The sequence below is a fragment of the Terrilactibacillus laevilacticus genome (genome assembly GCF_006517395.1).
In the GTDB taxonomy this organism is placed as follows: domain Bacteria; phylum Bacillota; class Bacilli; order Bacillales; family Sporolactobacillaceae; genus Terrilactibacillus; species Terrilactibacillus laevilacticus.
Window position 1 is genome coordinate 1 of sequence record NZ_VDCY01000008.1, and the last position, 57,671, is coordinate 57,671.

Annotated in this window: 52 protein-coding genes, 2 pseudogenes and 2 riboswitches (1 of these 56 running past the window's edge); of the genes and pseudogenes, 22 read left to right on the forward strand and 32 right to left on the reverse strand. The window is 36.4% G+C overall.

What is annotated here, in order from left to right:
• Positions 1–146: 146 nt before the first annotated feature.
• From FG390_RS10115 to mutY, 5 genes and pseudogenes are all read right to left on the reverse strand, one after another.
• On the reverse strand, positions 147–1,898 hold the full coding sequence (locus FG390_RS10115) for an ABC transporter ATP-binding protein (protein ID WP_141191030.1): 1,752 nt from the start codon (positions 1,896–1,898) through the stop codon (positions 147–149).
• Positions 1,899–1,913: 15 nt separating this feature from the next.
• Positions 1,914–2,438, reverse strand: coding sequence for a nucleoside tri-diphosphate phosphatase (gene ntdP / locus FG390_RS10120; protein WP_141190921.1), 525 nt, complete (start codon positions 2,436–2,438; stop codon positions 1,914–1,916).
• A gap of 163 nt (positions 2,439–2,601) precedes the next feature.
• Positions 2,602–2,769: pseudogene (locus FG390_RS10125) on the reverse strand (gamma-type small acid-soluble spore protein); the annotation flags it as partial.
• 292 nt (positions 2,770–3,061) lie between these two features.
• A complete protein-coding gene (locus FG390_RS10130) occupies positions 3,062–4,246 on the reverse strand; it encodes an IS256 family transposase (RefSeq protein WP_141190923.1) in 1,185 nt (394 codons plus the stop codon).
• Positions 4,247–5,318: 1,072 nt separating this feature from the next.
• The gene (mutY, locus tag FG390_RS10135) at positions 5,319–6,392 is read right to left on the reverse strand and encodes an A/G-specific adenine glycosylase (RefSeq protein WP_258311642.1); all 1,074 of its coding nucleotides are present in this window, start codon (positions 6,390–6,392) and stop codon (positions 5,319–5,321) included.
• Positions 6,393–6,581: 189 nt separating this feature from the next.
• Between mutY and FG390_RS10140 the strand changes: the two genes are divergently transcribed.
• On the forward strand, positions 6,582–7,568 hold the full coding sequence (locus FG390_RS10140) for a metal-dependent hydrolase (protein WP_141190925.1): 987 nt from the start codon (positions 6,582–6,584) through the stop codon (positions 7,566–7,568).
• A 103-nt stretch (positions 7,569–7,671) separates the two neighbouring features.
• On the opposite strand, the gene FG390_RS10145 is transcribed toward FG390_RS10140, so the two are convergent.
• Positions 7,672–8,703 (reverse strand): YitT family protein, encoded by a 1,032-nt coding sequence (locus tag FG390_RS10145; RefSeq protein ID WP_141190926.1) that lies wholly within the window; start codon positions 8,701–8,703, stop codon positions 7,672–7,674.
• Between the two features lie 489 nt (positions 8,704–9,192).
• Positions 9,193–9,999: a RecX family transcriptional regulator gene (locus FG390_RS10150; protein WP_181406458.1), complete on the reverse strand. Its 807-nt coding sequence runs from the start codon at positions 9,997–9,999 to the stop codon at positions 9,193–9,195.
• Positions 10,000–10,154: 155 nt separating this feature from the next.
• On the opposite strand from FG390_RS10150, the gene FG390_RS10155 reads away from it, so the two are divergent.
• Both FG390_RS10155 and FG390_RS15780 read left to right on the forward strand, forming a co-directional pair.
• Positions 10,155–10,310 carry a YfhD family protein gene (locus FG390_RS10155; RefSeq protein ID WP_141190928.1) on the forward strand — a complete coding sequence of 52 codons (156 nt, stop codon included), beginning with the start codon at positions 10,155–10,157 and terminating at the stop codon, positions 10,308–10,310.
• A gap of 117 nt (positions 10,311–10,427) precedes the next feature.
• On the forward strand, positions 10,428–10,595 hold the full coding sequence (locus FG390_RS15780; protein WP_181406459.1) for a hypothetical protein: 168 nt from the start codon (positions 10,428–10,430) through the stop codon (positions 10,593–10,595).
• Between the two features lie 279 nt (positions 10,596–10,874).
• Here FG390_RS15780 and pdaA read toward each other — a convergent pair whose 3' ends face one another.
• The 4 genes from pdaA to FG390_RS10175 all read right to left on the reverse strand — a co-directional run bounded on the left by pdaA (position 10,875) and on the right by FG390_RS10175 (position 14,268).
• On the reverse strand, positions 10,875–11,648 hold the full coding sequence (pdaA, locus tag FG390_RS10160; protein ID WP_141190929.1) for a delta-lactam-biosynthetic de-N-acetylase: 774 nt from the start codon (positions 11,646–11,648) through the stop codon (positions 10,875–10,877).
• A gap of 68 nt (positions 11,649–11,716) precedes the next feature.
• Positions 11,717–11,905: an SE1561 family protein gene (locus tag FG390_RS10165; protein ID WP_141190930.1), complete on the reverse strand. Its 189-nt coding sequence runs from the start codon at positions 11,903–11,905 to the stop codon at positions 11,717–11,719.
• 190 nt (positions 11,906–12,095) lie between these two features.
• A complete protein-coding gene (locus FG390_RS10170; RefSeq protein ID WP_141190931.1) occupies positions 12,096–12,881 on the reverse strand; it encodes a YfkD family protein in 786 nt (261 codons plus the stop codon).
• 202 nt (positions 12,882–13,083) lie between these two features.
• On the reverse strand, positions 13,084–14,268 hold the full coding sequence (locus FG390_RS10175; protein WP_258311643.1) for a pyridoxal phosphate-dependent aminotransferase: 1,185 nt from the start codon (positions 14,266–14,268) through the stop codon (positions 13,084–13,086).
• Positions 14,269–14,481: 213 nt separating this feature from the next.
• On the opposite strand from FG390_RS10175, the gene FG390_RS10180 reads away from it, so the two are divergent.
• The gene (locus FG390_RS10180; RefSeq protein WP_141190933.1) at positions 14,482–15,258 is read left to right on the forward strand and encodes a carbon-nitrogen family hydrolase; all 777 of its coding nucleotides are present in this window, start codon (positions 14,482–14,484) and stop codon (positions 15,256–15,258) included.
• 257 nt (positions 15,259–15,515) lie between these two features.
• On the opposite strand, the gene FG390_RS10185 is transcribed toward FG390_RS10180, so the two are convergent.
• Entirely contained in the window at positions 15,516–15,893 is a 378-nt protein-coding gene (locus tag FG390_RS10185) for an OsmC family protein (protein ID WP_141190934.1), read from the reverse strand.
• Positions 15,894–16,078: 185 nt separating this feature from the next.
• Here FG390_RS10185 and FG390_RS10190 point away from each other — a divergent pair, with 185 nt between their 5' ends.
• Together FG390_RS10190 and FG390_RS10195 are read left to right on the forward strand one after the other, a co-directional pair.
• Positions 16,079–17,290, forward strand: a complete 1,212-nt coding sequence (locus tag FG390_RS10190) for an MFS transporter (RefSeq protein ID WP_141190935.1) — start codon at positions 16,079–16,081, stop codon at positions 17,288–17,290.
• A 44-nt stretch (positions 17,291–17,334) separates the two neighbouring features.
• Positions 17,335–17,781, forward strand: coding sequence for a TlpA family protein disulfide reductase (locus FG390_RS10195; protein ID WP_141191031.1), 447 nt, complete (start codon positions 17,335–17,337; stop codon positions 17,779–17,781).
• 29 nt (positions 17,782–17,810) lie between these two features.
• Here FG390_RS10195 and FG390_RS10200 read toward each other — a convergent pair whose 3' ends face one another.
• On the reverse strand, positions 17,811–18,266 hold the full coding sequence (locus FG390_RS10200) for a VanZ family protein (RefSeq protein WP_141190936.1): 456 nt from the start codon (positions 18,264–18,266) through the stop codon (positions 17,811–17,813).
• A gap of 242 nt (positions 18,267–18,508) precedes the next feature.
• Between FG390_RS10200 and FG390_RS10205 the strand changes: the two genes are divergently transcribed.
• Positions 18,509–20,422: a heavy metal translocating P-type ATPase gene (locus FG390_RS10205; RefSeq protein ID WP_141190937.1), complete on the forward strand. Its 1,914-nt coding sequence runs from the start codon at positions 18,509–18,511 to the stop codon at positions 20,420–20,422.
• Between the two features lie 165 nt (positions 20,423–20,587).
• Here the strand turns inward: FG390_RS10205 and FG390_RS10210 are convergent, their stop codons facing one another.
• Positions 20,588–21,430: a YihY/virulence factor BrkB family protein gene (locus FG390_RS10210; RefSeq protein ID WP_246092820.1), complete on the reverse strand. Its 843-nt coding sequence runs from the start codon at positions 21,428–21,430 to the stop codon at positions 20,588–20,590.
• Between the two features lie 61 nt (positions 21,431–21,491).
• The gene (locus FG390_RS10215; RefSeq protein ID WP_141190938.1) at positions 21,492–22,169 is read right to left on the reverse strand and encodes a hypothetical protein; all 678 of its coding nucleotides are present in this window, start codon (positions 22,167–22,169) and stop codon (positions 21,492–21,494) included.
• A 143-nt stretch (positions 22,170–22,312) separates the two neighbouring features.
• Between FG390_RS10215 and FG390_RS10220 the strand changes: the two genes are divergently transcribed.
• From FG390_RS10220 to FG390_RS10245, 6 genes are all read left to right on the forward strand, one after another.
• Entirely contained in the window at positions 22,313–23,023 is a 711-nt protein-coding gene (locus FG390_RS10220; RefSeq protein WP_181406460.1) for an ATP-binding cassette domain-containing protein, read from the forward strand.
• 315 nt (positions 23,024–23,338) lie between these two features.
• A complete protein-coding gene (locus FG390_RS10225; protein ID WP_141190940.1) occupies positions 23,339–24,328 on the forward strand; it encodes a dimethylarginine dimethylaminohydrolase family protein in 990 nt (329 codons plus the stop codon).
• A 57-nt stretch (positions 24,329–24,385) separates the two neighbouring features.
• On the forward strand, positions 24,386–26,071 hold the full coding sequence (locus FG390_RS10230; RefSeq protein WP_141190941.1) for a M20/M25/M40 family metallo-hydrolase: 1,686 nt from the start codon (positions 24,386–24,388) through the stop codon (positions 26,069–26,071).
• A 13-nt stretch (positions 26,072–26,084) separates the two neighbouring features.
• Positions 26,085–26,852: a transporter substrate-binding domain-containing protein gene (locus tag FG390_RS10235; protein ID WP_141190942.1), complete on the forward strand. Its 768-nt coding sequence runs from the start codon at positions 26,085–26,087 to the stop codon at positions 26,850–26,852.
• A gap of 158 nt (positions 26,853–27,010) precedes the next feature.
• Complete coding sequence (locus tag FG390_RS10240; RefSeq protein ID WP_281279708.1) at positions 27,011–27,676, forward strand: amino acid ABC transporter permease; 666 nt, start codon at positions 27,011–27,013, stop codon at positions 27,674–27,676.
• Positions 27,669–28,394, forward strand: coding sequence for an amino acid ABC transporter ATP-binding protein (locus FG390_RS10245; protein ID WP_141190943.1), 726 nt, complete (start codon positions 27,669–27,671; stop codon positions 28,392–28,394). The genes FG390_RS10240 and FG390_RS10245 overlap by 8 nt, the downstream gene beginning before the upstream one ends.
• Positions 28,395–28,535: 141 nt before the next feature.
• Here the strand turns inward: FG390_RS10245 and FG390_RS10250 are convergent, their stop codons facing one another.
• A complete protein-coding gene (locus FG390_RS10250; protein ID WP_141190944.1) occupies positions 28,536–29,810 on the reverse strand; it encodes an aspartate aminotransferase family protein in 1,275 nt (424 codons plus the stop codon).
• Positions 29,811–30,233: 423 nt separating this feature from the next.
• Between FG390_RS10250 and FG390_RS10255 the strand changes: the two genes are divergently transcribed.
• Positions 30,234–31,127, forward strand: a complete 894-nt coding sequence (locus FG390_RS10255; RefSeq protein ID WP_141190945.1) for a LysR family transcriptional regulator — start codon at positions 30,234–30,236, stop codon at positions 31,125–31,127.
• A gap of 102 nt (positions 31,128–31,229) precedes the next feature.
• On the opposite strand, the gene FG390_RS10260 is transcribed toward FG390_RS10255, so the two are convergent.
• A complete protein-coding gene (locus FG390_RS10260) occupies positions 31,230–31,700 on the reverse strand; it encodes a low molecular weight protein-tyrosine-phosphatase (protein ID WP_141190946.1) in 471 nt (156 codons plus the stop codon).
• A gap of 478 nt (positions 31,701–32,178) precedes the next feature.
• Here FG390_RS10260 and FG390_RS10265 point away from each other — a divergent pair, with 478 nt between their 5' ends.
• The 3 genes from FG390_RS10265 (at position 32,179) to FG390_RS10275 (ending at position 37,696) form a co-directional block, all read left to right on the forward strand.
• Positions 32,179–33,978 carry a M3 family oligoendopeptidase gene (locus tag FG390_RS10265; RefSeq protein WP_141190947.1) on the forward strand — a complete coding sequence of 600 codons (1,800 nt, stop codon included), beginning with the start codon at positions 32,179–32,181 and terminating at the stop codon, positions 33,976–33,978.
• A gap of 344 nt (positions 33,979–34,322) precedes the next feature.
• Positions 34,323–36,059: an adenine deaminase gene (gene ade / locus FG390_RS10270; protein WP_246092821.1), complete on the forward strand. Its 1,737-nt coding sequence runs from the start codon at positions 34,323–34,325 to the stop codon at positions 36,057–36,059.
• Positions 36,060–36,319: 260 nt separating this feature from the next.
• Entirely contained in the window at positions 36,320–37,696 is a 1,377-nt protein-coding gene (locus FG390_RS10275) for an RsmF rRNA methyltransferase first C-terminal domain-containing protein (RefSeq protein WP_141190949.1), read from the forward strand.
• Positions 37,697–37,731: 35 nt separating this feature from the next.
• On the opposite strand, the gene thiE is transcribed toward FG390_RS10275, so the two are convergent.
• Genes thiE through thiW form a run of 4 tightly spaced genes read right to left on the reverse strand, consistent with a single transcriptional unit; the run spans position 37,732 to position 40,490 of the window.
• Positions 37,732–38,376 (reverse strand): thiamine phosphate synthase, encoded by a 645-nt coding sequence (gene thiE / locus FG390_RS10280; RefSeq protein WP_141190950.1) that lies wholly within the window; start codon positions 38,374–38,376, stop codon positions 37,732–37,734.
• Positions 38,369–39,175: a hydroxyethylthiazole kinase gene (gene thiM / locus FG390_RS10285; RefSeq protein ID WP_219995057.1), complete on the reverse strand. Its 807-nt coding sequence runs from the start codon at positions 39,173–39,175 to the stop codon at positions 38,369–38,371. Before thiM ends, thiE begins: the two co-directional genes overlap by 8 nt.
• 21 nt (positions 39,176–39,196) lie before the next feature.
• Entirely contained in the window at positions 39,197–39,988 is a 792-nt protein-coding gene (thiD, locus tag FG390_RS10290; RefSeq protein WP_141190952.1) for a bifunctional hydroxymethylpyrimidine kinase/phosphomethylpyrimidine kinase, read from the reverse strand.
• Positions 39,957–40,490, reverse strand: coding sequence for an energy coupling factor transporter S component ThiW (thiW, locus tag FG390_RS10295; RefSeq protein ID WP_141190953.1), 534 nt, complete (start codon positions 40,488–40,490; stop codon positions 39,957–39,959). Before thiW ends, thiD begins: the two co-directional genes overlap by 32 nt.
• 326 nt (positions 40,491–40,816) lie before the next feature.
• A riboswitch (TPP riboswitch) is annotated at positions 40,817–40,925 on the reverse strand.
• A 141-nt stretch (positions 40,926–41,066) separates the two neighbouring features.
• Between thiW and FG390_RS10300 the strand changes: the two genes are divergently transcribed.
• Positions 41,067–41,828, forward strand: a complete 762-nt coding sequence (locus FG390_RS10300) for an arginase family protein (protein WP_141190954.1) — start codon at positions 41,067–41,069, stop codon at positions 41,826–41,828.
• Positions 41,829–41,882: 54 nt separating this feature from the next.
• Here FG390_RS10300 and FG390_RS10305 read toward each other — a convergent pair whose 3' ends face one another.
• Complete coding sequence (locus tag FG390_RS10305) at positions 41,883–42,398, reverse strand: type 1 glutamine amidotransferase domain-containing protein (protein ID WP_141190955.1); 516 nt, start codon at positions 42,396–42,398, stop codon at positions 41,883–41,885.
• 678 nt (positions 42,399–43,076) lie between these two features.
• On the opposite strand from FG390_RS10305, the gene FG390_RS10310 reads away from it, so the two are divergent.
• Positions 43,077–44,123 carry a 2,3-butanediol dehydrogenase gene (locus FG390_RS10310; protein ID WP_141190956.1) on the forward strand — a complete coding sequence of 349 codons (1,047 nt, stop codon included), beginning with the start codon at positions 43,077–43,079 and terminating at the stop codon, positions 44,121–44,123.
• Between the two features lie 484 nt (positions 44,124–44,607).
• Here the strand turns inward: FG390_RS10310 and FG390_RS10315 are convergent.
• Positions 44,608–45,373 (reverse strand): annotated as a pseudogene (locus FG390_RS10315) (acetoin reductase).
• A gap of 444 nt (positions 45,374–45,817) precedes the next feature.
• Here FG390_RS10315 and FG390_RS10320 point away from each other — a divergent pair.
• A complete protein-coding gene (locus FG390_RS10320; RefSeq protein WP_141190957.1) occupies positions 45,818–46,222 on the forward strand; it encodes a YndA family protein in 405 nt (134 codons plus the stop codon).
• Between the two features lie 89 nt (positions 46,223–46,311).
• Here the strand turns inward: FG390_RS10320 and FG390_RS10325 are convergent, their stop codons facing one another.
• The 7 genes from FG390_RS10325 to FG390_RS10355 all read right to left on the reverse strand — a co-directional run bounded on the left by FG390_RS10325 (position 46,312) and on the right by FG390_RS10355 (position 52,981).
• Positions 46,312–46,725 carry a hypothetical protein gene (locus FG390_RS10325; RefSeq protein ID WP_141190958.1) on the reverse strand — a complete coding sequence of 138 codons (414 nt, stop codon included), beginning with the start codon at positions 46,723–46,725 and terminating at the stop codon, positions 46,312–46,314.
• A gap of 500 nt (positions 46,726–47,225) precedes the next feature.
• The gene (locus tag FG390_RS10330) at positions 47,226–48,074 is read right to left on the reverse strand and encodes a TIGR03943 family putative permease subunit (RefSeq protein WP_141190959.1); all 849 of its coding nucleotides are present in this window, start codon (positions 48,072–48,074) and stop codon (positions 47,226–47,228) included.
• A 42-nt stretch (positions 48,075–48,116) separates the two neighbouring features.
• Complete coding sequence (locus tag FG390_RS10335) at positions 48,117–49,052, reverse strand: permease (protein WP_141190960.1); 936 nt, start codon at positions 49,050–49,052, stop codon at positions 48,117–48,119.
• Positions 49,053–49,536: 484 nt separating this feature from the next.
• Entirely contained in the window at positions 49,537–51,057 is a 1,521-nt protein-coding gene (locus tag FG390_RS10340) for an FAD-dependent oxidoreductase (protein ID WP_141190961.1), read from the reverse strand.
• 169 nt (positions 51,058–51,226) lie between these two features.
• Positions 51,227–52,111, reverse strand: coding sequence for a DUF4097 family beta strand repeat-containing protein (locus FG390_RS10345; RefSeq protein ID WP_141190962.1), 885 nt, complete (start codon positions 52,109–52,111; stop codon positions 51,227–51,229).
• Positions 52,111–52,662 (reverse strand): HAAS signaling domain-containing protein, encoded by a 552-nt coding sequence (locus FG390_RS10350; protein ID WP_181406461.1) that lies wholly within the window; start codon positions 52,660–52,662, stop codon positions 52,111–52,113. The genes FG390_RS10345 and FG390_RS10350 overlap by 1 nt, the downstream gene beginning before the upstream one ends.
• Entirely contained in the window at positions 52,649–52,981 is a 333-nt protein-coding gene (locus FG390_RS10355; RefSeq protein WP_141190964.1) for a PadR family transcriptional regulator, read from the reverse strand. Before FG390_RS10355 ends, FG390_RS10350 begins: the two co-directional genes overlap by 14 nt.
• 349 nt (positions 52,982–53,330) lie before the next feature.
• Here FG390_RS10355 and FG390_RS10360 point away from each other — a divergent pair, with 349 nt between their 5' ends.
• Positions 53,331–53,897 (forward strand): LysM peptidoglycan-binding domain-containing protein, encoded by a 567-nt coding sequence (locus FG390_RS10360; protein ID WP_141190965.1) that lies wholly within the window; start codon positions 53,331–53,333, stop codon positions 53,895–53,897.
• A gap of 60 nt (positions 53,898–53,957) precedes the next feature.
• Here the strand turns inward: FG390_RS10360 and FG390_RS10365 are convergent, their stop codons facing one another.
• Positions 53,958–54,950, reverse strand: coding sequence for a Gfo/Idh/MocA family protein (locus tag FG390_RS10365; protein ID WP_141190966.1), 993 nt, complete (start codon positions 54,948–54,950; stop codon positions 53,958–53,960).
• Between the two features lie 567 nt (positions 54,951–55,517).
• Positions 55,518–55,618: riboswitch (purine riboswitch) on the forward strand.
• A gap of 113 nt (positions 55,619–55,731) precedes the next feature.
• Between FG390_RS10365 and FG390_RS10370 the strand changes: the two genes are divergently transcribed.
• Positions 55,732–57,066 (forward strand): 5'-deoxyadenosine deaminase, encoded by a 1,335-nt coding sequence (locus FG390_RS10370; RefSeq protein WP_141190967.1) that lies wholly within the window; start codon positions 55,732–55,734, stop codon positions 57,064–57,066.
• Between the two features lie 164 nt (positions 57,067–57,230).
• Here the strand turns inward: FG390_RS10370 and FG390_RS10375 are convergent, their stop codons facing one another.
• Positions 57,231–57,671, reverse strand: partial view of a LysR family transcriptional regulator gene (locus tag FG390_RS10375; RefSeq protein ID WP_141190968.1) — the 3' end only. It continues 477 nt past the right edge of the window; only the last 441 of its 918 coding nucleotides appear in the window; its start codon lies off the right edge, out of view; it ends in the stop codon at positions 57,231–57,233.

The following is a 57,671-nucleotide window of genomic DNA, read 5'->3' on the forward strand; positions in this document are numbered from 1 at the left end:
CTAAAAACGTTAATTTTAAACAGCTAATTTTGAAACAACCCGTTTAGGACGCAAAATGATCTTAGATCTTTCGAGAAAATAGATAAATAAATCATGTTTGACTAGAATCATGTTTTTTGAAGAAGGTATGAATAATTCAGGGTCAATTATATAGATTCAAGCTGTTGAACTTGAAATAAATCATAATAACTTCCTCTTTTATTCATCAATTCGTGATGATTACCTATTTCCGTAATTTGTCCTGATTCTATCACAACAATACGGTCGGCATGCGTAATGGTAGATAATCGGTGAGCGACGATAAAAGTTGTTCGATTTTTTGCCAATGTATTAAGTGTTTCTTGAATATAGTGTTCACTTTCTAGATCCAATGCGCTTGTTGCTTCATCTAAGATTAAAAGTGGTGGGTTCTTTAAGAACACGCGTGAGATCGATATTCTCTGTTTCTGCCCTCCAGATAATTTAACCCCGCGTTCTCCAACTTGTGTATCATAACCTTGGGGAAGTTGCTTGATAAAATCATGCGCATTAGCAAGCTTAGCTGCATGAATAATTTCTTCATCCGATGCATCAGGATTGGCCATTTTTATGTTATTTTTAACAGTATCACTGAACAAAATCGTGTCTTGTAAAACCATGCCAATTTTGTCACGTAATGATCTAGCTTTAAAGGAACGAATATCCTTTCCGTCTAGCAGAATGGCTCCTTCTGATACATCATAAAAACGTGGAATAAGACTAACAATCGTCGACTTACCTCCACCACTCATCCCAACTAAAGCAATTGTTTCCCCCTTTTTAATATCTAAATTAATATTCGATAAAACAGGTGATTCTTTCTCGTCATATCTAAATGTGACGTTTTGAAATGAGATATTTCCATAAACATAATCGAGCATTTCCGCATTCTCTTTATCATCAATGTCATAGGGTTTATCCATAAGTTCAAAAACCCGATCCATTGAAGCAATAGATTGTGTCAACGTTGTTGATGAATTAACTAATCGTCTCAATGGCTCATACAATCGATCCATATAACCGAAGAAAGCGACAATGGTACCAATTTCAGTAATATCCCCCTGAATGACCATCAAGCCACCTATTCCAATAATCAATAATGGAGAAATATCCGTAATGGTGTTCACTACAGAGAATGTTTTTGCGTTCCATGCGGTATGCTTTAATGCTCGTTGCAAAAAGTTCATATTTCGTTCATCAAAACGTTCCTGTTCAACCGGTTCAATAGCAAAGCTTTTAATAACACTCATTCCTTGAACTCTTTCATGAAGATGACCTTGCATCTCGGCTAACGCTTGCGATCGTTTTTTTGTTAGTTTTCGTAAACGGGAAAAAAAGAATTTAATGGCTATTCCATAAAAGGGAAACATGATAATTGAAATAAGGGCGAGGACCCAATTTAATGAAAACATGATGATTAACGCTATCACAATTGTCGTCATATCTAACCAAATATTCATTAAACCAGTGATGACAAAGTCCTTTGTACTCTCTACATCATTGATGACTCGGGAAATGATTTCTCCACCTTTAGTGTTGGAATAAAACTTTAAACTTAATTTCTGTAAGTGAGAAAAAATTCGATCACGAATGTCATATAACACTTTATTTGCTGTTGATTGAGCCCAGTATTGTCTAAAATATTCAACTGGAGGGCGGATCACAACAAAAATAAAAAAGGCTCCTCCTATAACTAAAATGAGCTTATGTAACTTTTCTGTATCAGATATTGAAGCATTGATGACGTTATCAATCACATATTTAAGTATCAATGGTAACAAAAGAGGAATGCCGAATTTGACGATGCCAATTGAGATGGTTGCTATAATAGCTTTCTTATACGGTTTTACAAATTGCAAATATCTTTTAATACTACCCAGATTTAACACTCCGTTTCACATACTTTTATAAAAACGATACCAATTTTCAACAAAGGCAAGATTGAATGGACCACGTTCTTCTTTAATCCAAAGTATCAACTCTTTAACGTGATTTTTTAATATGTTGTCCAACTTTTCGGGATAATTCATCCTTTTTTTATGAAGAGAATACTCATCTTCATCCAGTAACTTGTAAGAGCGATTTGGAAAAACTTTAATATCCAAATCATAATCGATATATTTCAACGCCTCTTCGTCGAAGGTTGCTGGAGATCCCAGATTACAGTAATAGTACACACCATCTTGCCTGATCATACAAATGATATTAAACCATTCCGTCGTACTAAAATACGTAATGGCAGGCTCTTTAGTCCTCCATCTTCTTCCATCTGATTCAGTTACTATCGTTTGATCATTTGCGCCGATAATAACATTTGAGTCTGCTTTTAATACACGTGTCTGTTCCCAAACACGATGAAGTGTCCCATCATGTTTATAGCTTTGTATTTGTATGTTTTCTCCAACACGAGGAAAACGCATTGCCGTTCTCCTTTCCCATTCATATGTTTAATACATCTATTATAGCTTTTAGCTTAGGAATTATAAAACATATTGCTATATTTTTTATAATAAAAAGCATCTCCTTCTCTCGAATCGAGAGGGGAGATGCTTTTCATGTAAGGCGATGAACTTATTTTTGGTTTTGGCCTTTTTTCTGCAATGATTGTTGGTTTTGTTTACGTACTTGTTGTACGTCAGTTTCAGAACCAAATTCAGCTTCAAATTGACCAGCTGAGGCACCAGCAGCAGATTGTTGGTTTTGTTTTTTTACTTGTTGAGCATTAGTACCTGCTTGTGTTTTCTTACCCATTGTTTATCACCTCCACGACTGTTAATTTAACCAACCTACATTTTTTTATACAAAAAATTATGTAAGTGCACATGAAACGATAAGTCATTGAGTCAAGTCCATTTTTTTGTGTAAAAACTGTTACAATGATTTTCGCTCTTCTAAGGAGGCCGGAACGAGTGCCGGCCCGAGATTTCCCACCATTTTACATGGAGGGGCGAGCATGATAGCCTGGTTGGCGAGCCTGGTTGCCTGCCACCTGGCTCTCTGGCTTGGACTCATGATCGCCGGAGGCTCCATGTCAAATGACACGTTACGAGTCAGATTTCCCTTCCTTCAGGAACGTTCGGCCTCCTCTGTCCAGCGTCTCCCCATAGTCTTTAAGGACGGCGCCGATTAACCTGAAAGCGGACTGAGTGTTCGGGAAAATACGGATGACTCGCTCTCTCCGTCGAATTTCGGAATTCAATCGTTCAAGGTTATTCGTGGTGCGCAACTGAGCATGATAAGATGGGGGCTCATTCATAAACTGAATCGCATCTTCGAACCCTTCATCCAACTGTTTGAGAACTTTTTCGTAGCCTTTTTTCTCTTCGTACGCCTGAAAGATGTCGTCACGAACCGCTCTGGCTTTTTTGGGGCACTGGCAGTTAAACAGTTCCTTGATTAAGGATCGAAATTCTTCGGTTCCTTTTTTGGGCAGGCTGTCAAACAGATTCCGTTTAAAGTGCACCGTGCATCTTTGCCATCCTGAGCCGACAAAAGACTCTTGGATAGCGTTCTTCAAGCCTTCATGCGCATCTGAAATCACTAGTTTCGGAGACTGTAGGCCGCGTGATTGAAGGTCTTGAAAAAAGTTTTTCCACCCTTCTTTGGATTCGGCATGACTGATACTGAAGCCAATGATCTCCCGTTTGTTTTGTTCGTTAATGCCAATCGCCACGTAGACAGCTTTGGAGACGACTTTCTGGTACTCCCGCACTTTAATGTACATTGCATCCACATACACATACTTGTACTCATGACCAATTAACGATCGCTGCGCCCATTCGGTTACAACCGGGTCCAACTGTTTCGTTAGGGACGAGACAAAGGATTTGGACACCTTTTCGCCGCAGAGCTGTTCCACCGCTTTGGTGACTTTTCGAGTAGAGACCCCATTGACGACCATTTCCAGCATAGACAGGACCAAGGCTTGTTCGGCACGCTTATATTTTTCGAAGACCGAGGTAGAAAATTCGCCATTTCGGGTGCGTGGAACCTTGAGCTTGATACGGCCAAATGTCATCGTATAATCACGCTCATAGTAACCGTTTCTGTAGTCCACCCGCTCGGAATTCCGTTCATAGGCCGCTGCCTGTAAATAGTCATCCCGTTCTTGTTCCATGACTTGGTTTAGGATCAGGACAATCGATGATTTAACTACAGTGTTTAAGTTAGAATCCATTAATTCGTCTTTTAACTGGTCAAGATTTAAGGTAAGATTAAATTGGGTCATGTATCCCATTCCTCCTGTACAAATTTTTCTTGGTCGAAAACATTGTAACATGAGAATGGGTCTTGACCCTTTTCTTTTTACACAATTATACGGACTCTATCAGTCATTGGATGGATAACATGAATAGCAGCTTAGCTCTGGCGTCGAATTGAGCTACTTTTGGATTAATTGAGGAGCTCTGGCGTCGAATTGAGCTACTTTTGGATTAATTGAGGAGCTCTAGCGTCGAATTGAGCTACTTTTGAATAATTGAGGCGCTTTGGCGTCGAATTGAGCTACTTCTGGATTAATTGAGGAGCTCTGGCGTCGAATTGAGCTACTTTTGAATTAATTGAGGAGCTCTGGCGTCGAATTGAGCTACTTTTGAATTAATTGAGGAGCTCTAGCGTCGAATTGAGCTCCTTTTGGATTAATTGAGGCGCTTTGGCGTCGAATTGAGCTACTTCTGGATTAATTGAGGCGCTCTGGCGTCGAATTGAGCTACTTTTGGATTAATTGAGGAGCTCTAGCGTCGAATTGAGCTACTTTTGGATCAATTGAGGAGCTCTAGCGTCGAATTGAGCTACTTTTGGATTAATTGAGGCGCTTTGGCGTCGAATTGAGCTACTTCTGGATTAATTGAGGCGCTCTAGCGTCGAATTGAGCTACTTTTGGATTAATTGAGGAGCTCTAGCGTCGAATTGAGCTACTTTTGGATTAATTGAGGCGCTCTAGCGTCGAATTGAGCTACTTTTGGATTAATTGAGGCGCTTTGGCGTCGAATTGAGCTACTTCTGGATTAATTGAGGCGCTCTGGCGTCGAATTGAGCTACTTTTGAATTAATTGAGGAGCTCTGGCGTCGAATTGAGCTACTTTTGGATTAATTGAGGAGCTCTAGCGTCGAATTGAGCTACTTTTGGATTAATTGAGGCGCTCTAGCGTCGAATTGAGCTACTTTTGGATTAATTGAGGCGCTCTAGCGTCGAATTGAGCTCCTTTTGGATTAATTGAGGCGCTCTGGCGTCGAATTGAGCTACTTTTGAATTAATTGAGGAGCTCTAGCGTCGAATTGAGCTCCTTTTGGATTAATTGTTATATAAGCGTCTGAATGATTTTTTGGTGTGACACAGGAAAAGGATAAAGTTCAAGGTCACCACGGTCTACCCATTTTCCTCTTTCCCATGTTTCTTTTACTAACAAATTCGCACGAAATAGGTTTAAGCTCCATTTGAGGTGGGAAAATTGATGAAAGAATTGTTTCTTTGTATTTTCGATATCTGTCACGCCCTTGATGTTTTTCGTGATGATCTGCTCTCCATGAGTAATTTGATCATCATCTTCAATTTGAATCATTGGAAATTGCCATAAGTTGGCAAGCAAACCGTTTTCAGGGCGTTTTTCTATTAAAATTTGTTTTTTTGAATTATAAATGATTAATACTATATATGACATAGGTTTCGGCTTTGTTTTTTTCTTTTTTACAGGAAACTCATGTTGCACTCCTTCATCATAGGCTAAGCAATGTTTTTGGAGTGGACAAGTCAAACATTCGGGTTGCCTCGGTTTGCATACAAGTGCACCAAGCTCCATCAAACTTTGGTTAAAACCAGAAGGATCTGTATGAGGGATGAGTCGATAGACAATATCTTCAAAATGTTTCTTTGTTTTGACCTTTGTAATATCGTCATCAATCATAAAGACACGAGATAAAACACGCATCACGTTACCGTCAACGGCAGGCTCAGGTACATTATAAGCGATACTTAAAATAGCCCCTGATGTATAAGGTCCAACACCTTTTAAAGATAAAATTTCTTTTCGTGTTTCCGGAATTTTGGCGTCATATTCTTCAACAACCTCTCGAACACCTTGTTGAAGATTGCGTGCTCGTGAATAATAGCCTAATCCTTCCCAATTTTTTAAAACCGTTTCTTCATCAGCATAAGCTAAATCTTCCATTGTAGGGAAGGTTTTAATAAACCGTTCATAATAAGGAATCACGGTATCAACCTGTGTTTGTTGAAGCATAATCTCGGATATCCAGATATAATATGGATTTTGCGTTTTTCTCCACGGTAAGTCACGCTTGTTTTCATAAAACCAATGGAGTAAATCATGATTAAATTGATTGACGTCTACATGTTTAAATAAATTTGTTTTATTCAAGAAAATCCACTCCAACGTATATAACATAATGAGTTTAATACAATTTAATATAATAAACAGAGTTAAGAATACAGATATATTTTTTTACTAAAAAAGATGTTTCACACCTAAATTAAAGGTATAGTTAGAGTACATCGTTTTTTTCTAATATTAGAAGCGGTTTGTAAGGAATAGAGGAGGAAATTTGTTATGGATTCCGGTACGCATGTCGTCATGGGATTAGGAATAGCTGGACTTTCCACATTGGATCCTGTGATGAGTCAATCAACAGCGACATTTCATGCTGTCATGATTGGTACTCTGGTAGGATCTGTTATACCTGATATCGACACAGTTCTAAAATTAAAGAATAATGCTATTTATATCCGAAACCATCGAGGTATCACTCACTCTCTACCAGCTACACTTCTATGGCCATGCGTGATCACTATTATCTTAAATTACCTATTTCCATCCAGTTTTCTTCTACATGTCTTTCTATGGACATTGTTTTCCGTCTTTTTACATGTTTTTGTAGACATTTTTAACGCCTATGGAACACAAGCTATACGACCTATATCAAAAAAATGGGTGGCTCTCTGCATCATACCCATATTTGATCCTGTTATTTTTGGATTGCATTTTATTGGGCTCGCCTTTTGGTATTTTACTGATCACGCAGGCGTGATATTTCTCACGATTTACATGCTTTTAATTGTATACTATATTTTACGAACGTATCAATATCATCAAACAAAAAAAGCCCTAATGAAAGAACTACCTAATCTAATTGAAATTTATTTATCGCCAAACATCCGAATGTATTCTTATCACTTTGCAGCAAAATCAAAAGACCAATTTTATGTAGGGAAATTAGACGGTAAAGCTGTTTTCATCATCGACCAGTTTGACCGCCCTCCCGTGCCAAGTAGTGATTTAGTTCTTTCAGCAAAACAAGATAAAAATATACGTGCCTTTTTATCATTTTCTCCTATTTATAGATGGGAACTCAAATCATTTGACTATGGATACGAACTTAGATTTATTGATTTACGATATTATGTACCTGGCCATTATCCGTTCGTTGCAGTTGCCTTATTATCGAAAGATCTAACAATCGAAAGTTCATATACTGGTTGGGTTTTTAGTGAAAAGAAATTACGAAAAAAATTGATTGCGCAAACGCACATGAAATAACTCGATAAGTTTTCACAATCACTTAAAAAAGCCGCCTAACTAAGTCCTTAGTCAAGCGGCTTTTCAATACAAGACAAGAGTCAACTGCAACCCAAAATAAATCTTAATCCTTTATTTCATTAGAAAATGAATAGTGACCATAACCAGGTCCATATCCAATTTGATAATTGTGATTGTCGATCAGGCTCTTAAATTTTTCATACTCTTGATCACTTAACGGAAGCTTCTTTTTCTCTTGAACCTTCCTTTCCTTCATGGCTTGAACCGCACGTTGTTCCTCTTCAGAATGAAATACACCTACAATTTTAGTCGTCTCTAAAATATTAATAAAAGCCTGGGGATCTATGTGTTTGATTAACTTTTCCATTTCATACAATTCATAATGACTAACCACAATCATAATGGAAAATAATTTTTTCTTTGAATAACCTCCATATGACGGTGTTACAGTCGCTCCTCTATCAAAGCGAGTTTGGATGGCATCAACCATCGTATCTGCATATTCTGTAACAGCTATAATGGTTAATTTTTGATATTTTGTATGAATATTATCGATAACATAACTGTTAACATAGCGAGATATTAACGTATAGAGAGCGTATTGCCATTGATAAACAAATCCTGCAATTAAGATAATGATGCCATTTAAAGTCATAAAGTAACGACCAGTTGAGGATTTACGCCACTTTCTAGTCAGATAAATCGCAATAATATCCAAACCGCCAGTTGAAATACCAAATTTCAAGGCAACTCCTACCCCAACAGCCGAAATAATTCCTCCGAAGATAGCATTTAACAAGAGGTCATTTGAAAGCTCTGAAACAGGAATAACACCTAGGAAAAGCGATGTTAAGATAACCGTCACAAAACTATAAAACGTAAAAGTCTTTCCTACCTTGTACCAACCTAAAAAGGCAATTGGTAAGTTCAATAATAAAATCAGTAGGCTAATAGATACACGAAAGTGAAGACCACTATAAATTAAGTCAGCGGCCAACTGAGCTGCTCCATTAATACCAGATGCGTATACTTGGGCAGGTATTAAGAAAAGATTCATACTGAGAGCACATAGAAAAGCTGAGAAACAAGAAATCGCAACTTTTTTCCCATGTTCCAAGTAAATATCTTTTGTCATGACGTTTATCGTCCCCTTGAATATGTTTAAAATGATTAGCGTCGCGATTAATGACTGGTTAAATACTCTTCTTTAGTCAATGCGCGTTCACATTATATCATGGTAAAAAAATGATTCAAGGGAATGGTAGATATTTTAAAAAATCTTATTATTTCCATATTTTTGTTTTGTAAATTCTCTTTAAATGCGTGTTCAAAAAGGCGACAAACGAAAAGGGTTACTGGCTAAGTACGCTAGAATCCTGCAAGAAACGCCAGTACTAGCCCGTCCTGGGCGTCGGAAGATCAAGGCGGCGCTGTTTTGAAGACCGGCATTCCACACGATGTGGTAGCTTCAGGCGCCAGCGTGAGCGATTTTAGCCAGCGATCCCCTTTTATCCGCTACATGAGGACCGGAAAAACAAGAGGGCGCCGAGATTCGCAAGTTATCATTTGGTGACTTTTTAAACAACCTCTTAAAAAGATTGTAAAAACTAGCCTAAAAACAAACTTACTCTCCTATATAACTCTGAAGAAAAGCATTAATATCTTCTAAGGAAAAACCTTTTCTATACAGATAACTTTTTACTTTATATTCCCATTCTTTTCCTTCATAATTTCTATACTTTTTCATTGCTTTTTGTCCTTGGAAATAAATGGCTTCTTGTTCTAATTTATAATTTGAATAAATGACATCTTGTAGGACTTCTTTGATGATTGAATGTGAATAGCCTCTCTGCATTAACTTTTGAGTTAACTTATTTTTATATTCTTTAGCCGAATGTCGCTTAGACCCTTGATTCGCTTTTTTTTCAATATAGGATCTTGCATTTTTTATCTGATCAGATCTGGAATAGGCCTGAATACTTTGTTCGACAATCTCTTGAGAAATGCCCAGTTTATCGAGTTCTCTTTTAATCAACTCAGGACCTTTATTCGATAATTGGATTCGATTTTTGATGAACATATCGGCAAAGGCTTGATCATTAAGTACGTTTTCTTTTGTTAAACGTTTAATAGCGGACTCTATTTGGTGTGTTTCGAACATTTTCTTGTAAAGATAATCTCGAGTTTCTTGCGTTGATCTCATTCTAAACGACAAATAATAAATTGCTGCGTGATAGCATTTTATATCTTGCTGGGCGTGTTTTAATTGTTCTAACATTTGTAATGAAAGCTGCATCCCTTTTCTCAATGCAAAACGTACAAGAACATCTTCATGAACAAGAATAGTGTCTGATTCAGAATCGTTTTTTATGTCAACTTTATAAACGCCTTTTTCATTTTCTTCGTATTCGATTTTATTAACACTATACATAAGCATCACCTATTCTTTATGATACCATGTATTCAATTTTTATTTTATTAACAGGAAGTATTTTTTTCCTATTATAAATGACTTTAGGTTACGCACATACTAATCCTGTCTCCAAAATCTTGAGACCATATTAATCGAGAAAGCAGGGATCAGGAATGCCAAAAAGAGATCCAAAATCATTACCTACTTCAAGAGCCGAAGATGTGGAATTTTCTCAAGAGTTAGCAGATCGAGATGACATGGAAGCACAACGTCGTGCGAAAGAAGCGGATAGCCGTTCTGAAGGAAAATATCACGATTTCAACCGTTAATTTCAATTAGAAAAAATTGAAAACAAAACACAAAAGCAAACCTGAATATTTAAGGTCGTTAAGCTAAAAATAATACAGCGAGACTCCTCGCTCAATCTAAATAGAAAGAAGTGTTTCGTGATGGGTAATAAATATAAAACAAATAATAAAGCTTATAATCCAGGAGATCCAGCCAAGGGAAAACCTTTAGATACAGAATTTGCTAAGGGATTAGATGAACACACGGTTGAAGAACAAGAACGTTCTAAAGAAACTGGTAGCAGTGCTAAGGGTTCGTTTAAGTAAACATTAATCTTATTAAAGCAACACCAATACGGTGTTGCTTTACTTTTTCTCTCTAAAATTTCGACAGTATTTCCCGGAAAATAGGAAAATGTTAACTTAATGTGGATAATGTGAATAAATCGTGATCTTTCTTTGATTCAGGTGATTTTTATGTGAATAAAATAGTGGATAAGTTGCCCACAACCTGTGGATTATGTGCATAACTTAACAATAAAGGGTAAAACGTCACGTCAAAAGAATCTATACCAAAAAAGGTATAGATTCTAGTTGTAAGTTTTTTTATCTAAAATATTTTGGCAATGTTTTTTGAGCCATTAGGTCATCTAGACTCTTAAATTGATAACCCTGTTTTTTTAGAGAATCAATCACACGTCCAAGTGCCTCTGCATTGTCTTTGGAAACGGTATGCAGAAGTAAAATGGCTCCCGGGTGCATGCGTTTCATAATATGATCATAAGCATAATCTGCTCCTTTTTGATCATCTCTAACCCAGTCTTTATAGGCGGCAGACCAAAATACGGTTGTATAGCCTTCTTCTTTATCTAATTTAAGTGCACGTTCACTAAACGTTCCTCTTGGCGGTCTTACATAATTCATCATGGTGTCACCCGTAAGTTCCGTATAGGCCATTTTTAGTTTTTCTAATTCAATTTTGGCCTTCTCATCATTAATTTTTGACAAGTCGGGGTGACTCCATGAATGATTTCCAACAATATGTCCTTCTTTATACATTCTCTTAACAAGTTTCGGTTGGTCCATGATGTAATGGCCTGTAATAAAAAATGCAGCTGGGACGTGTTTTTGTTTTAATACATCAAGTATTTTCCCTGTATAACCCGCTTCATAACCGTTATCAAAGGTTAAGTAGATCACCTTTTTGTTTGTTTCACCAATAAAGATACCATCGTATTTATTCAATAAAGCAGCATATTCAGGTTCCGTTGTGGCAGGTTTGTGATTGGCACTTGGTTTGAAATACCAATCCTGTCCATGACTTATTGTTGGTGAAAACAATAAAAAGACCAGAACCATGAGTATAGTATATTTCTTCATCAATTCCTTTGGCCTCCCTTTTTACATAGGGTGACCCTTAAATCAGAGATTTATGTAAAGGTGAATTTTTATTTCCATTCATCTTGAAATGTGCTGACTTTTAGACTTAAATCATCTAACATTTGTTTAATATTTTTCAAATCCTGTTCACCCGCGTTCTCCATATCTAATGATTCAACTACAGACAATAACAGCTTAACTCTTGATACAATATAGGTATGTTGTTTAGTTTTATTGTGAGACGCTCTTCCCAACATAATCCCCTCCGTTTCTATTCAACCTTACCATGTTAAAAGAATGAAAATCTATATTTTTGTCCAGGATTAAGACGCCATGGAAAAATAAAGAAAGGACCAGCGCAGACAGAGGCCAAGCCCGCAAATTTTTATTCTTTCTTAAAGTAGCGTTTTAAAAAACGAGTACTCATTTGAGCACTCGTACCTACAATTAATTTGAAACGTACCTTAAAGATACATGATCTTGAATTGGAATCCAAGCACCTATGCCTTGTTGTTCAACATTTTTTACTTCGATCCATTTCTTGCCACCTTTTAGTACTAGAAAGACTTCTCCATAGAATATGGTCCCTTTTTCATTAACAGCTGGGACATATCCGTAAAGATGAGCCATTTTCTTAGGTTGGACATGATATAAACGATCAATCTTTGTTCCCTTTCCAACCACCGTTGAAAAGGCTAATGGAAGATCGGTTTTTTTAGCAGCATTTGTCATCATTAAGCCCTTTACCCCTTCTTGATTCGGAACTTTTGCAGTCAATCCTCCCGTTACTTTCACATTCGATTCCTGAGTATATTTAAATTCTTGCTGTCCTTCACTTCCTCTGGCGTCAAGCGACGAATCGTTTATTTTTTTATATTCCCAGTTAATCGACACCTTACTCGATTTATAGGACAAGGCCCATTTGCCTAAATAAATGTGAGCATGATAACCGATAGAGAATTTCGACGGATGAATTGTAGACTCATTTAAATACTTTATTAACATAGGGTTTTCAATTTTAACTTTGGAAGTTTTTAATAATCCTTTAGTTAATGGACTTGGCTGAAGTTCAGGTGCCGATTGGTCCGGATTTGGATACGTATTTTCTTTTGATATATCAACCGCGAAATTTGGTGTTTGAAAGTTTTGCTGCTTTGGATGATGTCCTTCTTTCGCAAGTGTAGCCGGTGTAAAAAGTAAACATAGCCCGAGCGCTAATATCAACTGTTTCAAGTTGTTGACCTCCTTTTTTCTTTATTTTTTTCTGATTAAAGTTAAATTATCCAAAAAACGATGAAGAGCTTACCGTCAGTCAATTGATTTCATAAATACAGAGCCTGAACAAAAATTGAAGACGATATTTAAAATAGTCAAAAAAAAACAGCAAAACGCATATAAATACGTGTTTGCTGCTTTATTGATATTGACGCCTACGTTATTTAACTGGTTTTTTAAAAAGATGAAGGGCACCGATCCGCTTAGCTGCTTCGACAAGACGGTCAGGTTCATTTAATAACCCGACACGAACATAACCTTCACCCATCTTTCCAAATCCAATACCTGGCGCTACCATGACGTGGGCTTTTTCAAGAAGTAAATCTGCAAAGGATTCTGAAGTAAACCCTTCTGGAACAGGAAGCCAAACAAAGAATGAACCTTTAGGTGCCTCTGCTTTCCAACCAATTTCATGTATGGCATCCATAAATGCATTCCGTCTTGTTTCATAACGTGCCACTAATTCATCGACACAGTCTTGTGGTCCAAGAAGAGCTTCAGCGCTGGCCTTTTGAATGGCGCCGAACAGACTTACGTAATAATGATCTTGTACTAAGTTAAGTGCTTTTATCACACTTTTATTTCCTAAAGCAAATCCAACACGCCATCCAGCCATATTGTATGTTTTGGATAAGGTATACATTTCAACCCCGACTTCTTTCGCACCTTTAGTTTGTAAAAAACTACGTGGTTTTTCTCCATCAAAACCAATTGCACCGTACGCAAAATCATGCACTACACAAATTTTTCTAGCTTTGGCTACTTCAATGGTTTGTTCAAAAAATTCATTAGATGCAGTAGCCGATGTCGGGTTATTTGGATAATTCAAAAACATTAATTTCGCTTTGTTAAGAATGTCATCTGATAGTTGACCGTAATCCGGAAGAAAAGCATTTTTTTCTAGAAGAGGCATGAACTCAATATTTACATTTGCCATCGCCATACCAGATAAATAATCTGGATAGCCTGGATCAGGCATCAATACTGTTTCTCCTGGGTTAAGTAAACATTGCGTAATTTCTACGAGCCCAGTTTTCGATCCAAATAATATTGCCACTTCAGATTTTGGATCAATATCAACATCATACTCTCTTTTGTAGAATGTGCTTATGGCTTGTTTAAGAAATGAAAAACCTTGAAAAGGAGAATATTTGTGGTATTCAGGGTTTCCAGCTGATCCTTTTAACGCTTCGACGATATGATCTGGTGTAGGTTGATCAGGGTTCCCTTGACCTAAATTTATGACATCGTGACCTTCAGCTATTACACGATTGACTTTTTGGACAAGCCCTGCAAAAAATTGCTTAGGTAACCGATTAAGAGCATCTGACTGAGGAAAATCCAAATTACATTCACCGCTTTCATAGAATAATGAAGAAGACAATAATTCCGATTGATTAAGTCCTATTTTATCGTATAAACTGTCAAAAATCATCCTATCTTTGTACAATTGAAAATATTATTAAGTAAGAATCATATATCTCGTTTCAAAAAAACATTATAATACCTTTATAAGTACAGTAAAAACTCAGTTTCTTAAAGGAGAGAGATATTTTTTATGAAATGTTCACTTATCCAGTATGATATTGTCTTTGGAGACCCGAAAGCAAATTTTAATAAAGTTCATTCTTTAATCGACAAGGCTATGGCTGATAAACCGGATGTGATCATTCTTCCTGAACTTTGGACAACAGCTTATGATCTAGAACGTTTAGATGAAATTGCAGATCCTGATGCTAAAGAGACAAGTGATTTCATAAGTTCCTTATCTAAAAAATACGATGTTAATATTATTGCAGGATCAATCGCTAAGAAAAATGATGATAATGTGACAAATACACAACTTGTTTTTAACCGACAAGGTGATTTAGTCAGCGATTATGATAAAGTCCATTTATTTCGTTTAATGGATGAAGAAAAATTCCTTGCCGCAGGTCAAAAAGAAGGCCATTTCAACCTTGATGGCACCCCATGTGCAGGCTTTATTTGCTATGACATTCGCTTCACGGAGTGGTTAAGAAAACATGTCATTAATGGAGCTAAAGTACTCTTTGTCTCTGCTGAATGGCCTAATCCTCGTTTAGATCATTGGCGTACACTGCTCATCTGTCGGGCTATTGAAAATCAGGCTTATGTTGTCGCATGCAACCGTACGGGAAAAGATCCAAATAATACTTTTTTTGGACACTCCCTCATCATTAATCCGTGGGGTGAAATTATTGCTGAAGGCGGCGAAGATGAATCAATTGTCACAGGCGATATTGACCTCAAAGAATTAGATCAAATTCGTACTCGTATTCCCGTATTTGAAGATAGAAGACCCGAACTTTATTAAAAGGATAATCAGGTAAGTACTTTATAAGTGTGTGTTCAAAAAGGTGACAAATTAGAAGCAAGAAGATCAAGGCGGCGCTGTTTTGAGGACCGGAATGTAGGTATTTACTACATGAGGACCGGAAAAACAAGCGGGCGCCGAGGATTCGTAGCTTATCATTTGGTGACTTTTTGAACAACCTCTATAAGTACTTTATATGAATTCATAATCATTAGATAAGCCTAGCAGGCATTGCTAGGCTTTCTTTTTCATGTATTTCATACAAGTTCATATGTTTCTACTACTTCAATTTGTTTTTCTACAGATTGAACCATCGAACAATATTTCCTTGTCAAGGCCAATATTCGGTCCATCTTGCCTTCTAAATTATCACCTTTAATGAGAAAATGAAGATGTACTTTTTCAATTTTCTTAGGTTCCTCTACTTCTCTCGTGACGTCTGCTTGAATCGTTATATCTTCTATCTTTAATTTCTTTTTCAAAAATATCTTTCGCATCACTGAGGCACTGCATCCTGCTAATGACGCAATCATGAGCTGATAAGGCCGAAAACCATATGATTCATCACCTGAAATAACCAATTCACCATATCCTGTCTCTGTCTTAATTCCATTTTCCGTTATTTTAAACTCCATCTATATCACCTTTCCAAGATAGACCTTCATCTTTACTAGCTGCTTTTCAATCATTTTATTTGTATAATAATATAGGAATTTAAATCAAGTTTTATGCTCATCATCTATTTCAAAACCAATTAAACAAGGAGAATCGTTGACAACAGACGCTTAAAATTGCATTCAAGTTGTCACGAAAATACAACATGACGCATACATCATCTTATCGATTATTTCGTTTTATTCTACTCATTGGATCAGTCTTTATCTCAGGCATGTCACAAGGCATGCTCATGACCACCCTTTCCATTTTATTGGAGAAGCAGGGCTTATCATCGGCATTAAATGGATTTAATGCGATGAGTTTATACATTGGTGTACTAATAGCGGCACCACTAATTGAAAAGCCTACAAATAAATATGGATATAAGCCAATGCTTCTTTTGGGACTTTTACTTACGCTTGTACCCATTTTTCTCTTTCCAATTTGGTCTTATTTTTGGTTCTGGTTTGCATTAAGACTGATTATTGGTCTTGGAGATAATATGTTGCATTTTGCAGCCCAAGTCTGGATTACTGTATCGAGCCCAAAGGAGAAAAAAGGACGAAATATTGCCTTCTACGGCTTAAGTTATGGACTTGGATTTGCAATTGGTCCACTGATAGCCAGTTCATTAGTTTTTGGTCTTTACTTACCATTCCTTATCGCTGGAATAAGCTGCCTACTCTTTTTCATACCGATGTTATTTATTGAAAACGACTTTCCCGAGAAATTTGTTCCGAATAAAAAGCATGAGAAAAATTACTTTTACAGGCACAAAAAGATCTTGTCACTCGCATGGTCTGGCTTAGTAGTCACTTTCACATATGGTTTTCTTGAAGCTTCGTTGAATAGCAATTTTCCTGTGTTTGCCTTACGTCAAGGATTGAATCTAAGCGATATTTCCATCATATTGCCAACTTTTGTGTTAGGTAGCTTGCTAACACAAGTGCCACTTGGAAGCATTGGGGATAAAATTGGGAGACGTATACTCATACTCATAGTTACTTCCCTTGGTGCTTGTATATTTATCATTAGTGCCATATTCTCCCACTCATTTCTCGCTTTACTTATCACGTTCTTTATTTCTGGAATGCTCGTGGGTTCATTATTCTCAATGGGAATGACTTATTTAAGCGATATCTTAAAACCTTCTTTCATTCCACTCGCAAACATATTAGCAGGAATTAGTTTTAGCTTAGGCAGTATGACTGGGCCGCTCGTTGGAGGTTTTCTTATTAAATATGTTCCAAATGGTAGCTTTCTGTATGGGATTGCTGGAATGATGATGATCATTTGCCTATCAATGGTCATATCTGGTAGAACAAAAAATATTGGGAATAATAATTACCTAGACCATATTGACTCAAATCTTTAAGTTTGTATCACATGTTTATATCATTTATTAAGGAGTGGTTAATGATGAAATTACGAGATGAAATGCCAGAGTTAACCGGTGCAACAAATTGGGTTAATGGTGAAGTATCCAAAAATGATTTAATTGGGACTAAACCAACGCTTATTCACTTTTGGTCCGTCAGCTGTCATTTATGCAAAGAAGCGATGCCAAAAGTGAACGAGTTTCGAGACAAATACAAAGATGAATTAAACATCGTAGCTGTTCATATGCCTCGTTCTGAGAATGATTTACCACTAGAACTAGTTAAAGAAAACGCTGAAAAATATGATATCACTCAGCCTATTTTTGTTGATAATGAACATAAATTAGCCGATGCCTTCGATAATCAATATGTACCCGCCTATTACGTTTTTGATGCTGAAGGAAATCTTCGCCATTTTCAAGCAGGTGGCAGTGGTATGAAGATGCTTGAAAAGAGGGTTAATCGAGTATTAGGAAAAACTATTTAATGGAATAAAATAGACACACAATGTCTCGTTCATTGTGTGTCTATTTTGGATTTAAAGACCAAATATAATTTTACCGATAAATAATAGAGGAACCAACCTATACAAGCCCCTATTGTATTTAATGCAATATCATCTACATCAAATATCCTCTCAGCGAAAAGATACTGACATATCTCGATGGATGAACTAAAAAAAATCGATAGAAACAAGCACATATATAATGTCCTTAGCTTATGATATAAAAAAGGAACCATGAAGCCAAAGGGAACAAACAGGCCAATATTGCCAACAACATTTTTTAATATAAGAACAACATTTCCTGTATCAAACATGAAATGAATGCTATTAAATAGAATTAAATTAACCGATTTGCCATAGGTGTAATGATTAAAGGTAAATAAGGTCACATAGAGTAAAATGGCAATATACGTGTCGAATAATAATTCGATAAAACGCATCCATCTCTCTTTTAGAATATGTATCAATGTTTACATCCTTTTCTAAAGCAATTTTTATATCTTTATGCTTGGATTAAGTGTTCTATTAATCTGTGACGTTTTTCCTTTACATTTTTTGTTGTTGTGTTATTATAAACTCATTCAAATTTAATAATGATTATAATTTATTTCACTTTTCCAATGCTGTCGCATCTTTGCGGCAGCATTTCGAGTTTTTCAAGGAATTGACGCTGATTATCTTTATCAATTAAAATGATTGGGTGATAAAAATGGAGCAAAAAAATGAACTCATAAAAAAGCCAACAACTTTTTATGGAATCAATCTCTCATTTCTTAAACGGCACGGTGAACTTATTGCTGCTCTTATTAGCGGTATATTGATTCTTATTGGGTATGTGATCAACCACATGTCTACACAAACTCCATGGTATATCTTTCTCTTCGCTTACCTTATTGGCGGTTTTGCAAAAGCTAAAGAAGGTATTGAAGAAACCTTAAAAGAAAAAACATTGAACGTTGAATTGCTTATGATTTTTGCTGCTCTTGGTGCAGCTTTTATCCACCACTGGTTTGAAGGCGCCATGTTAATTTTTATTTTTGCCTTAAGTGGAGCACTTGAAACCTATTCAACTGAAAAAAGTTCGAAAGCCTTGTCTTCCTTAATGAAATTGCAACCTGAAACAGCCACGCGATTAGACCATGGTCTAGTATCAACTGTTCCCGTCAATGAATTGAATCTTGGTGACCTTATTCAAATTAAACCGAGTGAACGCGTACCTGCAGATGGCGTCATTGTAAAAGGGGAAACCACGATTGATGCTTCTTCAATGACAGGGGAATCGATACCCATTTTTAAAAAAGTCAATGATGAAGTCATGGCCGGGACCGTAAATCTAGAAGGACACTTAATTGTTAAAGTGACCAAAAGAAGTCAAGATTCCATGTTTAGTAGAATCTTACATCTCGTACAATCTGCACAAAACGAAAAAGTTCCTGCACAAGCTTTTATTGAAAAATTTGAGAATCTATATGTTTCTTTTGTTCTTTTATTTGTTGCTCTCATGCTGATCCTTCCTCCATTTTTGTTTGGCTGGACGTGGAGTCATACGATCTATCGAAGTATGGTATTACTCGTTGTGGCGTCACCTTGTGCTCTTGTAGCATCAACCACTCCGGCTATTTTGTCCGCCATAGCGAATGGAGCCCGAAATGGTATTCTCATAAAAGGAGGCATACATCTGCAACAACTGGCATCAATCCAAGCTATTGCCTTTGATAAGACAGGAACTTTAACAACTGGTTTACCAAAAGTCACCCAATTTGTTAATGTAAGTCCTATAACAAACGATGATCTATTAGGTCATGTTGCTGCTATTGAATCTCATACAACACATCCACTCGGTCTGGCTATCGTTGATTATGCAAAAGAGCATATCAAAACGATTCCAAATCCAGATCAAGTGAAGATTGTTCCCGGATATGGTGTGTATGGGCAAATAGATCAATGTGACTATAAAATAGGTAAGGCAAATCCTGAATTTATTGATGAGGTATCTCTTCATCTGTTCCTAAAAGAGGTTCATATAAAGGAAAATCAATCTTTAGTTTTCATTGAAAGGAACGGTGAGGTCATCGGGTACATAGGCTTGAACGATGAAGTCAGAGAGACCTCAAAAGAAGCTATTACATCACTAAGACAATACGGGATAAAATCCGTTATGTTGACAGGGGATAACGAAAAAGTAGCCAAAACGATTATGGAGGAAACCGGTGTTGATTCCATGATTGCAGATTGTCTGCCTGACCAAAAAGCAACAGCCATTAAACAAATAAAGAAAGAATATGGATCGGTTGCGATGATTGGTGACGGAATTAATGACACACCAGCACTTGCTACAGCTGATCTAGGCATTGGAATGGGGGCTGGAACAGATGCAGCTTTAGAAACGGCGGATATTATCCTTATGAAAAATGACTTAATGAAAATAATTGATACCGTCAAACTCTCCAAAAAGATGAATCGTATCATTAAGCAAAATATTGCATTTGCCCTAATGGTCATTCTCGTTCTTGTTGTAAGTAATTTTATCGAGGTTTTAAATTTACCGTTGGGCGTTGTCGGTCACGAAGGAAGCACCATTCTTGTCATTTTAAATGGTCTAAGACTATTGAAAAATTCATAATCAAATGTTGTTTTTGGCAAATGGGCAACGCGAGTGACTTGCCTTGACGCTTGCGTGAAGCTCAAATACTAACCAAAACAACGATCTTTACTAAGACGAATTTTTTTACACTACCTATCTTTTTCAATAATAAAACGAAGTAGTTTACGACCAAACTACTTCGTTTTAATTATGTTTATATTTTATATATCGGTAAACCGCATTAATTTCTCCACCAACGATAATGGTTAATGCCGTTATATAAAACCATAACATTAGGATAATAATACCGCCTAGAGTTCCATACGTGGAGGCGTAATTCCCAAAATATTTAATGTAAAATGAAAAACCAAATGATACAACTTGCCAACTTACTGCAGCTACAACGGCCCCAACGATAACATCTTTTATGTGCAACTTTTTGTTTGGACAGAAATAATATAGTAAAGCAAAAATGATAATAACAATTACAAAAGTTATTAATAAACTTAGCAAATGCCAAATGGTGGCGAAACCATCTGAAAAGCCCAATTTGTGTAAGATACTGTTAAAAACAGCTCCTCCAATGACATTAATACCAAGAGAGATAATTATGACAAAAACCATTGAAACAGTAAAAAGAATTGCTAATAAACGTTGATAAATAAATGATCGTGTTTCCTCAACATCATAAGCATGGTTTAAAGCACGGATTAAAGCATTTAAGGCATTTGATGCCGGCCAAAGCGTTGCAATAACCCCAAATGATAATAAACCACCATTTTTATTAAATACATTGTTAACGTTGTCCTTGACAACATCATGTAAAGCTTCTGGTGCATAACTTTGCAAGAGATCTAAAAATTGAGACTGATCTATCCCTAAATATGGAATAATGGCAAATAAAAAAATAAGGAAAGGGAACAGCGACAACAAAAAGTAATAAGCTAAAGTTGCCGCTATGTCCAACGTCCCTTCCTTTGTAAATCTTCTAATGAAACGTTTTATAATCACCTTTATGTCTGTACGTTGACTTGGTTCCTCCATCATTAGTTTTCCTCTCCCATCTCATACCTTTTCATGGTATCATTTTCGGGTCATTGCTTATTGATTAATGAATAGTTGTTGAATTTTTTTGAGTACCGGTGCTATTCTTAATATCTTTTATTGCAGAATTAATTTTCTCTTTTTCTTTGCTTGGAAGATGATTTATATAATCTTCAGCATTTGTTGAACTCGTCATCTTAGTTTGATTTTTTGTCATGTTGGATGTTGCCGCGTTACTCTTTGGTGTCGTGAATGTAGTTGGCTGAGTTTGAGTAGCGCTTTGAACGGGCGTTGTTTTCCCCTGTGTTGAACTAGTTGGTGCATCTAGAACCGCTTGAGCAACACTTGATGTTAAATTGCCCGACTGCCCGCCAATAACAGATTGGCTCGAATTTTTTATTTTCGAAGCTATGTCTGTCAATTCACTTCCTGCTTCAATTGCATAATTAACCGCTTCTGAAGAACTTTTTCGGACTTGATCAACGTCACTGACCATTTTTGTAAAGTCGTCAGACACTTCTTGGGCCATTAAGCGTAAATTATTGCCGGTGTTTTTAATATATTGACTAACTTGGTTAGGGTTAGTCCACAGTGTATATATTAATTTCCCGCAATTGGAAGTGGCTGTTTTCATGGTCTGTTTTAATGAGCGTCTAGATTCTCTATTCATAAGAGAAACAGTGGCGCCTAATAGACCTCCGATTAGCGCATATCTTCTTATCGTGCTTTTATTATTCCCCATCGATTTCCCTCCTTTTTTATTCTGTGACAATAAAGGTCACTTTCCTATTTTGTTCAAAATACTTGCGAATATGAGGATAAAAGGCATTCAATCAATTACTAAATAGTGCTAAAATGCTATTAGGACAGAAAGGACGTGCGCGGGTGGCTTACATAGACGTTAATAACATTTCACTTAAAAAACGAAGCAGGCCTATTCTTCACCATATCTCTTTTTCCATTCACAAGGGGACAATAACGTGCATCTACGGTCCATCGGGTTCTGGAAAGTCATTGTTATTGAACACATTAGCTGGATATTGTCCTTTGCAAGAAGGAACAATATCTTGTAATGACCAACCTATTGAAAAACTATACTTAATACAAAAAATGGGATTCATGCCTCAAACAGGTGGCTTATATCCATTTTTAAATGCAAAAGAGCATATGACTTATTATTCTAGACTTTATCAATTACCGCATAAAACCACTCAAGTCCGAATTAAAGAGTTGCTTAGTCTAGTTGAACTATGGGGACATTCCCATACTTTGGTCTCTCAATATACAAATGATATGAAGCGATCCCTATCGCTCGCTATTTCATTGCTACACAGACCTTCTTTATTATTATTAGATGAACCGACCTATGGTATTAATCCTGTTTTAAATAAAAGGATTTGGAATTATTTAAAGGACCTTGCTTCTTCTTTTGGAACAACCATCGTGATGGCTACGTCACTTGAAGAAGAAGTAAGAATGAATAGCCATGTGCTCTTATTACAAAAAGGCTCATTGATTTATGATGGTACCGTGCCGGACCTCTTTAATTTAACCCATCAAACAACTATTAATGATGCTTATACTCATTTAAGTTAATTTTAATTAACCCTTGGGACAAACTAATGACTTATCATCAAAAGGTTGTCTCTTTTTTTGTCCCTTTTTATACATTTAGTTCCCTCTCTCTTTTATACATAAACCCAATTATATGAATAAATAAAGCAGGTGCAGTCTATAAATCAGTGAATGGAATCCACGGTCATTTTTATCTTTGATTAGATATTTAAATATATACTATTTAAAATTACAATTTTTATTCACACTCAATATCCAATATGATAAATTTATAAAGATTTTAACGATTCAGTCAATGTTAGGTGTGTGTGAAAGAAATCGAAAGGAGCCAGTATTTTGTCTAGGTTACATGAATTTTTAGGCGAAAATTTTGTTAAAGAACCCGCTTCAGACAAAGGACTACTAGAAAAGTTTTGGGACAATAATTGGGGCGTAACCAATTCTGTAGGTAAAATAAGAAAAATCCTTGTTCACCGCCCCGATAAAGAAGTTCATGCTCTTCAAAATGCAAAATTTGATCCCAAGGCTGAAGCTCTCATTCTTAGAGACGATGATGGTGAAATTGTAAGTTATTGTCTTCATGAAACAGCGCCAGATTTAGCTTTAATGCAAGCACAGCATGATAAGATGGTCAGCATATTAAAAGCAGAAGGGATTGAAGTGATTGAACTTGAAGATGATGGCAAATTAATCACAAACAAACTCTTTGCAAGAGATGTCGGCATGGTCGTTCCTGGTGGTTTAATTTTAACTCGTTTCGCTTTTAAATTTAGATACGGGGAAACACGGCTTGCCCTTAGAACAGCTGCAAGAATTGGTATGCCTGTCCTAGCATCTATTCAAGGCAATGGCTATGCAGAAGGCGGCAGTTTTGCTGTATTAGATGCAAAAACAGCCATTGTTGGACGATCCATTCGCGTGAACCAAGAAGGAATCAATCAATTAAGAGATATATTATCTTGGCAAGGCATGGAACTAATTGTTGTCGACCTGCCTGCTCATTTAATTCATCTAGATGAAACGTTTATGATGGTTGATCGAGATAAAGCCTTAGTCGACATAACAAATCTTCCTCATTGGTTTTTGGAATTATTGCAAGATCGTGGAATTAAACTCATTATCACGGACCCTAATGATCCCCCACTAACCAATAACTGTTTATGCTTGTCACCAGGAAAAGTGCTATTTTCTGAAAAAGGTCAATCGACCATGAAAAAGTTACAAGAAAACAATATTGAGGTTATTCCGATCAATATTAATGAGATTAATGCAATGGGTGGAGGGCTTCACTGTTCAACATTGGTGCTAGATAGAGACGATATATAAAGAGAAAAAGACACCTGCACATGTCTCTATACCACCTGAATGAAGGAGCGTATCAAGATGTATGAACATATTAAAGATCTTTCTTTCTCAAATAAAATTGAATTTCTAACTCGCTCGCTCGTTAATATTTCAAGTATCAATGGGACTTCTGGTGAAGTTGATTTAGCCAAAACGATTGAAAAAATATTACGCTCATTCCCTTACTTTAAAGAAAATCCAAGTAAAGTATGGACGCAGCAGCTTCAAGATGATCCACTCGGAAGACAAAATGTCTTTGCTTTATTAAGAAGCAAATCAAAAAATGATAAAACAGTTATATACCATGCGCATATGGATACTGTGGGCATAGACGATTTTGGAAGTTTAAAGACATCTGCTTTTCAATCAAATGAGCTGGAACAATATTTTAGGGTGTATGATCAAGACCCTGAAGTTAAACAAGACGCCTCGACTGGTGAATGGTTATTTGGTCGAGGGGCGCTCGACATGAAAAGCGGCATCGCTGTTCATCTTGTTAATTTGTTGTCTTATTCAGAAAGAAGAGAAGAGTTAAACGGAAATATTTTAGTCATGTTTAATCCGGTTGAAGAAAACCAACATACAGGTGTCATTGAAGCTACAAAAGAACTTAATCGTTTAAGAATTGAAGAAAAATTACATTACGCAATGGCTATTAACAGTGACTTTAATAGCCCTCTCTATCCAAATGATCCGAATCGCTATATTTACACAGGCAATGCAGGTAAATTACTCGGATGTTTTTATATCAAGGGCCGCGAAGCTCACGTTGGACAAACACTAACAGGTGTTGATCCAACATTAATTGCGAGTCGTATTAATGATCATCTTAACAATAATATGGACTTTGCCGAGTCGATACCGAATGAAACTGTCTTACCACCATCATGTCTCTTTCAACGAGATCAAAAAGAATTTTACAATGTCCAAACAGCCGGAAAGTCTCATCTGTATTTTAACTATTTTTTATATGAAGCTTCTCCAAGTGAGGTATTGGAAAAATTAATTCATGTGGCCAAGCAATCATGCGAAGAAGTTAAACTTTATCTTGGATCTCAATATAAACGATTTCTTGCAAATAGTGCTCTCATAGATGATCAAACGGATTGGAATATCAAGGTTTACGGATATGATCATTATATTAATCATATTAAATCTCAAGGCATTGACGTCGATTCAGTTGTTAAAGCGACTGTTAGTCAATATCCGGATGCAGACATTCGTGACGTTTGTTTTCATATTGTAGATGCACTTGAGCAACTTGATCATGATAAGCAGCCTAAAGTCATTGTCTTCTTTGGGCCTCCTTATTGCCCACATAATTATTTGGAAGATCATGTCGATGATCAAAGACAATGCAGACTGATTCTTGAACACGCCATTGACAAAATTGCAAATGAAACGAATGAATCTTTTGCCATCAAGAAGTTTTTCCCATATCTTTCAGACAGCAGCTATCTTTCCATGAATGGGACTGAAGATGATGCTGAAGATTTAAAAATGAATATTCCTGTTTGGGATCATTTATATCAACTTCCATTGGATCTGATTCATCATTTAAACATCCCATCTATTAATATTGGTGTTTATGGAAAAGACGCCCATCAGTGGACCGAGAGAGTCTATAAGCCTTACTCATTCCATGTTCTCCCAATGTTAATACAGGAAATCACAAATACAACATTGAAGGGTATTAACTCTTTAAGTTATAATACAAAAAAATAGAGGAGTGTTTCTTTTGAAAAAGCTTATTTTAATTTGTACTGCACTCATGTTAGTTTTATTATCCGCATGTGGATCATCTAGTGATGGTGATTCTAAAAAGAAAACGTTAACCATGGCAACAAGTGCGGACTATCCTCCATTCGAATTTGTTGACAGTAAAAGTAGCAACAACTCCATTTCTGGTTTCGATATTGATGTCGCTAAATACATCTCAAAACAACTTGGCTATGATCTAAAAATTAAAGACATGGAGTTCAGTGGTCTAATCGCTGCCTTAAATAGTAAACGTGCCGATTTTGTTATCGCAGGGATGCTTCCAACCCCTGAAAGAAAGAAAAGTGTTGATTTCTCAGATGGCTATCATCAAATTAAGCAAGTCGTTGTGACAAGTAAAGACAAAAACATTAAAACAATTGAAGATCTTAAAGGTAAGAAAGTAGGTCTCCAATTAGGATCTACTCAAGAAAAATTAGCTGAATCAGTCAATAAACAAAAGAAACTTGGCATGAAATTTGAAAAATTAAACAAGTTAAATGAATTAGTTGAAGAATTAAAAACGGGTCGTTTAGATGCCGTATTCTCTGTTGATACGGTTGCTCTTGGTTACCTCAAACAAAATAAAAATTTAACATCATTCTATGTACCTGATCAACCAGATTATCCAACAGCTATAGCCTTCCCTAAAGACAGCAAAATTAGAGAAGACTTCAACAAAGAAATCAAGAAAATGAAAGAAAACGGAAAAATGGACGAGCTCGTTAAAAAATGGTTCTCTAAATAATTAGTAGCATTATTTTAGGTTGAGTTTCACCCGTGAGAACGTAAAGATGAGGCAAAAACCCTGGGGGGACAATATAGTCCCCCCTAATATTTTATCTGGTTGATGTTTCACTTTCTTTATTTATCATAATTTGTTATTTCAAAAAAGGAGGTTCCAATTTGGATATTTTTAGTGGATTCTCATTAATTGCCCACTCAATCCCTTATATTGTTAACGGGGTATGGACGACTTTAGAAATAGCTCTCGTATCTGCTATTTCTGGTATGATCTTAGGCATTCTTTTATCCTTATGTAAAATAGGAAGGATTAAGATTTTAGCTTGGCTAGCTGATTTTTACACATCCATTTTTCGTGGTACCCCTTTAATTCTTCAACTTACGATTGTCTATTTCGCTACACCTCAGCTCATAGGCTATGATATATCTGCTTTTCTAGCTGCTGTTATTACATTCGGTTTTAACTCTGGAGCCTATATGTCTGAAATTATTCGTTCAGGTATTAACGCTGTGGACAAAGGACAGTTTGAAGCCGCTGGTGCTTTAGGGGTTCCTTATGGTGCTATGATGAAAGACATTATCTTGCCTCAAGCCATTAAAAAGATTTTACCAGCGATGATGAACGAGTTTATTACATTAACTAAAGAATCTGCGATTGTCTCAACGATCGGTGTCCTTGATCTCATGCGCCGGGCACAAGTCGTAGCAGCAGAAAACAGTTTGTATTTTCCGCCGTTAATCGTCTCTTTTGTCGTTTATTATATCTTGGTCATGATCTTAACGATTCTTGGACGTCTCTTTGAGAGGAGGATGAGCAGAAGTGATTAAAGTCGAACAGTTACACAAATCATTTGGGAATAACGAGGTACTTAAAGACATTTCATTAGAGATTAAAAAAGGTGACGTTGTTGCTATTATCGGTCCTTCTGGATCTGGTAAATCAACGTTATTGCGCTGCATCAATTTACTCGAAACGCCAACACAAGGTCATATCTTTATTGATGATCAAAATGTGACGACGATAAATAATCGTAACATGATCAAAATAAGGGAAAAAGTGGGCATGGTTTTTCAACATTTTCACTTATTCCCTCATAAAACCGTTCTAGAAAACTTGACTTACGCACCGGTTAAAGTCAAAAACAAAACGAAGCAAGAAGCTGTTCAAAAAGCTGAAGAGTTACTAAAGAGAGTCGGATTATCTGAAAAAGCAGAAGCCTATCCTAGCCGTCTTTCTGGAGGCCAAAAACAACGGGTAGCGATAGCAAGAGCTCTCGCTATGGAACCTGAATATCTCTTATTTGACGAGCCAACCTCTGCACTCGACCCTGAAATGGTGAAAGAAGTGCTTGATGTTATGATGGATTTGGCCAAGCAAGGGATGACAATGGCTGTTGTTACTCATGAAATGGGCTTTGCGAGAATGGTTGCCGATAAGGTGATTTTTATGGATCAAGGTCAGATTCTTGAAGTTGCATCACCGGAAGAATTTTTTAGTCATCCGAAAACAGATCGAGCAAAAGACTTTTTAGAGAAAGTGTTATAATTAGTTTTTAAAAAAAGAGGCGGATCATGAACAAGTAAATGTGTCATGATCCGCCTCTTTATTCAGTCGAAAGTTAAAATGTTGATGAGCCTGTTTTTTTATAACCAAAACAGAAAAAGAACCGAGTTAAAATTCAATATATCACAGTTGTTCTTCAAGACATTCCGAGAAAATGGTTATAGCCTTATTAATGTCTTCTTCTTTCACAATAAGCGGTGGAATAAATCGAATGACATTTTTATCAACACCGCAATTTAATAAGATAAGTCCTTTTTTCAAAGCTTTACTTATGATTTTTTTAACTAAATCCGCATTTGGTTCACCTGTTTTAGTGACGAACTCAACACCAATCATTAAGCCTAGTCCTCTAATTTCAAGGATTTCGTCATATTTTTCTTTTAACTGCGTCAGTTCTTGAACAAAGTATTCACCCATTTTTTTGGCGTTGTCAATGTATTTATCTTGCAATAACTCTAGCACCGCAAGGGCAGAGGCACATGCTACTGGGTTACCGCCGAAGGTTCCTCCATGAGTTCCCTGTGTCCACGCATCCATAAGTTCTCCTTTTGCAACAATGGCACTAAGCGGAAAGCCGTTAGCAATCCCTTTCGCTAAAGTAAGGATATCTGGTTTTACATCAAAATGTTCATAGGCAAATAATTTCCCCGTTCGACCAAATCCTGTTTGAACTTCATCAAAAATAAGAAGAATCCCATGTTCATCACAAACTTTACGCAAATGTTTAATGAAAGCCTTAGGAGCAACAACATAGCCCCCTTCACCTTGCATGGGTTCCACAATAATGCTTGAAACTTGCTCTGGTGCAATTAAACAATGGAAAATGTCATCTAGAACACCGATACATCTCTTAACTTCATCTTCCTCATTTAAACCTGAACGCGTAGCATATGGATAGTCTGCATAATAAACACTTGGGAGTAGTCCCTCATAGTTTTGTCTATAACCAGAGTTAGAGGCAGTAAGTGTCGTTGTTGCAAGGGTTCGACCATGAAAACTCCTTTTAAATGAAATGATTCCTGGTCGTTTCGTAACTTGCTTAGCCAATTTGATAGCTGCTTCGTTCGCTTCAGCCCCACTATTTGAGAAATAGACTTTATAATTTGGATCAACCGCTTCGATCAATTTCTCACCGAGTTCAACATAAGTCGGGTAATAAACCACATTATGTCCGCCATGAATCAAAGTTTGACACTGTTCTACGACTTTTTGAACGACATACGGATGATTGTGACCAACATTCGTTACAGCTACACCACTTGCAAAATCAAGATACTCTTTTCCTTCTTCGTCCCATAGATAAACCCCTTCTCCTTTTACAATGCCAAGAGAAGTTGCACGGTTAGCTACAGGAGGAAAGATTGCATTTGCTCTCTCGTAAAGTGAACGTTCTACCATTCTATTTCCTCCCTAAAATCCAGGCTATATGACCAAACTTCAAACTATAGATTTATTCCCATAAGAGAATCGATTGGGACATAGCCAACATGTTCTAATTCTGAATATTTTGTACGTTAATTTAACGTTATCATAGATATGAAAATAAGAAAAATTGACTCTTCTTATAACATGTATAGCTAAAATAAATAACTTAACCACCCTTGTGTAAAAAATTTATGAATATTATAATTATGTATAACTATAAGAGGTTGTTCAAAAAGTCACCAAATGATAAGCTACGAATCTCGGCGCCCGCTTGTTTTTCCGGTCCTCATGTAGTAAAAACCTACATTCCGGTCCTCAAAACAGCGCCGCCTTGATCTTCTTGCTTCTAATTTGTCATCTTTTTGAACACGCACTATAACGAATGAAGAGGTAAAAATGGAACTTCGAAATCTAAAAACCTTTCAAGTCGCAGCAAAGCACCTAAATTTTACAAAAGCAGCTAAAGAGTTGAATTTTACGCAACCAACCGTCACCTCCCAAATTCAATCTCTAGAAAACGAGCTAGGAAAATCTCTCTTCTTTCGAATTGGAAAACAAACTTTCTTGACCTCTTCAGGCAAAATTGTTCAAGATTATGCAGACCAAATTTTTCATTTAATTGAAGAAATGGATCAGGAACTCATTCAGAATGAGATGCATAAAGGTGGTAAAATTATTATCGCGGCATCAGAAACGTTCTGCACCCACTACTTCCCTTATATTATCAGAGAGTTTTTAAACGATTATCCTAAGGTCAATATTAGACTCGTATCATGTCATAGCAATAAAGTTATTGAGGGTATGGAAAGTAATTTGTATGATATAGGAATCATCTCAGGCCAATTAGATAAAGGTGGGATCTCTAATATCGTATTATCAGAATATGAGGATTTGGTTTTGATTGCCTCAAAAGAACTTGGGTCCGAGGAAGATCCTGAAACTCTATTAGCCAATTATCCTTTTATTAAATATGAAATCGATGGACCTTTTGATGATAGTATTCAAACCTTTATAAAAGAAGCCAATATCCCTACTGATAATATCATTGAATTTAGTAGTCTAGAAGCTGTGAAAAGTGCGGTTGTTAATAATATTGGAATTGGACTTATTAGTCGTAATTTAGTCAAGAAAGAATTACAATCCGGAATTTTATTTGAAATAAAGGTCAATCATGCACCTGTCAATATTCAAACCTCGCTCATCATTGCGGAAGAAAAATTGAGTTTCAAAAAAGTAAGACGTTTAATTGAGATTATCAAAAGTAACTGGGAAAGAATTCATAGTATATAACGTTCTATTCTACTTTTGATGTTTGTAAATCGCTTAGATCTACCAATTAAAATACAAAAAAAGAGAGCTCATGTTAAAGTGTAAACTCTCTTTTTTAGTCTATTATTTTAAATGTTCATCAATAATCATTTGAAGCAAGGCTTCGGTTCCTTTATTAACTAAATCATAAACTTCATCAAAATTACCTGTATAATACGGATCTGGCACACTTTTTGATGGCTTATCTTCAAGTAAGCTCATGAAACGTATCACTTTTGCTTGACCTGAATGATCCATTAAGTCTTCGATGTCACGTTGATTGCTTTCATCCATGGCAATAATGTAGTCAAAATCTATGAAATCCTGCAAACGAATTTGACGTCCTTTCATGCCTTCGTAGGAGATACCAATATCGTCTAATTTCTTCCGAGTTCCTTCATGTGGTGGATGACCAATGTGCCAATCTCCAGTCCCTGCTGAGTCAACTTCAATTTTCTGGTTTAGCCCAGCATGATGTACTTTATCTCGAAAAACAGCTTCTGCCATCGGTGAACGACAAATGTTTCCTAGGCATACAAATAAAACTTTTATCATAAAATTCTCACACCCATTCTTAGAGGTTGTTCAAAAAGTCACCAAATGATAGTGCGAATCTCGGCGCCCACTTGTTTTTCCGGTCCTCATGTAGTGGATACAAGAGGATCGCTGGCTAAAATCGCTCACGTCCTTTGGCTGGCGCCTGAAGCTACCACATCATGTGGAATGCTGGTCCTCGGGAACTGCCGCTCTTTGCCTCCGACGCCCAGGACGGGCTAGTACTGGCGTTTCTTGCAGGATGCCAGCGTACTTAGCCAGTAACCCCTTTCGTTTGTCACCTTTTTGAACATGTACTTAAAGTTAATTAAAATAAATTTCAATCAGCCTGAATAACAATACTTAAACGACCTTTTGACTCTTGTAGAAAGTTTATCACATTATCGGTGGTGTTTTCCATGCATTATTAAGATGAGTTTTGATACAATAGAAGATGGAAAAATATATGAAATATTTATACTACAAAGGGGATGAATGAATGATTAATGAAACGCTTGATCAAACATGGAATTTAGAGACCATCTTTGAAGGTGGCAGTCATTCAAAGGCTTTTGCTTCTTTTCTAAAACAATTAAATGAAGACCTAAATCAATTTCAAAACACATTAACAGAGACACATGCACCAAATACTGACGGTGAAACAACGCTATGGAAAGACATCATACATAAATACGAAGCTCTGTATAAACGACTAATTGAAGGTTATGCCTTTCTTGAATGTTTAACCGCTCAAAATATGAAAGATGATAAAGCAAGTCAGTTATTTGCTGCCATTCAAGCAACGGCTGCCCAATTTGAAGCTTGTTCAACACTTCTAGAAAGTAAATACAATGAATTTCCAAGTGATGTATGGAAAACGTTCATAAGTGACCCTGACATGCAATCAATCTCCTTCTATTTAAATGAAAGTCGTCAAAAAGCTAAAGAAAGACTTTCTGCCGATCAAGAAAAAATCATCAGTAGTCTTTCGATTGATGGATATCATGGCTGGGGAACTTTATATGACACCATCGTTAGTAATATATCCATACCATTCGATCATCCTGTTGACGGTAAAAAAGACCTCTCTGTAGGTCAGCTGGCTAATTTAATTGATGATTCGAATCGAGACATTCGAAAAGCCGCTTTTGCTGCTTGGGAAAAAGCCTGGCACTCACAAGACGATTTTTGTTCAGCTTCTCTTAACCATCTTGCTGGCTTTAGACTTCAAACGTACAAAGAAAGAGGCTGGGAAAAAGTCTTAAAAGAGCCTCTTAGTTACAATCGTATGTCTGACAAAACGCTTGAAACCATGTGGCAAGTCATTACAGATAATAAATCACATTTTGTTAAGTATCTTGATCGAAAAGCCAAATTGCTTGGTTTAGAAAAATTAGCTTGGTTTGATGTCGATGCTCCAGTCGCCACATCAAGCAAAAAGGTTACTTATGAAGAATCGGCTAATTTTATCATTGAGCATTTCCATAAATTTAATCCTAATATGGCTAAATTTGCTGAACATGCCATCAAGAATCGCTGGATTGAAGCCGAAGACCGCAATGGAAAACGTCCCGGAGGTTTCTGTACAAGTTTTCCTTTATCTGAAGAATCACGGATATTTATGACGTTTAGTGGAACGGCATCGAACATATCAACACTCGCTCATGAGCTCGGTCATGCTTATCATCAATCTGTCATGAATGATTTGCCTTATCTAACGCAACATTATGCGATGAACGTGGCGGAAACAGCATCGACCTTCGCTGAAATGATTGTCAGTGATGCGGCACAAGCTGCTGCTAAAACCAAAGAAGAACAGATATCCTTCTTGGATGAAAAACTTGGTCGCAGTATAGCCTTCTTTATGAATATTCATGCCCGTTTCTTATTTGAAACTCGATTCTATGAAGAAAGAAAACAAGGTATCGTAGGTATTGATCGTTTAAATGAACTGATGTTAACAGCTCAAAAAGAAGCTTATTGTGATGCCCTATCTTCCTATCATCCAGCCTTCTGGCAATCTAAGTTACATTTTTATATTACAGATGTGCCTTTCTACAACTTCCCTTACACCTTTGGTTATCTCTTTAGCACCGGGATTTATGTAAAAGCATTAGAAGAAGGTGCAACATTTGCAGACAAATACGATGCCTTGCTAAGAGACACAGGACGGATGACCGTTGAAGAACTCGCTGAAAAACATTTAAAAGTAGACTTAACTAAGCCGGATTTTTGGCAATCTGCCGTTGATTATGCTATTAAAGATGTCAATGATTTCCTTGAATTGACAAAAGATTAATTGATTATGCTAACCAAGGAATCGTATTTTGTTCCTTGGTTTTTTATTTTGGCTCTTTTCTAAGAGATTGTGATTCGTTGTTTTTGGCTAGTAGTAAGGCGTTAGCGTGACACTTTTCTCGAATAAGAGACACTTTTCGGACAAATTTATTTGTCCTGCTCCGTCTCATGCTTCTTCAAAATACTAGCTAAACCAACAATATTTTGCGAAAATAGCTTTTACTTTTAAGCTATACTAAATCCTTTCTCTTTCATTGACTTTCCTGCTACTGTAAGCATATAATGATCAAAAATTATTATAATAGTCAGAATGGAATAAATTTAGGATTAGGGGAGTTGATACTTTTGACACAGAGCAAATCATCACTTAAAAATCAAATTGATGTAGCAAGTAAGAGAAAGAAAGCCGATATAGTCATTAAAAATGGCAAGATCGTTGACGTGTTTAGCGGGGAAATCATCGATGGTGATATTGCTATATGTGATGGATATATATCAGGTATTGGTTCTTTTGAAGGAAGAGAAACAATTGATGCTAAAGGCAAATTCATTTCGCCTGCTCTTATTGACGGACATGTACATATTGAATCATCTATGCTGACTCCAACAGAGTTTTCTAACGTTCTCATTCCTCACGGAGTAACAACAGTCATAACAGATCCTCACGAAATAGCCAATGTATTCGGGGAAAAAGGAATACAATTTATGCTTAACGACGCCGAGCATGTACCAATGGATATTTTTGTGATGCTGCCGTCTTCTGTTCCAGCAACGGCTTTTGAACATAACGGAGCAACTTTACAAGCAAAAAACCTTGAACCTTTCTTTGAGCATCCAAATGTTCTCGGTCTTGCTGAAGTCATGGATTATCCTGCTGTGTTAAACGCCGAAGATCAAATGACCGACAAATTACTTTTAACAAAAAATTATACAACATGCATTGATGGCCACGCAGCTGGGCTAGATGAACATGCGATAAATGTATATAAAGCAGCGGGTATCCGAACGGATCATGAATGTGTTAACCAAGATGAAGCAAAAGCTAGGCTATCACGCGGCATGCATGTCTTAATTAGAGAAGGATCTGTGGCTAAAGATCTAAAAGCTTTAATTGGACTTGTTAATGAACGGAATTCAAGGCGTTTTCTTTTCTGTACGGATGATAAACATACAGACGATTTAATTAATGAAGGCAGTGTTGATCATAATGTTCGTCTCGCTATTCAAGAAGGACTTGATCCGATTACAAGTATCCAACTAGCCTCAATTAATGCAGCAGAATGTTATGGTCTTCATCAAAAAGGGGCCATCGCTCCTGGATACGAGGCGAATCTCCTTATTCTTGACGATTTAGAAACATTTACGATTCAATCAGTCTTTCAAAAAGGTGAGCATATCGCAGAAAATGGAAAAATGATTAATAACAGTGTTCGGAAAATAAATGATGATAATGTGATTAGTCACCTAAAACTGCCCGAATTAGTCTCCTCCGACTTTGAAATTAAACTGACAGATCGTCTCGCGCATGTTATCGAAATCATCCCGAACAGTTTAGTGACCAAACACCTTCATATACCCGTTCCTACGATAGATGATCGTTTTTTCTTTTCCACGGATCTTGATCTATTAAAAATAGCTGTGATTGAACGACATCAAGGGACTGGAAATATCGGTCTTGGGATTGTAAAAGGATTTAAAATCAAATCTGGAGCTATTGCCACAACCATCGCTCATGACTCTCATAATCTCGTTATGGCGGGTACAAATGATGAAGATATGATTACCGCTGCAAATAGATTAAAAGACATTCACGGTGGCCTCGTCGTCGTGCAAAATGGTGAGGTCTTAGCCGAGCTCTCTCTTCCTATTGCCGGTCTCATTTCCGATAAGTCTGCTCTTGATGTTAATCACAAATTACAGGTGATTCATGAAGCTCTTCAATCGATTGGTGCATCTGATGAATTTAATCCTTTCTTGACCCTATCTTTCTTAAGTTTGCCGGTCATTCCAGATCTCAAATTGACAGATTGTGGATTATTTAATGTTAAAACCTTTCAACATATTAATCTATCAGATAATTAAAGCGACCTATACTAGTAGACTCCCGAACTCTTCCGGGAGTCTTTTTTACACTTTAATTGCGCGTTCAAAAAGGTGACAAATTAGAAGCATTAAGCATCGAGTTGTCGCGAAGGTGAAGCCGTAGTGACACATTCTAGGCCACTGTTTACGCCTTATAAGCCCCGCAATCGGCAAGTTTTCTTTAGTGATCTTTCAAAGTCATTCTCATTTCATTATAATAAGATGATGAAGTTAATCTAATTTGAGAGGAGATTTTCTTATTGTCGTTACCAAAATTGTTCATCGAACGCATCAGTCATATGCTAAACGATGAATCTAATGCTTTTTTCGCTACATATGAAAAACCAAGATTTCATGGATTACGCATTAATCCATTAAAAATAAATCATGAACTATTCGCTCAACTCGCCCCTTTTCATCTTAAACCTGTTCCATTTTGTGATACCGGATTCTACTATGAACCAGAGGATGAACCTGGCAAGCATCCCTACCATCAAGCAGGATTATATTATATACAAGAACCGAGTGCGATGGCGGTTGCTGACTGCCTTGATGCCAAGCCTTTCGAACGGATTTTAGATCTTTGTGCTGCCCCAGGAGGAAAAACAACCCAAATTGCAGGAGCTATGAAAAACCAAGGATTTCTCATGGCCAATGAGATTAATGCTAAACGTGCTAAAGCACTTTCTGAGAATATTGAACGTTGCGGGGTAACCAATGCTTTAGTTACAAATGAAAAACCTGAAAGATTGGCTAAACGTTTTGCCGGTTATTTCGATAAAATTTTGGTTGATGCGCCATGTTCTGGTGAAGGGATGTTTCGTAAAGATCCAGAAGCGATAAAATATTGGAGTGTTGAACATGTGAAGCACTGTGCTAGCATGCAAAAAGAGATTTTAGATCACGCTTATAAGATGCTAAAACCCGGTGGTATTCTTGTTTATTCGACTTGTACTTTTTCTGCAGAAGAAAATGAGCAGTCCATAGAACATTTTTTAGACCATCATCCTGATATAGAATTACTTCCTATCCAGAAGAAAGGCGGAATGACTGACGGAAATCCCGATTGGTCTCTATCACATCGAAAGGATCTCATAAAAACGGCAAGACTCTGGCCACACCATGTTCAAGGGGAAGGACATTTTATTGCTACATGTAAAAAAGCTCATACATCAACTCAATCTGAAAATAATAGTCAAACATTTACTCAAACAGCCAAAAAATATGAATTGAAAGATTTCTATTCATTTGAAAAGGAGTGTTTAACGACTTCAGTCCCAGGGACACTATTTTTTATGAAAAATCATTTGTTTTCGATTCCAAAAGATTTCCCTGATTTCACTGGATTAAGAGTTGTCAGAACAGGTTTGCATATTGGTGAGCAAAAAAAGCAGCGCTTTGAACCAAATCATGCTCTTGCTCTTGGCCTAGATCCATCTTATTTCAAACAGAAACTAAACCTCTCTTCAACTGATAAAGAGTGGGAATCTTATTTAAGAGGAGAAACATTACCATCTAATTTGGACAAAGGATGGACGATTGTGACAGTAGATCACTATCCGATTGGTTGGGGAAAAATTGCTAATGGAATACTGAAAAATTTCTATCCTAAAGGATTACGTAGACGCTCAAATTAAAACGAGACAGTTCATGATGAACTGCCTCATTTTTTTCAATATTGTTCAGATTTAATTTGTACTTCTAAGAGATGTCTAGCAGCCTGTTCACAGTCTTTTTGACTTAAGATCGCTGAAATAACAGCAATGCCGTCAATATTGAACGATTTTAAGTCTTTCACATTATCGATTGTGATTCCTCCAATGGCGACCATGGGTAAATCTACTCGTTCTCGAATCGCTTGAAACATCTCTGAGGTAATGACTGTCGCATCTGACTTCGAGGAAGTTGGAAATACAGCTCCAACCCCTATATAATCTGCCCCATCATGCTCAGCTTTTACTGCTTCATCTATCGTTGCAGCTGAAACACCTAAAATTTTATCGTGTCCGATCAATTCTCTAACAAAATCCGCAGGCAGATCATCTTGGCCAATATGTACACCGTCCGCATCAACAGCGAGAGCCACATCTACCCGATCATTCACTATAAAAGGAACTTGATAATGATGAGCGAGCTGTTTTAATCGCTTAGCAACATCATACAATATCTTAGATGAAGCTTTTTTCTCACGAAATTGAAGCAGTGTGACCCCGCCCTTAAGGGCAGACTCGACCTTACGAAAATACTCATCATCTTGATCTGGGTGATACGCTTCTGTAACCAAATACAAACGATAATCAACGTTTAAATTAGACATATTCGATCACACCTCTGGAAAAATCCTCTTCTGATAGCAATGAAAAAGCATCAAATAGTCTTACTTTAAAAGTCCCTATGCCTTCATTAACACCACGAGACCATTCGTTTGCTTTTTCTCCGCAAATACCCATGGTTTGAATACCTGAGATGGCTGATTCAAACGGGGTATTTCCAGCACCTGCATAGGTGGCTATAAGTGAATTTGTCATACATCCAGTACCTGTAACATCTGCTAGACGCTCGTGACCATTCTTCAATTTCACTGTTCTCTCTCCATCTGAAACGACATCAATAGGTCCTGTAATCGCAATGACCGTTTCATATTTCTTAGCAAGTTCTTTAGCGAGTTTATCAGCGTCATCCATCGAATCGCCAGAATCCACTCCACGACTTTTCGACTCAAGACCTGCGAGTGTTTTTATTTCTGACATATTACCGCATATGATAGAAGGATGAATAGTCTTTAGTATATCGAAACCAGTTTCCCTGCGAAAGGCAGTTGCTCCAATCCCTACTGGATCAAAAATGACCGGAACACCATGTTGATTGGCAGATTTCCCGGCTTCTTTCATCGCTAAAATGGTATCTTCCGTTAGGGTTCCAATATTTATAACCAAAGATGATGCAACTTTCGCCATCTCTGCGGTTTCTTTTGGGCTATCAGCCATAACTGGCCTACCTCCTAAAGCAAGTGTAGCATTAGCACAATCATTAATGGTTACGGTATTCGTAATGTGATGAACAAGTGGATGTGTTTCTTCAATTTTCGTATATTGTTCAAATAATGTTGTTGTCATAACTTCCATCCCCTATTTTAATTATTTCTCAAACCATTGAAAAAAGTGATTTGTTGGACCTGAGCCGCGACCAATCGCCAGGCTATGACGAATAGCTCCTTGAATATATTTCTTAGCTCCTTCTATTGCTTCTTGCAGTGTTTCTCCTTTTGCCAAATGACTCGCAATGGCCGAAGAAAGTGTACATCCTGTCCCGTGTGTATTCTTCGTTTCAATTCTTTCTTCTTCAAACGTTTCAAATTGCTTTCCGTCGTAAAAAACATCTATCGCATCTCCTTCTAAGTGTCCGCCTTTTATAAGAACGGCTTGTGGTCCTAATGCATAGATTTGTTTTGCTGCTTCTTTCATTCCCTCGATTGTTGTGATTTCTCTTTTATTGATCAAGCGTTCTGCCTCAAATAAATTGGGTGTAACAACAGTCGCAAGCGGCAACAATTTTTCAATTAGGCTATTTCTCGCTTCAGGTTTGAGTAAATCATATCCGCTTTTCGAAACCATGACAGGATCAAGAACGACAAACTTTGGTTTGTATTGAATCAGTTTTTCAGCAATGACTCCAATAGCTCCAGGGTTAGAAACCATACCAATTTTCACTGCATCTACCTTTATGTCAGAAAACACAGCATCCAATTGTGCTCCTATGATTTTTGGCGATAAATCCTCAACCTCGACGACTTTTTGTGTGTTTTGCGCGGTAATTGAAACAATCACACTCATTCCATAGACACCATGAGCGGAAAACGTTTTTAAATCAGCTTGAATACCTGCTCCACCGCTTGAGTCAGAACCTGCTATCGTTAGTGCTGTTTTCATTTTTCTTTCCTCCTATGATTCGTGTTAATGCTGGATTCGTTGATAAAAGTTTGATCATGACATAAGCTATGAGACTACCAATACTCGTACTAACTAAAAATGGCACAATGTAAAAGGTCGCGACAACTTGTTGACCATAGATGAATTTAGCGATTGGAAACGAAGCAAGCGCCCCTAAAATTCCGGTTCCAAATACCTCACCTACAGCACTTAGCCAATACTTTTTCGTTTTAAGATAAACCATACCAGCTATAAAAGCGCCAATCATGCTGCCAGGAAATGCAAACAATGTTCCGCCGCCAAAGATATTTCGGATAAGCGAAATACAAAAGGCATTAAGGACAGCATATCCAGGACCAAGAATAATTGCCGAAAGCACATTCACGATATGCTGAACTGGAAAAGCCTTCGCAAAACCGACTGGAACATAAATTAACTGACTCGTAATAACACCAAAAGCGATAAAAATCGCAGAATAACAAAATTTTTGTATCGTTGACATTGAACTTCTCCTCCACAATATGTATTTAAACAATGGCTGTTTTCGCAAAATTGTTGGTATCACTAGCCAAAAACAACGAGTCACTTAAAGTGCGAGTTCAAAAAGGTGACAAATTAGAAGCAAGAAGATCAAGGCGGCGCTGTTTTGAGGACCGGAATGTAGTTTTTTGCTACATGAGAACCGGAATAAACAAGCGGGCGCCGAGATTCGTAGCTTATCATTTGGTGACTTTTTAAAGCAACCTCTTAAAGCAATTAAAAAAGCGCATTCCAATGTAGGATTGCGCTTGGCGATTACATATGTAAAAAAACATCAACATATAAATCATCGAGTTGATCACAAGTTCCCTACGCTGGCATAATCCAGATCAGGTCAAGGGTCAAAGACTTGTGTCTTACTCTCAGCTGGGCACTACCAGCTCCCCTATTGCTAACATGATTAAATTTTACTATCAAACTAACACATAAATAACTAAATTTCAATATTATTTTTTTGACATTCAAAACGAAAGGAATAAACTAAAACTATATTGATAACTTCATAGCTATATAGCACTTTCTGAAAGGTCTTGATCATATGGCTATATTTAGTCAAAAGATTACCGTTTTAAATTTTGATGAATGCTATCAACAACAAAAAGAGTTGCTGCAAACCTTTCCCTATCGTTGGTTAAACCTAAATACCATAAAACAGACCAATCTGTACTGCGAACATGATTCTTTAATAAAAATTGAGAGAATACTTAAACAAAATGACCACCAGGGAATCACATTAATTGGTAGCGGTAATTATCATTACGTATCTCTAGCATTAATGGCTGATATTAAAGAACCTTTTACACTCATTCTGATGGACCATCATACAGACATCGAACCAGGTTTCGTGCCCGATCTCTTGTCTTGTGGATCTTGGGTTTATCATGCCTTGCGACTCATCCCAAATTTAAAACAAGTAATCATTGTAGGTTCACATACAGCCTTGCCGAAATATCTTTCTAAAACAATCAAACACAAAGTCAAGATATTCCCTAATTTCACATCAAATCAACTTCAAACCCTTGGGAAGTCAATTTTAACAGAGTATATCTATCTTAGCATTGATAAAGATATTTTTTCTCCTGACATTGTTCAAACAAATTGGGATCAAGGCACGTTACAATTACAAGAAGCTGAAAAATTAATTTCATATCTCCTTCATCATAAAACATGGCTAGGTGCAGATATTTGTGGTGAATGGAAAGATCTAGATGGGCAATCCTATCGATATTCCTCCCTATATGCTATCAAAAAAAATCAAGCGGCAAATCAAGAATTAATCCATACTTTGCTTTCTGTCTAATGACACAAAACTCCGAACTTGGGAGAACGTTCCCTTGTTCGGAGTTTGTTATTTTTACGCACTCAATAATTTAAGACTTTCTCGATTGAAAGCCGGAATATCGTCAGGTGTTCGGCTTGTGACAAGCTGATTTTTACATACAAATACTTCGGTATCATGGAAGTTAGCTCCAGCGTTTTTCAAGTCAACTTCAATTGATTTATAACCTGTAGCACCTCTGCCTTTAAGAGTTTCTGCTGTAATAAGTAATTGTGGACCATGACAAATGGCAAACACTGGTTTCATATCATCCATAAAAGCTTTTACAAAGGCAACAAAACGATCATCTGCCCTCAAAATGTCAGGTGAGAATCCGCCTGGTATAAATAAAGCATCGAAGTCTTCTGGCTTTGCTTCATCTATGGACAGATCAACTTGAACTTTTGTACCATGTTTACCAGTGATAGATGCTCCTTTTTGATTTTCAATAACAACAACTTCATGCCCTGCCTCTTTATATGCTTTAGCAGGTTCTGTAAATTCCGAGTCTTCAAATTCATTGGTTAAAGGAACTGCTATTCTTTTCCCCACGAATAAAACCCTCCTTTGATTTTGTCACAGGGATATTATACCCTTTTGAACAATAATAAAACCTAATTTAGGGATATAATTCCACAAAGAAAGGGTTTTCATTTTATAGAGGTTGTTCAAAAAGTCACCAAATGATAAGCTACAAATCTCGGCGCCCGCTTGCTTATTCCAGTCCTCATGTAGTAAAAACCTACATTCCGGTCTTCAAAACGGCGCCGCCTTGATCTTCTTGCTTCTAATTTGCTTCCTTTTTGAACACGCACTTATAGAACTATTTTTTTAAGCAAATTTATATTCATAAAAATAAAATAGAGTTATAATATGTAATAGAGCTAGGAAAAGTTTACTATATGAAGAGCATGAAAGTAAATTATAATCGGGCTGGGTTTTACAGACTTTTTATATGTAATACGTTTTTGTAAACGCTTACCGTATTTGTTCTTTATCATTACTTAAGACTTTCAACATTTTAAAAATGGTGTGGTTAGCGCTATACCACTTATGAGGGTGTAACAATTTGTGCCCTCCATGCAGTTAAGGATATCGGGAAATATCCATAACACTATTATATAACGTATTATGACCTGGCTTCTTTATAAAAGTGACAACTTTGTGAATTTGCTTTTTCATGTGTAAACTCGCTCTCAAAAACATAAAACATAATAGGAGTGATTAGGTATGAAAGCTGCAAGATGGCATAACCAAAAAGACATTCGAATCGAAGACATCGAAGAACCAAAAGTAGCACCAGGAAAAGTGAAAATTCAAATAAAATGGTGTGGTATATGTGGTAGTGATCTACACGAATATTTAGGCGGCCCAATTTTTATTCCTGTTGGTGAACCTCATCCCCTAACACATGAAGTAGCTCCTGTCACAATGGGACATGAGTTTTCAGGTGAAATCGTTGAGGTAGGCGAAGGTGTTAATAATTTTAAAATCGGCGATCGTGTGACTGTTGAACCTATATTTGCCACTCATGGTCATCAAGGTGCTTATAACCTTGATAAAGATATGGGCTTTCTTGGTTTAGCTGGTGGAGGCGGAGGTTTTTCAGAATACGTTTCCGTTGATGAAGAACTTGTCTTCAAATTGCCGGATCATGTTTCCTATGAACAAGGTGCTTTAGTAGAACCTTCCGCTGTTGCTTTGTATGCTGTTCGTTCTAGTAAAATCAAAGCAGGTGACAAAGCTGCCGTATTCGGTTGTGGACCAATCGGTCTTTTAGTCATTGAAGCACTTAGAGCAGCGGGTGCATCTACGATATATGCCGTCGAACTTTCACCAGAACGACAAGCGAAAGCAGAAGAATTAGGCGCAACGATTGTCGATCCAAGTAAGGTCGACGATACGGTCGCTGAGATTGCTAGACTTACAGATGGCGGAGTCGATGTAGCTTTTGAAGTTACGGGTGTACCTGTAGTTTTACGCCAAGCCATCCAATCGACTGGTATTTCTGGTGAAACAGTCATTGTCTCTATTTGGGAAAAAGGAGCAGAAATCCTTCCAAACGATATCGTTATTAAAGAACGTACAGTAAAAGGAATCATTGGTTATCGAAACGTCTTTCCTGCTGTCCTCTCTCTAATGGAACAAGGATATTTTTCAGCGGATAAATTGGTGACTAAAAAAATCGTACTTGATGACCTCATTGAAGAAGGTTTTGGCGCTCTTGTTAAAGAAAAAAGTCAAGTTAAAATTTTAGTTGAACCTAAACATTCTTAATCTCATTAAAAAGGCTCATGCTTTGAAGCATGAGCCTTTAGATTGTCGACAAAAGGTATCGAGAGCACGCTCTTCGGTGCCTTTTGTCAATTTTTGTATATGAATGGTAGGAGAAAAGGTTGATTTCCGCTTCAGGCGCTTGCTTTCCGGGGGGCGTTCGCCGAGCCTCCTCGTCGCAAGCTCCTGCGGGGTCTCGTCTGTAACGCTAATCCCCCAGGAGTCAAGCGCCTTCCGCTTCAATCAACTAGTACTCAAACAACTTGCCGTGTCCAAGTCGCTAGTTTTTCTTTAAATTTATGGCAGTAACTCCCGCGCAAAGCATCCACCCGCAGCGGAAATTCTTACCCGACTGATTCTTTTACTCTTTATTTTAAAATAAAAAAGACTGTAGGCTAATGTGCACCCCGAAAGTTAGACCTAAAAATTAACTTTTAGGGTGCAGTACAGGAAGTATGAGCCTTTTTGCATTTCAAAATAAAATTGGTTAACTAAACAATATTCCGCCATCTATCAGTACGGACTGCCGGTCATGTAATCAGAGTCATTAGACGTGAGATATGAAACGAAATTAACTACATCTTCTGGCTTTTCAACGTCCAAGTGTTATTTCTTCACTGTATTGCCTTAGTGTTTCACCACGTGGTACATTCATGTACCATCCCATTTTTTATCAATAACATCCCACATACTCGTCCCGAAAGTTCCAGGGCAATAAGAATTCACTGTAATTCCATACTGTGCAAGTTCTTGAGCAGCAACTTGCATTAGGCCTCTAACAGCATATTTTGTCATTGAATAAGTTCCAAGTACCTGAAAGCTTTATGTGATGCAATACTTGCTGCATTAATAATTTTACCACTTTTTTTTCATTTGTTCAGCTGCTGCTTGGAGTCCTTATAATGTACCAAATACATTTATTCTAAATATTTTTCTAAGTCTTCTTCTGTTACATTAAGAATGGGTTTTATTTGAGTAATTCCAGCATTAGAAACGTAAACATCTAACCTACCAAACTTATTAACCGTTTCATCTACATGATGGAAAACCTCATCACGGTTACTTACATCTGCTTTAACGGCTATACTCTCTCTACCTAACGAGGAAATTTCTTTGGAAACTGCCTCTGTCTTGTCCATGTTAACATCATTGATAACAACATTGAATCCGTCATTCGCTAATCTAAGGGCTATTGCTTTTCCTATTCCTTGCGCTGAACCTGTTACAATGGCTGTTTTTACATCGGTACTCATGTTAAATTCCTCCTTCTAGTTGGTAAAAAGACAATGGACTATAAGCTATTTTTAATACCTTTAGTTTATATTCTAGATAATCTAATTTCCCCTATGAAAAAAATTTCTCTGACAACTTCCCATATTTAACATTATTGATAACAACATTGAATCCGTCGTTCGCGAATCAAAGGATTATTGTTTCATATTTTTCTGCACTGAATCGACTCAGATTCTATACACTATTACAATTTATATGTTAATACTTTTGTGTCATTCATCAAAAAATCCCACGTATGTAGACTTTCATTTAGACGTTTTATATTAATTTTCAGTATCTTCTAATATAAATCTAAAAAAATAGAGGTTTTATAAGTATAAATGTCAAATATATATTCAACTAGAAGAAAAAGGAGAGAGAGAAATTATAGGAGTAAATTAAGTTTAATTATGATAGGATTCTTAATGTTATTGTCTATCCCATCTGTTTCTTTTGCAAGTGAGCAACCCCCACTAAATGGTGCTGGTGAATGGGATATTATTTATCAAGGTACAATTAATGCTAATGGAGGTAGAACACCAATTGCCTATTCAGGTGGTGGCGATGTAAGAGTATGTATTAATGGAGTTAATGCTTACAACTATGTGTCTCTACGGTTATATTCGGACAACGGTTCAGGAGATAGTGTTGATGATCCAGTTCTTCCTGAAATGAATTACTGGAATTCGAACAGTACACAAACAACAAGATTTTGTTTCAGTAAAATTGACGCTGACTTTTACAAAGATGGCTCGAATCATTTGGCTGAATTTTATGTTAAATCAACTGCAAGTTTTAATGACAACGTTGTAATAACCATCGAAGATTAATTATAAAAAAGGTAATCACACTAATCTGAACTTTATTGTTGATTAGTTAGTGATTGATTTTTAAATTTATACTAAAATTTAAACCAAGATTATTTCAATTGAACATATTGAGTTTTAACTATAAATGATCCTAATTTATTTTTTGATGCCACGTTATTTACTATATTGGATATATCTTCTTTTTTTTGACCGGTTATTTTTTGATTTTTATCTAGCAAAATAGTTATCGTTTTTTTATTAACGTCATATTCAAAGGTTGCAGCCCCTGTAGGTCGATAACCATTTGTTTTTAATTCTTCTGAAACTTTATTTAAAAAGTTTGATTTATACACTTTTCTTTCCATAGATGAAATATTTCGTTGATCTTGCTGTGTCACCACTTTTGGTTTATTGATTGTATTTTTAGCAGATGCAGGTATGTTGAATTGTAAATAGACGGCAATAGATAAACCAATTACACAGGATAGGATAATACTTCCTAAAACTATTTTATTTCTTATCATTTTATTTTCCCTCCTTTTTTACTGGTTATTTTATTAGTATTCAGGTAAGCAAGCATTTATACAATAGTAGTTCTCTCAAATATTAGTTTAACCTGAATTATTCATAGTTTAATTTTTTAAAGGAAATTCCCCATTAATTGAGTCTGAGGTTAAGTTCCCACCATCAAAATTAACCTTAATTCTTTTGTTGAAGTTAAGTGACTTTTCTATTACACTTTTCATTATGGAGTCCTCTTTGAATTGTGTTGGTGTGGTTACTTATACAATATCAAAGGAAGGGCTCCTTTTCACTTATTTAGTGAAAATCAAATATGAATTATTTGTTGATTTAATCGTGTTTTCCAAGGAATTGGATTCAGCTATGAATAATCTAGGGTTTAAATAAAAAAACTCACTAATCAAAAGTATTATGAGAGTTGTTGATTATAGAGTTATATTGATTTAGTATATCTGTTTAAGTTGTATAAAACAGCCCGTAATAGGACTGTTTTTTCTATTAATCAATATTTACGATAAGCATAAGGGTTTTTAGGTTTATCGACCTTTTGCCATTTTGTCACTTTTAAATAAGGAATCGTTTGTTTAAATGGTTGATAATAAATTGTTGAAAGTGTTCCTTCTGCTCTAATCCATTCATCGTCGTTATAGGATACGTTTTGTGGAAAATCCACCATCATGCCGAATACTCCTGCGTCAGCAATACAATGGATGATGCCAAAACGGAATAAGAATAATTGATTTTTTTTCAATGAATCCCCATGGTAAACGAAACCCTCAATCGACACTTGCTTATTCGAAAAATTACCTGGATAGTTATAAATGGTTTCTAATGCTCTTAGGAAATTATCATCATCTAAGTACAGATTATTTTTAGCACTATATTTTTTCAAATCAGACGCTAACATTTTTCGATACTCATCACTGCCATAGTATAGACTCGTGTTTGGACGCAAGATTTGATGATTTGCGTATTGGTCTTTATCATTATCAATTTCCGCAAAGTGAAATCCTTTAGCTTTGACAACATTTGAATCCAATGTCGCTATTGGTAGAAAAGTTCCCGTCACAAGCGGGAATAATAACAAACCATAGACAACAACTTTTTTATACCATGTATTTTCATCTTTTGAGTGATCATGACCACAATCTATATCATGATGATGCTCGTGCTTATGATTTCCTTCGTTATTCCACTTAATAATTTGATAAACCGTTAGAAAGCCCAGTACAAAAATCATGGTAAACGATAGATAGGAATATTTCATATTAATATATTTACTAATGTCTCCAGTTAAATGAAGATGTAAAAAAAGATACGTAAATCCAAATAAAATTATGATGCGAAACATATTCATCATCCTTTGAAAAATTATGCATGAAGTGAGAGTAAATTAACCGATAAACAGAGCGCCTACAAACACACTTAATGTTATTAGAAAGATTAACGTCACTACAAATCGTTTTTTGAATGTACTTAACATCATAATAAGATTTTTAATATCCACCATCGCGCCAAAAACCAGAAACGCTGTTAATGCACTTGGTCCAAAGGTTCCTCTAAATGATGAAGCAACAAATGCGTCAGCCTCAGAACAAAGTGACATAATAAATGCGAGTACGATCATGACAAGTATCGCCATGACTTTTGTGTCTCCGAATGTTAACAATGTACTTGTTTTAACATAGGTCTGCAAAGTAGATGCGATAAAGGCACCGAAAACAAGATACTTTCCCACTGAAAAAAACTCATCAATCGCATGATCAAATGTTCCTTTAATTTTTGCTAGAATAGTAGGTTTTGAATGTTCGTGGTGATGGTCATGATCATGATGATGACCATAATAGTCATGGTGATCACGATATTTCTTTAACTTTTGATCAATAAACTTTTTTAACTGATCCTCTTTAAATATAAAAGAAACCATTATCCCTACAAATATAGAAACTACAATGGCTAAACCACACCGATAAATAACCATCTGCCAACTATTCCCAAAGGCTACGTATGTAGCAAATATTACGACAGGATTAATAATTGGGCCAGCAAGCATAAAGGCGATAGCTGAATGAAGGGGTACACGCTTTTTAACTAAACGTTCTGTTATGGGAACAATACCACATTCACACGCCGGAAATAAAGCCCCCATGCACGTCCCCATCACGACCGAAGCATACCGATTTTTTGGAATAATTCTTGATAACATATTTTCACTGATAAACATTTGTATAAAAGCTGAAATAAAGACGCCAATCACAACAAAAGGGATTGCTTCTATCAGAATACTAATAAAAATCGTATTAAGTTGTAGAAAAGACTGACTGATCAATACATTTCTCCCCAATCATTTACAAACTTGTCCATAATCAAACAAGAAATCAAAGTAACCAAAATAAAAACAAGACTTATTTTAACATATTTATGATTGAAAAAAGATTATATGTAAATTTTTCAAAATGACATCATAACCCTTTAAGTGCGTGTTCAAAAAGGCGATAAACGAAAAGGGTTACTGGCTAAGTACGCTGGCATCCTGCAAGAAACGCCTGTACTAGCCCGTCCTGGGCGTCGGAAGATAAGAGCGGGCAGTTCCTGAGGACCGGCATTCCACATGATGTGGTAGCTTCAGGAGCCAACCACAGGACATGAGCGATTTTAGCCAGCGATCCTCTTATATTACACTACATGAGGACCGGAAAAACGAGTGGGCGCCAAGATTCGTAGCTTATCATTTGTTGACTTTTTGAACAACCTCTTTAAACAAAAATAAAAAGCCTCACCATACCATATGTGGGCTTTCTAAAATTGAATCATTATTTTTTATTTAAAGGTTTTTTGGCTGGTCCTTCCATAACCTCTCCATTTGGCAAAAATCGAGATCCGTGACACGGACAATCCCATGTTTGATCATGGTGATTCCATTGTACTTCACACCCTAGATGTGTACATGTTGTATCTACTATAAACATTTGACCATCTTTATCCTTATAGGCTCCGCATTTTTTCCCGTTTATGACAACATTTGCACCTTCTCCTGGTTGAAGCTCATCAACTGATTTCGTTTTCTTTGGAAGTTTGCCTTTGATTAATTCAGCCGCTACGTTAGCATTTTCTTGAATAAACTTTTTAATTGAAGGATCGGCATAAAAACGTTCTGGGCTATAAAGATCTTTATAAGGATTTTCTTTGCCTAAAATAAGATCACTAATTAGCTTAGATGCTACAGTAGACAAAGTCATACCCCATTTTCTGTATCCTGTTTCAATATATATGTTATGTTGTTTCGAATTTACCAATCCAATGTAAGGGATCTTATCCAATGTTTCATTGTCTTGAGCAGACCAGCTTTGATATTCTTCTTGAATATTAAATACAGATCTTCCGAAACTGAGAAGATTATCGTAATGCCGATTTTCTGCCTTATCTTGTCCCGCTTTATGACCGTCTCCTCCAAAAAACACAATAGTTTCTCCATCATGAGTTGTTGAACGTATTGACCTTGTTCCATCATCTGGAGTGTAATACATTCCACCTGGATACTCATCACTTACTCGAGTAGCCACTAAATAAGATCGATAAGGAAATAATTTGGCATAATATTGACCTTTCACGAAATATGGAACATGTGTGCAAAAAACCACATTATTTGTTGTCACTTCGAAACCAGACTGGGTTTTCACCTTTATCGAAGGTTCTGTATCGACACTATTGACGACCGTATTTTCAAAAATAAGCCCACCCAGCTTTGTCATTTCTTGAATCATATGGACAAGAAATTTGATTGGATGGAATTGCATTTGACCTTTCATACTTAGTGCTGAGATAACAGGAACACGAATAGGTAATGTGGTTAGCCACTCACTTTCAATCCCTAACTGTTGGTATGCCTTATACTCTTTCTTTAATAAATCATCTGTTTGCTTCGTTGTGGCATATATTATCGCATCCTGTTCTTGGTAATCACAATCAATGTGATCGGTTTTAATCATTTCTTTAATCCAATTTATTGCTTCAATATTAGAGTCAACATATTGCATTGTTTTTTCAACTCCAAAGTGTTGGATAAATTCATCATAGATCAGACCATGTTGAGCCGTAACCTTTGCTGTTGTGTGCCCTGTTGTACCATGAAGTAATTTATTGGCTTCTAGAAGAACAACCTTAACACCTTCTTTAGCTAATCTATACGCTGTTAAGACCCCGCTAATACCACCGCCCACAACTGTCACATCTGCTTGTATATCTTCTTTTAACGATGGAAAGCTCGGTATTTGACACGTTTCCAACCAATAGCTTGATAATTTTTCATCAAATGAATGCCCATCCTCAGACATCTAAAAACCTCCTTTTTTCTCTTTTACCCATTAATTCACTGTTTCTCACTTCAGTGTAGACAATCAAGAGGGGAATCTATTCATTTTATTTCATTTAAATGATAAACAAAAAAAGCAAACAAAGATTCGAGTCTTTGCTTGCTTTTTAATTTAATATTATTGTATGGCCTTATTTTATATAAAAATCCCCTGACGAGGTTCTTACATGAACAAGGTATTTCCCTCCACCTGTTTTTCCAATAATTCTATGTTCACTTTTTTCTTGGTAATTCATCTTTTGAATTGCTGACACTCCATCCCCTGAGGAACCTCTATAATTTAAAGCCAATGACTCTGGATTATGGAATATCATTGTCACATCACCACTTGAAGCTCGTGTGATTACATTGCCTGTTATCGTATGATTTTTAAGTGCTATATCTCCACTCGTACTTTCTGATTCGATACTGCCTTTCGTATTATTCATGACTACATCACCCGAGGATGAAATAACTCGAAAGTGTTTAGCTTGACTTTTACTTATCATAAGATCGCCACTAGATGCTTTTAAATATGCTTTTTCCAATATGTCTGATTGATTTATCAGACAATCACCACTAGATTCAATTAATTCAAGTTCTTGTGCCCTCATATTATCTAATTTTATATCACCCGAGGATGAATGCAAAGATAGCTTATTATATATTCTTTTTGGCACTTTAATATTTAATGTAGCATGATTAAAACCAAAATTAATAACAAAGAATTCTTTCTGCTTGATTAAAATCTTTGCTGTGTCGCCTTCTTTTTTCATTTCAAACACTACATTTTTTAAATAATTCTTATTCATCTTCCCACTTACAGTTGCGGTAATTTCATGCCCCGATGTGGGTAAAAGATGAACGTCTACTGAATTCGATTCGATACTGATTTGATTAATGGTCTGTCCATCTATTTTCTTTTGTTTGTAAATTGAATTTGCTCCTGATAATCCGAATACTTTAAAAGAAATTCCAAATCCTATCAGACCAATAACAATACAGACAATAGATATATAGATCAGTTTTTTCATCATTATTTATCACCTCGAATAACCCTTATATTAAATTTGAAATATTTCATTAAAATAAAATAGCCCCATTTTCCAATCTTTATCAATCCTATTCCAAACAATATTCCTATACCAAATAGAGCCATTGAACTAAATAACGTTAAAACAAACTGACTGATATCACCTTGAAAAAAAGTTAATATAATCGCCAACGGACTTAGAATAAAACCAAAAGCAGTCGCGCATAAGCCAAAATATACACCGATAATGGCACAAAGAGGACCTACAACAAAGATGAGATTAATAAATAGTAAGCCTATGGCAGATAGAATACTTCTCGTTCCCCAAGAAGCGGATCTTTTTTTCTCTTCTTTTATAAACCTTGTATCCTCTAAAAATTCCTTAGCAATTTCTATTGGGGTTCCTAATTCATCAATAATTTCTTCTTCCGTTTTTCCATTTTCTAATCCGATGGCAAAGTGCTCATTCATATCATCAAGAATATCTTGCCTCTCCACTTCAGGTATATGCCTCAAATTTAGACTAAGTTGTGTCATAAAATCATTTTTCTTCATTAGACGAGACTCCTTCCTCAATAAACTCATTCACAGCTTCAGCAAATTGATGCCATTCTGTAATTAAATCTTTCATATAGAGATTTCCTTTATCCGTTAATGAATAGTATTTTCTCGGTGGTCCTTCTGTTGATTCAGATAGATACGTTGTCAAATATTCTTCTTTGGTCAATCGGCGTAAGAGTGGATAAAGAGTTCCTTCAGCCACCTCGATACGGCTCGCTATGTTCTGAGCTAACTCATAGCCGTATTGATCTTTCTTCGAGATTAAGATCATGACACACAGTTCCAGAACACCTTTCTTAAACTGAACATTCAACTTTAACATCCTCTCTAGTATATTTTATCCGCTATTGAATTATATTCAGTACTTAATTAAACATACTTTAATGACTCATTTATTATATGATATGCTACTGATTAATGCAAGGTACTAATTAATATACATTATTTTTTAAACTTAAATGATTGATTTAGCTATCAAACAATCCATAATCCATGTAATTATTTCCCTTTTTTAATATTCTCTTAACATAACGCACTATTTTAATCGTTTTGTTACAAACGACAATTTTTTTGTAATGTAATTAGCAAATCTATGAAATGAACCTGTCATATTTTCTTGGTAAAGTAGAGTCACTGAGAAAAAGATAAAGGGAGACGGGAATTTGAAAAAATTTATATTATCATTAGGCACTGTCGTTGTCTTATCTCTTGGCGTTTCTACTGGTGCTTTTGCACATGCAAATACTTATACCGTTAAAAGTGGAGACAGTCTCTGGAAAATATCAAAAAAATATCATGTTTCTATTAGCCAATTAAAATCTTGGAACCACTTGAAATCAGATCGAATTAAAATACATCAAAAACTTAAAGTCTCAGGATCTAAACCAGCTGCTAAGAAGAAAACAACGAGCAAAAAGGTCAGCAGCAAAAAATACAGAACCATTAGAGTTAGCAGTACAGCCTATACAATTAAGAGTTCAGGCGGAAGTGGAATTACGGCAACTGGCATTAACTTAAGAAAACATCCAAATACAAAGGTTATCTCAGTTAACCCTAAGCTTATTCCTCTTGGTTCAAAAGTTTATGTTCCTGGTTATGGAAATGCAATTGCTGGTGATACTGGCGGTGCCATGCATCGTAATAAATATGTCATTGACCTCTATGTTCCTACATATAAAAAAGCGATTCAATGGGGTCGCAGAACAGTTACTATAAAGGTGTATTATTAATCAATACATATAGCTAAAACGTCCTATTCCTTTCGAATAGGACGTTTTTCATTTAATCTATTAAAATGTTTTGTGATCTGCTGGAAATATAATTTGGTTCTGTCTCCTTGATTCTTCCAATATACCTAATACAATCTCACTTAACCGTCTTAATTCCATGTATCTATTCCTGTCACTTTGATTGATGATATCTGTGAAGTTCTGAATTTCATATACTTTATCATTTTCATATTGATCAATGTGATAGTCTTCAATTTTGTTAGATTTTAGATCTGTATAGGTTAACGTTTTTAAACTTGAAGCATTATTAAAAGTCAAAATGCCCTTCTCACCATTAATTTCTGAAGGATTCGATGAGTGAGTGATTTTTGAGCAAATGACTTGGCAAACATAATCATGATATTTCAACACAAGTGTACCACTGCCATCGACTCCCGTCTCGAGCATCGTCGGATAATAATGAGATTCCATTGGTTTACCGAACAAACCTACAGCCAAATACAACGGGTATACACCCATATCCATCAATGCACCACCAGAAAATTGAGGTGAAAAAATATTTGTAACTTCACCTTTTAATAGCTTGTCATATCTCGATGAATATTGCTGGACTTGGATTGTTGCATTACGAACTGGCCCTACCTTATGTAAATTTTCCTTTAAACGTTTGAATATCGGTGTTTGAATATTTCTTATCGCTTCAAATAAGTAAACATGTTGTTCATCAGCTACTCGGTAGGCTTCATGAAATTCTCTTAGTGTTGAAAAAAAGGGTTTTTCACAAATAACATGCTTACCTTGTTTTAAGAATTGGATGGATTGTTCAAAATGTAAACTATTTGGTGAAGCGATATAGACGATATCAAATGTATCACTTCCGGCCATTTCACCTAAATCAGTAAAAACATGGGTAGCACCATGTCGATTAGCCATTTCTTTCGCTTTATCTAATGATCGTGAATAAACCCCTGTTAATGTTAATTGATGACTCATTTTTACAGCTTCAATAAATGAATCCGTAATTGTACTTGTACCAACTGTTGCAAGTCTCATCTTATTTCCCCCCTATTAGGATAAGCGCTATCATTATTATAAATGAATTTTTCTAAAAGTGCGCGTTCAAAAAGGCGATAAATGAAAAGGGTTACTGGCTAAGTCCGCACGCATCCTGCAAGAAACGCCAGTTACTTGCCCGTCCTGGGCGTCGGAAGGCTAAGAGCGGCGCAGTTCCTTAGGACTGGCATTCCTCGCGTTGTGGTAGCTTCGGGCGCCCGCCACAGGACGTGAGCGATTTTAGCCAGCGATCCTCTTGTTTTTACTACATGAGGACCGGAAAAACGAGTGGGCGCCGAGATTCGCAGCTTATGATTTGGTGACTTTTTCAAGCAACCTCTAAAAATACTTCAACATTGGTCAGAAATTTCCCAGACCATGTTTCTCGTTATTGCTTTTTGAGTAAGCCATTCTGTATACTTAATAACGGTGTTTGATATTAAAAGTAGTTCCAATAATGGTTTGTGAACTTTCCTAACGTAAAATGACGTTAAACTAAAAAAGTATGTAAGATTATCTAACATAAAACTTGCACCTTCTTCACTCACCCTTTAATATAATAATTGTAAAACTTCACACCTTCTGTTTCGTATAACCTTAAAGTTATGGTTTAAGGGTCTCTACTAAGGAACCGATAATTCCTGGCTACGAATATGCACGCCGCATATTTCGTAGCTTATTTTTTTATTTTAAATTTTCTACAGCTACTTTCATTTTTCTCACTTTTGACAGAATATACTATTCATTAATTACCTTACATCTTGAAATGGAGGAATTGTTAATGGGGAAAATATTAATTAAAAATGCTGAGATCATTACGATGAATCAAAATGATGACATATTTATTGGCGATATTCTAATCAACGAGGATCGAATTGAAGATATAGCTCCCAATCTAAGTTCAAATTCAGTTGATAAAGTCATAGATGCCACTCATCGTACCGTCATACCTGGCTTTGTTCAAACCCATATCCACCTTTGCCAAACGCTCTTTCGTGGAAAAGGTGATGACTTAGAATTACTTGATTGGTTAAAAAAACGTATTTGGCCACTTGAGGCTGCTCATAATGAAGAATCCATCTATTATTCTGCCATGCTAGGTTTAGGTGAGATGATTGAGAGCGGTACAACGACCATCGTTGATATGGAAACGGTTCATCACACGGACTTTGCTTTTCAAGCTATTAGTCAAAGTGGAATGAGAGCCATTTCAGGTAAGGTTATGATGGATAAAGGGGATGAAGTTCCTGTTGGTTTACAAGAGAACACGGCTGATTCCATTCAACAGAGTGTTGATCTTCTTGAAAAATGGCACGGACATGATCAGGGGCGGATTCAATATGCTTTCACTCCACGTTTTGTCATATCATGCACAGAAGAATTATTAAAAGAAGTCTCTTCCCTATCGGATCACTATCAAGTTAAGGTACATACTCATGCCTCAGAAAATAAGGGAGAAATCGAAATCGTTGAAGCTGAAACAGGCATGCGTAACGTTGTATATCTTGATCACATTGGACTGGCCAACGAACGACTCATTTTAGCCCATTGCATTTGGCTTAATGATGAGGAAAAGAAAATTATTCAAAAACGAGGAGTCAATGTAAGCCATTGTCCCGGGTCTAACCTAAAATTAGCGTCTGGAATCGCTGATATTCCACATATGCACCAAGATGGTATTACATTAAGTCTAGGAGCAGATGGAGCACCTTGTAATAACAACCTCAATATGTTTAATGAAATGCGCTTAGCCGCACTGATTCATAAGCCCCATCACGGTCCAACCGTCATGAATGCAAAAGAAGTTTTTCAAATGGCAACCATTGGGGGAGCTAAAGCCGTTGGAATGAGCCATGAAATAGGAAGTCTTGAAATCGGCAAGAAAGCCGACTTAGCCATTTTAGATCTTAACCAATTTCATACCTATCCATCGTTTGATGTGGATCCCATCTCACGCATCGTCTATTCTGCAACCAGAGCCGACGTGGAAACAACGATTATTGATGGAAAAATCGTCATGGAAAATCACATCATGAAAACAATTGATAAGTCCTTAACCTTAAGCGAATCAAATAAGACAATGAAAAGTCTACTAAAACGGGCAAACTTAAAATGATTCTATATAAAAAAGGTGGCATCCTATTTTATGTTTAGGAAACCACCTTTTTCTTTAGCTCTTTTCTAAGTAATTATGGCTAGTTGTTTTTTAGCAAGTAGATCGAATACAGCTGTTTCTTTTAAATGATGAACCTAAGTATTATACCTTAATAAAGTTCTATCTTAAACTTGAAGTTTCTCTTCAATTCGATCCTTCCAAGCTGAAAATTTAGCGATGAAATGACGGGCAGTCGCTGATAAGTATCTATTCCGAACCCAAATAAGCGCTACAGTTGTCTCTAAGCTTGGTTCATTAATTTCCTTATAAATCAAATGATCATTCGCCACCAGATGTATCGTTGATTTTGGAACAATAGCGATACCTAGACCTGCATCTGCCATCGTCAACATGGACCTAATGTCGTCACTAACACAAACCATATCGGGCTTAAATGTGTACTTCTTACATGCCTTAACTAATTTCTCTTCATATCTTCGATGAATAATAATCGGTTTATCTTTCATAGCAGAAAGTGAGATTACATCTGCATCTATTTTAGATAAAAAATTGTGATGATGATTTACCACGGCGATCATTGGATCATGATGGGCTTTGTGAGGCAG

Excerpts from the sequence above, each read along its gene's own strand:
- ntdP (WP_141190921.1), bottom strand. The coding sequence starts at position 2,438 with ATGCGTTTTCCTCGTGTTGGAGAAAACATACAAATACAAAGCTATAAA.
- FG390_RS10130 (WP_141190923.1), bottom strand. The coding sequence starts at position 4,246 with ATGACCCAATTTAATCTTACCTTAAATCTTGACCAGTTAAAAGACGAA.
- FG390_RS10140 (WP_141190925.1), top strand. The coding sequence starts at position 6,582 with ATGGATTCCGGTACGCATGTCGTCATGGGATTAGGAATAGCTGGACTT.
- FG390_RS10145 (WP_141190926.1), bottom strand. The coding sequence starts at position 8,703 with ATGACAAAAGATATTTACTTGGAACATGGGAAAAAAGTTGCGATTTCT.
- FG390_RS10150 (WP_181406458.1), bottom strand. The coding sequence starts at position 9,999 with ATGTATAGTGTTAATAAAATCGAATACGAAGAAAATGAAAAAGGCGTT.
- FG390_RS10155 (WP_141190928.1), top strand. The coding sequence starts at position 10,155 with ATGCCAAAAAGAGATCCAAAATCATTACCTACTTCAAGAGCCGAAGAT.
- pdaA (WP_141190929.1), bottom strand. The coding sequence starts at position 11,648 with ATGAAGAAATATACTATACTCATGGTTCTGGTCTTTTTATTGTTTTCA.
- FG390_RS10165 (WP_141190930.1), bottom strand. The coding sequence starts at position 11,905 with ATGTTGGGAAGAGCGTCTCACAATAAAACTAAACAACATACCTATATT.
- FG390_RS10180 (WP_141190933.1), top strand. The coding sequence starts at position 14,482 with ATGAAATGTTCACTTATCCAGTATGATATTGTCTTTGGAGACCCGAAA.
- FG390_RS10185 (WP_141190934.1), bottom strand. The coding sequence starts at position 15,893 with ATGGAGTTTAAAATAACGGAAAATGGAATTAAGACAGAGACAGGATAT.
- FG390_RS10190 (WP_141190935.1), top strand. The coding sequence starts at position 16,079 with ATGACGCATACATCATCTTATCGATTATTTCGTTTTATTCTACTCATT.
- FG390_RS10195 (WP_141191031.1), top strand. The coding sequence starts at position 17,335 with ATGAAATTACGAGATGAAATGCCAGAGTTAACCGGTGCAACAAATTGG.
- FG390_RS10205 (WP_141190937.1), top strand. The coding sequence starts at position 18,509 with ATGGAGCAAAAAAATGAACTCATAAAAAAGCCAACAACTTTTTATGGA.
- FG390_RS10210 (WP_246092820.1), bottom strand. The coding sequence starts at position 21,430 with ATGATGGAGGAACCAAGTCAACGTACAGACATAAAGGTGATTATAAAA.
- FG390_RS10215 (WP_141190938.1), bottom strand. The coding sequence starts at position 22,169 with ATGGGGAATAATAAAAGCACGATAAGAAGATATGCGCTAATCGGAGGT.
- FG390_RS10230 (WP_141190941.1), top strand. The coding sequence starts at position 24,386 with ATGTATGAACATATTAAAGATCTTTCTTTCTCAAATAAAATTGAATTT.
- FG390_RS10250 (WP_141190944.1), bottom strand. The coding sequence starts at position 29,810 with ATGGTAGAACGTTCACTTTACGAGAGAGCAAATGCAATCTTTCCTCCT.
- FG390_RS10255 (WP_141190945.1), top strand. The coding sequence starts at position 30,234 with ATGGAACTTCGAAATCTAAAAACCTTTCAAGTCGCAGCAAAGCACCTA.
- FG390_RS10260 (WP_141190946.1), bottom strand. The coding sequence starts at position 31,700 with ATGATAAAAGTTTTATTTGTATGCCTAGGAAACATTTGTCGTTCACCG.
- FG390_RS10265 (WP_141190947.1), top strand. The coding sequence starts at position 32,179 with ATGATTAATGAAACGCTTGATCAAACATGGAATTTAGAGACCATCTTT.
- thiE (WP_141190950.1), bottom strand. The coding sequence starts at position 38,376 with ATGTCTAATTTAAACGTTGATTATCGTTTGTATTTGGTTACAGAAGCG.
- thiM (WP_219995057.1), bottom strand. The coding sequence starts at position 39,175 with ATGACAACAACATTATTTGAACAATATACGAAAATTGAAGAAACACAT.
- thiD (WP_141190952.1), bottom strand. The coding sequence starts at position 39,988 with ATGAAAACAGCACTAACGATAGCAGGTTCTGACTCAAGCGGTGGAGCA.
- thiW (WP_141190953.1), bottom strand. The coding sequence starts at position 40,490 with ATGTCAACGATACAAAAATTTTGTTATTCTGCGATTTTTATCGCTTTT.
- FG390_RS10300 (WP_141190954.1), top strand. The coding sequence starts at position 41,067 with ATGGCTATATTTAGTCAAAAGATTACCGTTTTAAATTTTGATGAATGC.
- FG390_RS10310 (WP_141190956.1), top strand. The coding sequence starts at position 43,077 with ATGAAAGCTGCAAGATGGCATAACCAAAAAGACATTCGAATCGAAGAC.
- FG390_RS10320 (WP_141190957.1), top strand. The coding sequence starts at position 45,818 with ATGTTATTGTCTATCCCATCTGTTTCTTTTGCAAGTGAGCAACCCCCA.
- FG390_RS10325 (WP_141190958.1), bottom strand. The coding sequence starts at position 46,725 with ATGATAAGAAATAAAATAGTTTTAGGAAGTATTATCCTATCCTGTGTA.
- FG390_RS10330 (WP_141190959.1), bottom strand. The coding sequence starts at position 48,074 with ATGTTTCGCATCATAATTTTATTTGGATTTACGTATCTTTTTTTACAT.
- FG390_RS10340 (WP_141190961.1), bottom strand. The coding sequence starts at position 51,057 with ATGTCTGAGGATGGGCATTCATTTGATGAAAAATTATCAAGCTATTGG.
- FG390_RS10345 (WP_141190962.1), bottom strand. The coding sequence starts at position 52,111 with ATGATGAAAAAACTGATCTATATATCTATTGTCTGTATTGTTATTGGT.
- FG390_RS10350 (WP_181406461.1), bottom strand. The coding sequence starts at position 52,662 with ATGAAGAAAAATGATTTTATGACACAACTTAGTCTAAATTTGAGGCAT.
- FG390_RS10365 (WP_141190966.1), bottom strand. The coding sequence starts at position 54,950 with ATGAGACTTGCAACAGTTGGTACAAGTACAATTACGGATTCATTTATT.
- FG390_RS10370 (WP_141190967.1), top strand. The coding sequence starts at position 55,732 with ATGGGGAAAATATTAATTAAAAATGCTGAGATCATTACGATGAATCAA.